Origin of the sequence: Paenibacillus massiliensis 2301065 = DSM 16942 (assembly GCF_000377505.1) — a bacterium.
Classification (GTDB): Bacteria; Bacillota; Bacilli; order Paenibacillales; family Paenibacillaceae; genus Paenibacillus; species Paenibacillus massiliensis.
The window spans coordinates 57,672-115,342 of sequence record NZ_KB898195.1 but is presented as its reverse complement, the minus strand read 5'-3'; the positions used below and the strand labels follow the sequence as shown (position 1 = coordinate 115,342).

The window sequence follows — 57,671 nt, the reverse complement described above, 5'->3', positions numbered from 1 at the left end:
CTCTTTAACGGTCTCTTCCTCATCCAATAGCTGAAGCAGTCGTTCTCCGCTGGCAAAGGTCTGCAGCAGATTGTTGGACAACTGGCTGAGTGCCACGACGGGGCCGAAGGAGCTGAAGAGGGCAATGGTTGGTATTAGCACACCACTATAACCCAGCGCTCCTGTTGATTGAAGCTGAAGAGCAACGAGCAGCAGAATGAAGGAGAAGCCAAGCACGGCTGACTCGGAGAGTGCACGTGTTACGCCCTCATGCTTCTTGAGCGTTTTTTGCTTCTTCTCCAGGTCCTCGGTCATAGCTGTGATGCGCTGCATCCGAGCCTCTCCATGCTCATATTGAATGGATTCCTTCATGCCACGCAGACTTTCCAGGAAGTAGCTGCTAAGGACGCCGAAGCTATTCCGGTACTCCATGCCCTGGCGTTTGGCCATGCGTGAGGTCACGACAGGAATAATCAGTCCGACCGTAATATAAGCAGCGACAGCAATCCATGCCAGTGTACTGTGATAGGTGGCGATGAATATGGTCATAATCAACGAGGTCGTGATTCCAATCACGATGGGAGCGATCGTATGCGCGTAAAATACTTCAAGCAGCTCAATATCCGTCGTGATGACGGCAATCAGGTTGCCTTTATCCCGACCCTCAAGCTTGGCTGGTGCCAGTCTGCGCAAGGCGTGGAAGACTTTGTCTCTCAGCACCGCGAGCAGCTTGAAGGCGATATAATGACCACTCAGCTGTTCGCCGTACCGCAGCAGCCCGCGCAGAACGGCGCACGCCGCTATAGCGAGCATGAGATAGCCAGGCTGCAAGGAGCTGTCACCGAGTCCAATGCCATAGAGCAGCAGATAGCCGCCTAGTACCGTAATGGCTATAGCTACGAGAAAGCCTAGTACCCCAAGTACTATGGTAACCAGCATGACGGGTACCAGTGGCCCAAGCAATACTATGAGTCTCGACATAATGTTCAGACCACTTCTACGCATACACCATTCCTCCTGAGACATATTGCTCGATTTCCTGCTGGCTGTTGAACAGTGCCGCATAATGACCATGTTGTCTCAGCAGCTCTTCGTGTGTGCCACTCTCTACCAGCTGACCATCAGAAAGGACATGAATCCGATCAGCGCGAACTACATTCGCTAGTCGATGTGAGATCAGGATGACAGTTTTGCGACCAACCAGATTGTGAATAACCTCCATAATCTTCTCTTCACTTTCTACATCAATGTTGGAGGTGGCTTCATCGAATATATACACATCACTGTCATGCAGCAGAGCTCGGGCCAGAGCAAGCCGTTGACGTTGCCCGCCTGAGAGATTGGCCCCCTGCTCCTCAAGCTCGTAGCCAAGTCCGCCCTGAGAGAGGACGAAGTCTCGCAGATTTACCTGAGCCAGTGCCTGGAGCATGGCGTCTTTAGTTGCAGCAGGGGCACCCATCCGCAGATTGTCTTCTACCGTGCCCTTGAAGATATAGCTGCCCAGACTTACCAAAGTAATTCGCTGCATAACTGTACGCTCAGAGATGTCTCTCATTTCACTACCACCGACAATCAGACGTCCTTCATAGCCACTTGCCGAGCCCATCATTAGTGCAGCCAGTGTGCTTTTGCCTGATCCGGACTTACCGACTAGCGCTGTCAGGCTTCCTTGCGGAATGTTGAGACTGACATCACGAAGCGTCGTGTTCTTGGTCTGATCCCGATCTGAAGGTTTTTGGTCAGCATAAGAGAAGCTTAGCTGCTCCATACGAATGCTTCCGTCACGGATCTCTGCATTCCCTGATGTTCGTTCTTCAAGAGCGAGCAGCTCGAAAATCTTGTCACTAGCTGCCATGCCGTTCATAGCGATATGGAAATATGAGCCTAAGAGTCGCAGCGGAATGAAGAATTCCGCAGAGAGCAGCATGACGGTCAAGGCTCCCCATAATGGAATCCGCCCAGCTGCGAATTCCGTGGCTGCAATGATGACCCCGATTCCAGCTCCGCCAAAAGCAATTATGTCCATGAGTGCTACCGAGTTCAGCTGCATCCGCAGTACACGCATGGTGATCTGTCGGAAGTTCTCCGCAGACGTATTCATCTCCTCGTGTCGCTGCTGGTCAGCTGCATAGATTTTCAGGGTAGTCAGTCCCTGTAGGTTCTCTAGGAAGCTGTTGCCAAGGTTGACGTAGCTGCCCCAATATTTGCTGAACAGCTTTTTGGCGAATTTCATAATAGCAATGATTGACATGGGGATGAGCGGTACACAGATCAATAGAATCAGTGCTGATTTGAAGCTAATGAACGATAATGTGACGAACAGCGTAAGAGGGGCAAGCAGACTATAGAACAGCTGCGGCATGTAACGTCCAAAATAATGCTCGAGCTGCTCAACCCCCTCGACAGCGACCTGAACAGCTCCGGCGGTGGAGGTCTGTTCTGTGTAACCAGATCCTAATCGGAGAAGCTTGCTATAGAGTCTGGCGCGCAGGGTGTGCTTAGCATTGTTGGAGGCCCGCCATGAGAGCAGGCTGGAGATATACGCGCAGACCAGACGGATGGCGATTGCCCCGGCAATGATGAGGCAGGCCGTAAACGTGAAGCTGCTCGACAATCTCCCGTCCCAAGCGTATTGCAGCATGGTAGCGACGGTTATGATCGCGCAAATGTTAGCCAGGAGACCGATCCAGTTCGTGAATACGCCAAGTGCAATGTATTTGCGTGAATGCGCGACCATGGACAGCAATCGGCCATCCATCATTTTGGAGCGCTTGGGCGCAGGGGCTGCTTCTGAAGCAGCCTGTGCTGTTGTGCTTCGCTGAGGTCGCTCCGTCTTAATTTGAAATATGAAGTAGTAATATTTGAACACGACGATCAGCAGAATCACGCCACGTACCCATATCGAATCGGTAAGGATGAAGGGAATCGCGAGCATGCAGGATGCGAAGCCTACGGTTACAATCTTGGCACGTAGCTTCATGGAACGAGTCTGGAGGAAGTTCTCCAGATGATTTTTGTACAGCTTGGTAGATGTGAACCAGCGGTTGAAGCGGTCAGAGCCCTTGGCGAAAAAGAAAGCGGATAGTAGTAAGAAGGGAGTGGTAGGAAGTAATGGTAGCACAGCACCTACCGCGCCGAGGCAAAAAAAGAAAAAGCCAAGTCCGACATAGATCGACTTCACAGTGTACACCTCCTAATAGGATTGGTTTCATAGAATGAACATATACAACAGGACAACATGGAGCTCAAGTAGCTAACTCCACTAGTGAGAAAAGGGGCCATCCCATATTCGGAATGGCCTTTTTTAAGATAATAGAATTTATAAGTTTTCAGCGGAGCTGAACCATTCGATTATCGCAAGAAAAGCTTCAGCTAGACGTATTCTGTCTTCTGTGAAAGTACGATGATAGACATTGCTCTTACCGTCAAGCTTATTGTCCTGTCAGTTCCAGTAGAAGCGCCAGAAGCTTAGCTGCTTCAGCTCTGCTTAGAGTAGCCTTTGGAGAGAATTGACCTTGATCATTCGTCTCCAGCAGTCCAGATCTCACGGTCAGCAAGGCACTTTCTTGTGCCCAAGTCGATATTTCCTTCTGATCGCTGAATACAGGAGACTGCTCTGTTAGAGAAGGCTGCAGCTTGGCATGCTTCAGATAGCTGGCCATGATCACTGCAAGCTCCTGACGGGTAATCGCTTGATCAGGGTGGAATAGACCGTTACCGGCCCCTTGCACAATGCCTTTATCCACTGCCCAGGTAATATACGTCGTGTAGTACTGATTCAAAGGCACATCCTTGAAAGCTGTATAGGTGTAGCTCTCGGCACTTGGCCCCTGGAGCCGTCCTAACAGTGTAAGTAGCATGCCTCGGGATAACGTGGCATCCGGGCTGAAATGTTGTTCGTCAGTTCCCTTGAATAACCCTTTGGATACTACAAGCTGGATATAGCTCTCAGCCCAGTGACCCTGCGTATCGACGAAGGAGGATGTGAGCGGGCTTGCACCTTCTTCTGTTGTTGCCTCTGTTTCATTCACTTGTGCAGTCTTCTTCTCAAACACGGCATGAATGGTAGCGTTGCTGGTTACTTTTTCGAAGGTATAGCTACTCACCGCTCCGACAGATTTGTCATTCACGAGCACATCCTTGAGAAGGTAGCCCTCGTCGGCTGTAATCTCAAAGCTCTTGTTCTCATGAATAGCGACGCTTACTTCACCTTCTGGAGTGATCTTCCCACCTTGATCTGCTGTCGCTTTTATCAAGTATGATGTCACCGCAGAGCTGTCAGGCATATTGGACTTGGCCCCCTCCTGAAGAGAAGACAGGTCGAATACCAGACGGAAGATTGGCTTATCTGGAAGAATATTAGGTACCGAGACTTGCATCTTCTGGGCTGTCATCAAGCTTGTTAAGGAGAATCTCGCCACGATACTATTGCTGGATGCGTTATACTCCAATGGAATTTCCTCAAATTCATTCTCCCTGTTCTCGTACCACAGGCCTTGAACCTCCTTGAGTGGGAAGGCTTCACTGCCCTTCATGACCAGAATGGCTGTTAAATGACCTCCTCTGACCTCAATACCAATTGGGTTGGAGATCAGCGAATTGCTTAAGGATGACTCATCGGAGTATTCTTTCAGAGCTCTACCCTTGATGGTGTATTCTCCATCCGGCAGATTAGCTGGATCAAGCTTGCCCCCACCTTGTGATCCACTTGGATTATGTCCAACGATGGAATAGGTGCTGAAATGATCGGTATAGAAGGATGCGGTCAGGGCATCTTGGTTAAAGCTGGCGTTCATGTCCTCCAGGCTTCCAGCAGCAGGATCATAATAGTAGAGCTTGCTGCTAGTTGATGTGAACAGTTGGGAAGCTTGCTGTTGGCTCAGGGACGCGATAATCTTGGTACGTCCACCAAGCCCGCTAATCGGGGTCACAACTTCCTTATGATTGACGACTTCCAATTGAAGGTCAAAGGATGAAATAATGAGATCTTTGCTATTTAATGCACCCTTAATCTCCTTCAGTGTCTCGCTAGTGGAGGGACTCCATTTTAATTGAAGTCTGGCGCCATTATTTTGATCCAGAAGCTCTTGCAGCTGACGGGCAGGGAAGACGATGATGATATCATCGAAGACCAGTCCCAATGTAGCTGATTTGTTCAGACCCTCCAGATTCGCAGGAGCAATGGAAAGGGTGCCCTCAACGGCTTGAAGCTGTCTATCTGGTACGGCTTCAAGATCGGGCTCAGCAGGATTCTCTCCTGGTTGTTCTCCTGGCTCCTCATCATCTTGTATCGGAGTCAGTGTATCCAGGTCGAATTTCAAGCGGATGTTCTGGACACTATTCAACGGAGCTCCGACATACATAGCGAGCTTCGGCATCTCCACAGACTTGAGTGGGAACTGGTAAGTCTGGCTTTGTTCCTCGGGATGGACTGTACCCTTGATTCCAGTCCCTAACTCGGTAGCGCCTTCTGGCTCAGGCCACACTTCGCTGATGGAGTCGCCCGTAACCTCGATTCCCATGATGCTCGTCTTCACGAACTTGATGGAGGCGAGTATTTGTCCGTCCTTGACCTTAAGGGTAGCTTTTTTGTCGAGCGCACCACTCATCATGGAAGCAGCGTCTCTGGTAGCATGCCAGCCATACACATCAACCGTGTACAGTCCGTCCTGAATAACAGGATCTGTAGCTGGCTCTTCGATTGGAGTTAATGTACTCAGGTCGAATTTCAAACGAATGTTCTGAACGCTATTCAACGGAGCTCCGACATACATAGCGAGCTTCGGCATCTCCACAGACTTGAGTGGGAACTGGTAAGTCTGGCTTTGTTCCTCGGGATGGACCATACCCTTGACTCCAGTCCCTAACTCGGTAGCGCCTTCTGGCTCAGGCCACACTTCGCTGATGGAGTCGCCCGTAACCTCGATCCCCATGATGCTCGTCTTCACGAACTTGATGGAGGCGAGTATTTGTCCGTCCTTGACCTTAAGGGTAGCTTTTTTGTCGAGCGCACCACCCATCATAGAAGCAGCGTCTCGGGTAGCATGCCAGCCATACACATCGACCGTGTATAGCCCGTCTGCAGGAACGGTGTAGGTTACCTCGGTGACGGAGGCTATGGACGACATGGAATCCTTGTTATCATTCAGTGCATAAGTCGCTGAGTTTACAGAATCTACGGGAGATTCGAATGTCTCTGGACTAGCAATTTCTTGTGAAAAATGCTCGTTAGCTTCGGCAGCCTGAATTCCAGCATCGTTAACGATGCTGTCCCCGTATATGGGCGCAGGCACTATTGCGAGTGCCAAGATGGCTGTCATACACCCGCTGAGCCAAGCTTTTACCTTCTGGTTCATCCCCTGTCCCCCTGTTAGATATAATTGAAATAATTCATTCATGTACTCTTGCTGCTGGCTCTTGCTGCTAGACGCTCTCGTCCATTGGTGAGCTCCTTCCTTGCCCGATTATGTATTGGATGACAAAGCTGCGGCCAGCGTATGTTTTTAATAATGAGAATCATTATCATTTGTTATTATAAAGGGATGTAGAGCAGTAATATGTGATTTGAGTCACAATTCATGGTAGGAGGCATGGCTAAAGGGCAATAAAATTTGATTTTGCCCCATTTGGTTACCTATGGTAAGATATGATTCAGTTTCGGAATACATGTGCAATAAGGTCTAGTGACCATTAAATGGAAGCGCTTTCGTAAAAATGAATGTATTTTCTTGCAATGGTTGGCGTGGATCTTGGTACAATAGATAGAGATGCCTAATATGGGCTGGAGGTGTGGTCATGGAACAACTTTGTAAGATTCTTATTGTGGATGATGAAATATTGGTCAGACAAGGAATCAAGCACCATCTGAATTGGGAAGACCACGGTTTCCAGATCGTCGGTGAGGCCTCCAATGGACGTGAGGCTTTGGAGATGATCGAGCAGCTGCGACCTCATATTATTATTACAGATATTGTAATGCCTGTCCTGGATGGTGAAGAGTTGACCCGAATCGTGAAGCAGCGTTACCCGGACATGGAGGTCATTGTACTAAGCAGTTATGGTGAATTCAGCTATGTACGTTCCACCTTCCAGAGCGGCGTGGCTGACTATATCCTGAAGCCTAAGCTGGAGACCCAGGAGCTTCTGGAGACATTGAAGCGCACTGCGCGCAAGATTCCCTCTATTCAATATGGCGCCCAAGCAGGGGATGGCAATATATCTGTGGAACGGATCGTAGACAAGCTATTATCTGGATATGAACCGGACGAGGCCTCTGCTCTGGCTGCGAACAGCTTTCCATTCACGAGCTTTTGTCTTATTGGTGTACTCGGCGGGCGCACTTATTTGCAGCATTCTGGCTCCGAACTGGGCTTGCAGCTTGTCGACGTGCTGGATTCTCAGGTGTGTACCGTATATCAATCAGCAGAGAATACCTCTGGACTTGATATATACCTGGCTAATCTTGAGCAGGAGGCTTATCCGGAGCTAGTCCACTCTTTGAAGCTGCTTGCCGATGAGCGAGCGGAGCATGCGCCGACACTGGTATGGGCTGTTACCTCGCTGTTTGATTCAATCAACCAGGTAGGTGAGGTGTTCCAGAACCGTCTGAAGAAGCTGATTGATGCCAAATTTTATTTCCCTGACCAGTACATATTGCTGGAAGAGGAGATGCGATCTCCAACGGAACCGGCGGGAACTTTTAATCTGAGACTATTCACAGAGGAGATGAAGCGGGGGCAATTCGATAGAGCCTTTGAGCTGCTGAATCAGCATCTGGATATGCTGTCAGAGCATTATGAAGCACCACCTTTCGAATTCAAATCCTTCATTAGTAATACTATATTCAATATTACGATTCTGTTGGGTAATCTGGAATATGATACACATGCGCTGGAATCCGCCAAGTATTCTTATTTTAAGTCCATAGATGAAGCAGTTCATGTGGATGAGGCCAAAGGCTTACTACAGTCATTCCTGAACGATGTGAAGAGGGAGATCGCCGATGCACAGCAGCATGGCAATAGTGGGATGAAGAAGCTGTTGGAGTATATTGAAGAGCATTACGATCAACCGCTCAGTCTGACCTCGCTAGCACATCATTTTCATTTCAATCCGTCATACTTGTCCAGCTATTTCACGGCTCATAATAAAGAGGGCTTTAGTGAATATTTGAATAAAGTCAGGGTCGAGAAAGCAGCTACGATGCTGCGCAATGATGATCATTCTATCTCGGAGATCAGCAGCCGAGTGGGTTACTCGGATCACAGCTATTTTACCAAGGTGTTCAAGAAGCTGATGGGCTTCTCGCCCAGCCAGTATAGAAGGCGTTATATGAATGGGAAAAGAGAATGAGTATGAAGAATTTTTTCGCACGATGGAAGTATAATGGGCTGTTCAATCAAATCTTTATCGTTACAGTCATCAGTATTATTACGGTCAGTGTGCTAACCTCATTAGTTACGATTCGTATGTCTGAGCGACTCTTCATTGATACCTTCAGCATCACCAATTCCAAGATCCTCACCCAGATCCGTAGCAGCTTCGAATCGTTCAATGATACGATCGTGAATGCTGCAGGTCAGGCGGGACAGAGCCTTACGGTGAAGAACTTTCTGACAGAGGGACCCTCGGATTCCACTACGACCAGCCGTTCTTTTTTCAATATGGGTCAACAAATGGATCAGATTAATTCAAATGTGGATGCCTATAATGTGAAGATACTGGTCACGGGGAGGAATGGCCGTATCTCTTCGACAGGCCAGACGTATTGGAGTCTGCCCATTCCGTCAGAGGATGATTATTCTATCATCACCAAGACAATGGAGCATCCCAGACGTGTGATGTACCAGTACGATGAAGAACAGTGGGGGGATCTGAATGACCACTTCATCGTGGCCTCGAAGGCATTGATGGAGCGCACGACAGGTGTCCTCTATGGCGGGATTTATGTAGCGATCCGAGAGCAGGACTTTAAGCAGTTTTATACCAATTTCACCAGTGCAGGCAATGATATTGTTGTACTGAATGCCCAAGGGCGCGTCGTATCGAGTAATCGTGATGATCTCATTGGACAGTATTCAGTGGAGCTGAGGGAATATGCGTCCGAGATTCGCAGTGACAATCTGAAATACAAGAATGCAGACTTCATGGGCACCGAGTATATTGTGCTGTCCACGTATATTCCTGCCTACGACTTTTATCTGGTCAATCTGATTGATCGTCAGGTAGCTGCCGGACAAATTATTGATGTGAATTCCATTCTCTTGATCTGTCTAGCCATTGTAGGGATTGCCGTACTGCTTGTCTTCCTGATTTCTCAGCGACTGACGAATTCACTGACCCGTCTTGTGCGGCAGATGTCGCGTATTACGGAGAAGGACTTCCACAATTATATTGACGTATCTGGCAGCTACGAGGTAAAGGAGCTAGGCAGGGCGTACAATTACATGTTGGACGAGCTGAACGATTACATTCAGAAGCTTATGGAGACGCAAAAAGAAGTGCGCAATGCAGAGCTGGCTGCGTTACAGCGTCAGATTAATCCGCATTTCCTCTATAATACACTTGCCTCGATCAAGATGCTGGTACAGCGCGGCAATAAGGAGACGGCCTCCGAGACGATCAATGCACTGATTTCCCTGCTTCAGAACACCATCAGCAACGTAAGTGAGACGATTACGATTGAGCAGGAACTGGTGAATATGAAGAACTACGTCTTCATTAATCATGTGCGCTATGGGGACCGAATCAAGGTCAACTATTTTGTGGCCCCAGATTGCATGCACTTTCAGGTGCCCAAGTTGATTATTCAGCCTTTCATTGAGAATGCCTTCTTCCATGCCTTTAATGAGAAGCCTGGGGGTACCATCTATATTCTGGTCTCGTCGGATCGTGATCGCCTGATTATAGAAGTGGTCGATAACGGGGATGGTATGGATGAGCTTTCTAACCAAGGAGAGCTGCCCAATCCGAAGAGCAAGCGGCAGCTGTTTACTGGCATCGGCGTGCAGAATGTGAATAATAGAATTGCCTTGTTGTATGGGGAGCAATATGGTGTTGCTATCTCCAGCACGAAGGGTGAGGGGACAAAGGTTAAAATTACATTGCCGCAAATCGAATAAAAAAATTACTACAATCCAAAAATATTACTAATGAAAGCGGTACCTTGGTAACGATTACACAATAATTGAACAAATCCAGACAAAGATATTCCTAACAGGTTGTGAAACGGAAGTGCTAGAATTTATATATCAACAGCAAACGCTTTCAACGAATTATCAATTTGTGTTAAGCGCTTGCAGGTAGCACAAAAAATATAAAGATCAGGGGTTGAATGCATTGAAAAAGGTGATTTTGCTATTGTTCGCAGCCATGCTGGTGCTCTCTGCTTGTTCCAGTGGTTCTAATGAAAGCGCCTCATCCGATCCGAGCAAGAAAGAGATTACAATTTGGGCATGGGACCGTAACTTTAACGTTGCCGCACTTGAAGTGGCTAAAGAACTATATGTATCCAAGCATCCAGATGTAACCATCAATATCATTGAAAATGCTCAGGATGACATCGTTCAAAAGCTGAACACAGGCTTGAACTCTGGTACAACTAAGGGTCTTCCGAACATCGTTCTGATTGAGGACCAACGTGCACAGAACTTCCTGCAGTCCTACACGGATTCCTTCCGTGACATGAGTGATAAGATTAAGCCTGAAGATTTTGCAGATTACAAGATCGGAGCAACAAGCCTGGATGGCAAGCAATATGGTATCCCGTTTGACTCCGGTGTTACAGGTCTGTTCGTGAGAACCGACTACCTGCAAGAAGCTGGCTACACAATGGATGATCTGCAAGATATCACTTGGGATCAGTACATCGAGATCGGTAAAAACGTAAAAGAGAAAACTGGCAAATTCATGCTGACTCAAGATCCTAAAGACCTTGGTATCCTGCGCATGATGGCACAATCTGCTGGTAAATGGTACATGAAGGATGACGGTAAGACTCCGGATCTGGCAGACAATCCTGCTCTGAAGGAAGCTATGGAGACTTACAAGAAAATGATGGATGCAAACATCATTGATTCCCATGCTGACTGGGCACAATTTGTAGCTAAAGTTAACAGTGGCGATGTAGCATCTGTACCGACAGGTAACTGGTTTGTTGCTTCCATTAAGGCTGAGGCTTCCCAAAGTGGAAAATGGGCTGTAGCACCGTTCCCTCGCTTGACGAACAATGCTGATTCTGTAAATGCTTCTAACCTGGGAGGTAGCTCCTGGTACGTATTGAACATGGATGGTTCTGATACAGCGGCTGACTTTATGACACAAACTTTCGGCTCTGATCCGCAAATGTACCAAAAGCTGCTTACGGATATTGGTGTTGTAGGATCACTGAATGCAGCTTCTACAGGATCCGCTTATGACGCAGAGGATGCATTCTTCAGCAATCAAAAAATCTACACTGACTTTGCTAAATGGAGTCAAAGTGTTCCAAGAGTAAACTATGGTCTTCACACTTACGCCATTGAAGATATCATGGCTGTAGCGGTACAAAGCTACTTGGGCGGCACAGATCTTGATACCGCACTGAAAGATGCGCAGGCTCAGGCTGAAGCTCAGTTGAAATAATAACTGACTTTACCTGCTAGAGAGATAAATTATAGCAATGCGTAAAACCTTGGACGCTTCTGGCACAAGGTTTTACGCGCTTGCTGAGTCGATAGGATAAAGGATATATAAGGGACAAGAGGAGTTGAAAGCATATGAGATCAGCGAAGACGGCTCAGGGCGGACGCTGGAAGACGGATATGACAGGATGGCTGTTCATTCTGGTGGCTGTGCTAATGATCTTCATTTTCTATTTTTACCCGATGATTCAGGCGTTGTTTCTGTCTTTCCAGACAGGCACGGGAGCGAGAATGTCGTTCAATGGCATTGATAACTACAAGCGGCTGTTCACCGATACGGTGTTCATTACGGCTGTGAAGAATACTTTTATTTACCTAATCATTCAAGTTCCGTTGATGATTCTTCTGTCATTATTCATATCAGTGTTGCTTAATGATCGGAATTTGAAGTTCAAAGGCTTTTTCCGGACTGCAATATTCCTGCCTTGTATCACTTCGCTGGTTGCCTACTCCGTTGTGTTCAAATACCTGTTCAGCAACAATGGGTTGGTCAACTCGTTCCTCATGAATGTTCATCTGGTTAGTGAGCCCATTCAATGGCTGACCGATCCTTTCTGGGCCAAAGTAACGATTATCCTTGCGATTACCTGGCGCTGGACTGGTTATAACATGATCTTCTATCTCTCAGGGTTGCAGAACATTGACCCATCTATTTATGAAGCAGCCAAGATTGATGGTGCTTCTGCTACGCGTCAATTCTTCAACATTACGGTTCCTTTGTTGAAGCCAATTATCTTGTTCACATCGATCACTTCGACAATCGGTACTTTGCAGCTCTTCGACGAGGTCATGAACATTACGAAGGGTGGACCGGCGAATGCGACGTTGTCGATTTCCCAGTACATCTATAACTTGTCCTTCAAGTACTCGTCCGATTTCGGTTATGCAGCGACAGTATCCTACTCCATCGTGATTATGATCATTATTCTGTCGTTCATCCAGTTTAAAGTGGCAGGTGATAAAAAATAATGGCTAAGACAAAGAAATTTTTCGCGTATCTGTTCCTGAGTGTGGCGGCCTTTGTCTCCATATTCCCGTTCCTGTGGATGATTGTCAGTACTACGAACCCATCTGTTGATGTAACAAGAGGAAAATTGCTGCCAGGATCGTATCTATTCGAGAATCTGCGTGAGCTGTTTGGCTCGGTAGATATTTTGCCTGCACTTGGGAACTCAGCCCAAGTGGCGATCAGCACAACGATTCTCTCCCTGCTGATTGGTTCCCTTGCAGGCTATGGCTTTGAGGTGTACCGCAGTAAGGCGAAGGATATCGTATTTAATATTTTGCTGTTGTCCATGATGATTCCATTCGCCGCCATTATGATTCCTTTGTATCGTATGTTCGGTCAGATTTCGAACTTTGCTCCAGCCATCGGTATTGATACGCTGGCAGCGGCCGTGATTCCTACAATCACAACGGCATTCCTGATCTTCTTTTTCCGTCAGAACTCCAAGATGTTCCCTAAGGATCTGCTGGAGGCAGGGCGAATTGACGGTCTGTCAGAGCTAGGGCTCTTCTTCAAGGTTTATGTGCCTACAATGAAGACCACCTATGCAGCAGCTGCAATCATTACCTTCATGTCGAGCTGGAACAACTATCTGTGGCCACTCGTTGTGCTCCAGACGCCTGAGAACCGAACGATTCCGATTCTGATCTCCAATCTGGGATCCAGCTACACTCCAGACTATGGTGTCATCATGACGGCGATCGTCATTTCAACGCTGCCAACGGCAATTGTATTCTTCATCATGCAGAAGCATTTCGTAGCAGGTATGATCGGTTCTGTAAAATAAGGTTTCCTAGATAGGAAACGGTGCGTGTGACATCGAATTATGCAAAATGACGAAGTATAACCTTGCTGGAAGAGACTTGGCTGACAGGTCTTGGCATGATATGGCTCTTGAATGAGGGCTTTGCGTGACAGGACTTGTTTGCCAGGTCTTTGACTATGTCTGGGCAACTAAAACGTTAATCCAAGTAGAATCGGGAGGATCATGTGCTTATGAAATCATCAACAACACCTAGCTTGAGCTGGCTTACAGATACTAGTGTATTTGCAGTGAATCGCTTGTCGGCCTATTCCGACCATCGTTATTACAAGACGTTGGCTGAGGCCAAGAAGCGCGGTGACATGAGCTGGCGTCACAGCTTGAATGGTAATTGGAAATTCAACTATGCAGTGAATCCGGGCAGTCGCCCTGAGAACTTCTATACACCAGAGTTTGATTGCGGTGGCTGGGGAGACATTCAGGTACCAGGACATATTCAGACACAAGGCTACGGCCAAATGCAATATGTGAATACGATGTACCCATGGGACGGTCTAAGCGATGTACGTCCACCAGAGATTACGACAGATTATAATCCAGTAGGTAGCTATATCACCTATTTCGAGGTTCCTGCATCCCTGCAACCAGGCCCTGTCTATATTTCCTTCCAAGGTGTGGAGACGGCCTTTTATGTATGGCTTAACGGACAATTCGTCGGCTATGGCGAGGATAGCTTCACTCCATCCGACTTCGATCTGACTCCATATCTGCAAGCGGGAGAGAACAAGCTGGCGGTAGAAGTCTATCAACGCAGCACGGGCGCATGGCTGGAGGATCAGGATTTCTGGCGCTTCTCCGGTATTTTCAGAGATGTATATCTGTATAGCGTTCCAGCAGTGCATGTGAGAGATGTAGCTGTGAAGGCTAGCTTGGATGATGCTTATGTGCAAGGTCTGCTGGAGCTGAACTTGCGTCTGGAGTCAGCAGAACAGCAAGGTAAGGCTGTCGTGGATGTACAGAATGCAGACGGTGACAGTGTAGCCAAGCTGGAAGGAAGCTTCGCAGATGGTAAGCTCACGTTGAGCACAGAGCTGGATCAAGTGTCCAAGTGGAGCGCAGAGAATCCTTATCTCTATACCTTGTACATCGAGGTCTACAACAACCAAGGCGACCTGATGGAAGTTATTCCGCAGCGTGTCGGCTTCCGTAGATTCGAGATGATCAATAAGGTGATGTGCATTAACGGCAAACGAATCGTATTCAAGGGTGTGAACCGCCATGAATTCAACTGCCGTACAGGACGCACTATTACGGCTGAGGATATGCTGTGGGATATCAAGACGCTTAAGAAGAACAATATGAATGCGGTTCGTACCTCCCATTATCCGAATCAGACGCTCTGGTACGAGCTGTGCGATGAATATGGTGTATACGTGATTGACGAAATGAACCTGGAGACACACGGTTCCTGGCAGAAGCTAGGCGCAGTAGAGCCTTCCTGGAACATTCCAGGCAATCTCCCAGAATGGCAGGACATTGTTATGGATCGGGCTATATCCATGGTAGAGCGCGACAAGAATCATCCGTCCATCCTGATCTGGTCCTGCGGTAATGAATCCTACGCTGGTGAGGTTATCCTGAATGTAGCGAATTATTTCCGTACAGCCGATCCAAGTCGCCTGGTGCATTACGAAGGCGTATTCCACAATCGGGACTATGATGCCAGCAGTGACATGGAGAGCCGTATGTATGCCAAGGTAACGGACATTGAGGAATACCTGAACAATGATCCGCAAAAGCCTTATATCAGCTGTGAGTATATGCATGCTATGGGTAACTCTGTAGGCGGAATGCATAAATACACTGAGCTTGAGAACAAATACGAGCTCTATCAAGGTGGCTTCATCTGGGATTATATCGACCAAGCTGTGATGAAGAAGAATCGCTATGGTGAGGAGTATCTTGCTTACGGCGGTGACTACGATGATCGTCCGTCCGACTATGGCTTCTGTACAGATGGCATTGTGTATGCAGACCGCACAGAATCTCCGAAGATGCAGGAGGTTAAGTTCCTTTATCAGAACATCAAGCTTCAACCAGATCGCACTGGGGTAACAATCGTGAACGAGAACCTGTTCGAAGGCACGCAGGATTATGAACTGGTGTACACGTTGTTCAAGGAAGGTGCTGAGGTATTCACTGGTCGGACAGCGGTGGACGTTGCAGCACAAAGTGAAGGACGCGTCTCCTATGAGCTTCCAGCTGTGGATGAAGAGTCTGGCGAATACGTGATCCATACGGCTCTCGTGCTGAAGGAATCCACGCTGTGGGCTGCTGCTGGATTTGAAGTAGCGTTCGGACAGCATATCTTCCAGGTGGAAGCTCAGTCACAAGCGGCTGTACCAGCAGGTGCGCTTCGTGTGGTAGAAGGCGACGTGAACATTGGCGTGCACGGCAAAGGCTTCAGCATCATGTTCTCCAAGGGAGCAGGTAGCCTGACCTCACTGCGTTATGAAGGACGCGAATTCATCTCCGTTCCGCCGGCACCGCTCTTCTGGCGTGCGACGACAGACAATGACCGTGGAGCGGCTTGGGGCTTCGAGGCAGGTGGCTGGTTTGCAGCGAGTCTGACACGCAAATGTACAGCAGTCGAGCTGACTCAGGCTGAAGGAGCTGTGACTGTAACATTCAGCTATCGTCTGAACATTCACGAGGATGTACAGGTTACCGTAGCTTACACGGTATATGGCGATGGCAGCGTCAAAGTGAATTCCAAGTATGACGGGGTTGCAGGCCTTGCAGACCTTCCAATCTTCGGCTTGTCCTTCAAGGTGCCAGCAGAGTATCATCATCTGAACTGGTATGCTATGGGACCTGATGAGAACTATACAGATCGTGCTTTTGGAGCAAGACTGGGTGTGTTCAGCAATGAGGCAGCGGACAATGTGTCTGGTTATGTAGTACCACAGGAATCCGGTAACCGTACAGGAGTTCGCAGAGTCGATGTAACGGATGATCTGGGTCGTGGTCTGCGTATTCAGGCTCCATCAAGCGCTCCTGTAGAGTGCAACATCTCCCCTTATACTGCGTTCGAGCTGGAAAGTGCTGCACACCTGTATGAGCTGCCTCCTGTTCACTATACAGTGGTCACTGTGGCTGCCAGACAGATGGGTGTAGGCGGCGACGATAGCTGGGGTGCACCAGTGCATGATGAATATCGGATCAAGTCCGATCAATCGCTGGAGTATGAATTCTATATTAAGCGTGTCTAATACAGCAGGAGATTCCCAAAAATTTCCTCGGGTTAAGGCGCCTGTGCATTTAATGAGTCACCCCTTAAGTTAAGACCAAAAAAGCTGTGCCAGCCAGGAAGATGAATCCTGAAGGCACAGCTTTTTTCTATTACGTTATACGAATACTTTGTCGTACATCCTATCCACATCCGTAATACTGTGATTATTCTATTTATTCTCCTTATGCTTGTAGGTATATTTCCCATCATCCACTCCATGAACAGGAGCTTGTCCATACTGAACAACTATACCATCCGCTACCTTATAAAAATATCTGGCATTCGTCTCATCTTTAAATATAACTTCTGATCCAACCAATGGCGCCTTACTTATAGAGGTTTCAATTGAGGATATTTCAGTCATTTTGTATTTTTTAACCTCTGTAAGGTAGTCTAGTACTTTGTTCTGAGTATGATTAATAATCGCCTTGTTAGTGATCCAAATAGTTAAAATTAGAACGAGTACTGAAGCAACTAACCCTATCCAATGCTTTCGTTTCATAAAATTATCCTCTCTGAAATAAATTTCAGGGAATGTAATTGCAGATCTTTATCAGACTTACTATGGGTGCTCGCACCCACTGCTACTCAATGTCTCTCCTGTACATACTTCTGCCGATTATATGCCAGAGCAGCCTCATAAGCCGGGTTATAGTCGAATTCCTCGCTCTCAGGGATGACGAACAGCAAGGATAGAGCAGAGCTGACCAATCTAGTCATCACGTAATACGAAATGATCAAGAGAGCATCGGCCATGTAACTGATCGGCATCCATACATCGTCAGGATCGGATTCTGCCAAAAAAAAGTTAAGCGATGGCACGATCAGGACTAGGCTGAACATCATGATCAACGTTGCCTTAACCAGTCTTCCCCGCTTCTCCAGCTGCGGAATTTTACGGAAGAAGAGGGACAGACGCATGTAGGTATCAATAATTCCCCATAGATGAATGAATGGAATCATTCGCACGAGGCCCATGATGGGAGTAATAGGATAGTACCTGAATTTGAGCTTCATGGCCTGATGAACTCGGGTAAGCCAGATCAGGTAGGTGATGATGAGAATGAAGTTAAGCACCTGCTGGAAGACGATCGCCGCTTCATCCCATTTGTATACCTCATCGTAGTACCAATCGTAATTAAAGGCATACACTACGTTCATGCCCACCATGATAAGGCTGATGATCACAGCCACAAGGAGTAGTTTCTGATGGATGCCGCCGATCATTCGCGACGGAAAGCTGATGTCTTGTCTCAAGCTGATGCCCTCCTACGTCTCATACAATAAATAATCGATGGCTTCATATAAGGATTCCACCGGGACGATCTTGAATTGCAAATTTCGTTCCTTCTTAACCCGTTCCGCTTCAGCTTCGTTACTGTCCTCACCCCACCATTCATAATCAGCAGGGACGAAGAAGATGTCCACGTCTTCAGTTTCAGCGGCAATTAACTTCTGTTCCAGGCCTCCTATAGAACCAACCCAGCCATCCTCTTCCATGGTACCCGTACCCGAGATTTTAAGGGTGCCACCCTTGGAAAAGTCGACATCATTCTCTTCCTCATACAAGCCTACGGCCACCATCAGGCCCAGCGAGTTGCCATAGAAGCCCTCCAACTGCTCCATTAGCTCACTCAGCCTTTGTGCTTCCACCTCGGGATCAGTCTCATGCTCGTAGGTAGCTTCGTTTTCATTTAGCTCCGCGGCTGCATGGACAGCCTGTTCCAGCGTATATGTCATGGTTTCGGTCTCCAGATATTCGTCGGCATACTCCTCGGAGCTCTCTGCTTCTACTTCTTCAAAGGCAATATCGCGATAATCGCCATCATAATTCATATACACAAACAAGCGCTCGATGAGACTGTCGGTATATCCGCCCTCGACTACTGCAAAGTGAACACTTCCCTGCACGCCGACCTCAGAGACGGGGATGGAGGGGGAGGGCTGCGTATACTCCGCTGGCATAGACCAGGATGACAGGAAGGTTGCTCCTGCCGGGATCAAAAGCAGAGTGAAGACGATGAGATATTCCAGCAACCGGCGCACCCAGGAGTACGTCCGAACAGGAGGATTATCAATATTCACGGCTTACACAACCTTTCGCTTCTCATGCTGTACAAAAATGGTGTTGAGCTGCTATGCTCATCTAAACTATTTTACAGAATATGTATCCTCCTTCATATGGGTAGAAAGGCTTGTAAATGCCTGGGAAGCGCCTGATTGTCCCTGCACAATTGTGTAGGGGGACCTGTAAGCGGTAAGCGGTGATTTTTTCACTGGAGCCGCCTTTTCGTATTAAATCTGGTATTGCTTGCGGTATTGCAGTGGAGTACGACCGGTCATTTGCTTGAATACCCTCCCGAAATGGGCGAGGCTGTCGAAGCCCGTGCTCTCAGCGATGCGGGTTACTCTCCAGCTTGTCTCACGTAGCAGCTCCTGTGCCTGGCGAATGCGGACATAATTCAAATATTCAATGACCGTGAACCCGGTGGTCTCCTTGAAGATTCGACAGAGGTACGGACTACTGATGTAAAAGACATCCGCAATGTCTTCGAGTGTCAGGCGCCGGGTGTATTCCTGATTTAAATGCTCAATAATTTCATACACACGCTCTTGTTTCTCGCTTCGCTCGGGGATGATCGGCGAGTGACCTGCAGCCTGAATGCGGCGAATCAGTATCAGAAGATGGACAAGAAGAGACTGCTGACAGAGCAGCTTGAAGGAGAGCTCCTGCACCTGCTCCCGCAGCATAGCTGACATAATCTCCCGGATGGCCTCCCGCTCTCTCGAATCGGGGCGGAGAAGAAAGTTCTGGTTCGGTAGCAGTGGCTGGCTATCCTGATGGATATCCAGTGCCTTACGTATGAAGCGGTCATCGAAGTTGATCAGTATACGCTCGTGTCCCGCCGGGCCTTTGTTCGTGGTGCGATGAAGTTCATTTTTGTTAATGACAATCAGATCCCCAGCCTGCAAGGCATATAGGCGATTATGAATATAATAATATCGCTCACCGTCCAGCAAATAGTAAATCTCGTACGAATCATGGAAATGGTCGGTCATCATATCGAATTGCTCTGTACGCCGAACCTGCTCGATTTCAAATAGATAATCAGGGGTCATGGGGCCCTCCTTGTCCGAAAAATAAAGCGTTATCATTAACGTGCAGCAGTGGGATAAGATATGCATCATTATAGCGTACTGAGCATTTTAGCTACAGCCCATCCATGATAATAGTTCCTTAACCAGATCAAATGTGGGTATAGACACGCTCAAGGGGCTGTCTCATAAGTAGATATTCTACTGGCGGAGACAGGCCCTTCGTCTTCCCAAAAGCTTAAAACGTCAATAGAGCAGCGATTCGCCCGTTAATGGAGAATCGCTGCCCGCGTTTTTGGTCATTTGCAGCTTGCTTCAATAGATTATGGGCGAGCGAAAGCCAGCCGACCTCCAGCGTCACTTTTTCGATGCCGCGAAGCAGAATCGCCGGAAGCCCCGGTTGTTCTTCAGTTGTCCAAATACGCTTTCTGGCTCTGTCATTCGGCGTACGGATAAGAGGTATCTTTCCTCGCTTTGCAGCATTTCCCGAGCCTGCCTCTGATAGCGTAACCGTTCCAAGCTCACCACGACTTCCCGATTTCCCCTTGTCTTCGTGCAGCTTTCTTTTAGCGGACATCCTTCGCAGCTCTGACTTCGGTAATGACGCTTCCGAATTTCGTATTAGCATTGGCCTCGATTTTGGTTCCGTTCCACAAAGTACTGCTCCAAGGAAACGTATTTTTCGTCAGCCAGAAACTGAAGCACGGCGGTAAATACGGCTTCGAGAACGCTCTTCATCCGCTGGGAACGGAAGCGGCTCAAGGTACGAAAGTCTGGCCTCTGCCGTTCAGCGAGCCACATGAAGAGGATGTTGTCCCGGATGGATTTGGCGATTTGGAGGGAGGAATATATACGCTGAGTGTAGGCGTAAATGATGACTTTGGTAAGTGGGGACAACAGCGATTGTAACAACGGTCCGTTTCACGGAGCGTTCTCTCGAAGTGCCTAAGTATATCCTAGTCTAAAACCAAAGGGCGTCCCAAGCAGCCATTTCATGGCTTTTGGGACACCCTCTTGACGGAAAGGATCGCTGTTGTGCTGCGTTAATACTGCTCACACTGCTTTTTGTTGATGGGTAGTGCAAGGACACATCATCAATCAAGCTTATGGAAGCAGCCTCTATTACTCTTATACTCGCGTGGCTCTTCAGTCGAGAATTCAGGATTTTTTCTTAAAGTTGGATTGAAGCAGAGATAAAGAGAGCTCTGCTGTGGATGAAACGATCAGATCTGCTTTCTGCATCTGTGCCGGTGCCCCGACGCCCACGGCATACATCCCAGCGGCAAGGATTGCCTGAATGCCTGCTTCAGCATCCTCAATGCCTATGCATTGGGTGGGTTCTACACCCAGTCTTGCTGCACCGGTTAGAAAAATCTCCGGGTCCGGTTTGCCGCTTGCAATCATATTCACGTCAACAACGTGGTCTAGGTAATGAGCGGCCTCCAGACGGTCCAGAATAAAGGGAGCATTCTTGCTGGCGGAAGCAAGGGCCGTACGAATGCCTGCTTCTCGCAGCTCCATTAGCAAGTTCTCAATGCCAGGCAGCAGATCGGCCGGTGTTATTTTTTTGATCATTTCTTTGTAGACCTCATTTTTCTTTACAGCAAGCCTATGCTTTTGCTCGTCCGTGTACACGGTATCCCTGAGGGAGAGAATAAGTTCAAGAGATTCCATGCGGCTTACGCCCTTCAATTTCTCGTTAAACTGTCTATCGAAAGGAAGCCCCAGCTCATTGGCGAGGTTCTCCCAGGCAAGGTAATGGTACTCTGCTGTATCGGTAATGACTCCATCCAGATCAAAAATAACTGCTTTCAATGTCTGCATCATTTGTTTCTCCTTTCTTCGCTTATGAAGTAAGGGCTGTCACTAATGCAGCTTCGCCCGTAATGAGGACATCCTTCCCGTACAATTTCATAGTCAGTGGCGCCCCAGTTATCAGAGTGATTGTAACCTCGTTCTGCTCCACACTGATGTTCAGGAGACGATCGCGATAATTGATGTGAAATTTGTATTTTGTCCAGTCCTTGGGCAGGAACGGAGAGAAGCTGAGTGTCTCGTTATACGTGCGCATGCCAGCAAAGCCTTGAACGATGGCCAGCCAGCTTCCGGTCATGGATGTGATGTGCAAGCCGTCCTCGGTATCGTTATTGTAGTTGTCGAGATCCAGGCGAGCCGTACGTTTGTACATCTCTACTGCTTTCCTTTCCATCTTCAACTCAGCAGCCAGTACAGCATGAATGGATGGGGAGAGGGAAGACTCGTGCACAGTCATCGGCTCGTAGAATTTGAAGTTGCGTTCTTTTTCTTCCAATGTGAACTGGTCGCCGAAAAAATATATACCCTGCAAAACATCGGCCTGTTTGATGAAGGGGGAACGCAAGATCTTATCCCAGGACCATTTCTGATTGAGCGGAAGCTCATCTTCGTTAAGAGACGATACGGTACGAAGTTCCTTATCCAGGAACGTGTCATGCTGAACAAATACCTTCCGCTCCTCATCGTAAGGAAAGTACATGCGATCAATGATGTCCTGCCATTTCTTCATTTCTTCCTCTGTTATGCCGAGCTCCTGCTTTCTGGCATCGGATACTTTCGGAAGGCTCTGTATGGTATAGCTCAACACCCAGGCCGCCATTTTATTGGTATACCAGTTATTGTTGACATTATTTTCGTACTCGTTCGGTCCGGTTACACCATGAATCATGTACTGATCATGACGAGTGGAGAAATGAACGCGGTCTGCCCAGAATCGGCTGATTTCGACCAACACTTCAATTCCTTGATTTTTCAGGTAATGAGTGTCTCCGGTATAATTCGTATAATTGTAGATTGCATAGGCAATGGCGCCGTTACGATGAATCTCCTCAAACGTAATTTCCCACTCATTGTGACATTCAACGCCAGTGAACGTTACCATCGGATACAGTGCACCCTGCAATCCCTGTTGGCGCGCATTGTGATGTGCCCCGGTAAGCTGATTGTATCGGTAGTGGAGCAGGTTCTCAGTTACGTGCTTGTCGGCAACTGCCAGGTACATAGGAATGGCATAGGCCTCGGTGTCCCAGTACGTTGCACCGCCGTATTTTTCCCCGGTAAAGCCTTTGGGGCCAATATTTAGCCTCTTATCATGACCGTAGTAGGTGGTGAAAAGCTGGAAAATATTAAAGCGGATTCCCTGCTGTGCCTCAATATCGCCCTCAATTTCGATGTCCGCTTTTTCCCAGCGAGCGGCCCATGCATTGACATGCTCCTGTCTTAGCATCGGGTAACCTCTGTTTAGCGCTTCCATGACTATGCTCTCTCCCGCAGGAATTAGCTGTTCCATACTCATATCACGCGTTGTGGTAATAGCTACAAATTTTTGGATACTCGCTGAGCCATGTGGCCCAATGTCATAGACGTAGTGAACAGCAGCATATAGGCTGTCTACTTCACTGGTTTTGGTTTTGGAGAGGACGTTATCCGTTACAATTCCCATCGTTGCATTGACAGTAAAGCGTTCAATACCAAATTGATTTTCTTTTGTCGTGGCAGCAAGACTTATGCAAGGATCCCCAATTTTACGTGCCTCCTCGATCCAGAAGCTTTCTTCATAGTTGGCATCTTCATTTGTCGTATTGGCATCCAGGAAAGGGATTAACTCAATCTTCATATTGTCCTGAGTCAGATTGGTTACACAGTAATCAATCAGGCACATCTCCAGCTTTGCAATGCTCAGAAAGCGCTCCGTTCTGATGTGCACCTTACCATTAACGGTGAATGAACGGCGCAGAATGCCTTCCTTCATGTCCAACTCCTGATAGAAGTCAGTCACGTTATCCTTGAACAAGTCTACTTCTTCATTATTGATTAGGACACGGATCCCGATAAAATTCATGGCATTGATTACTTTTCCGAAATATTGTGGGTAGCCATTCTTCCACCAACCCACTTTTGTCTTATCCGGAAACCATACACCGGCGATGTAAGTGCCCTGGTGATGGTCGCCGGAATATGCTTCTTCGAAATTTCCGCGCATGCCCATGTAACCGTTGCCGATTGAGGTCAGGCTTTCCTGTAGGCGCATGTTATCTTTATGAAGCTTGGTGGTCGTCAATTTCCAGGCATCAACATCAAAAATACGTTTATAAGACATGTAATTCCTCCTTATGAGCGTGAACGTCACGATGGGTAAATTGATAATTTGTGGAGCTGTTAAGTTAGTAAATTGAAAACGACGAAGGTGTATCATCAGGCTGCGATACCAAGTATATTGTGCAACCGATTGCATTGTCAAACAAAAAAACTGTTTGTATCGAGATACAAACAGTTCACGTTTCGAGTATGGGCTTCTTTTATGTTCGCTAACTATTTTCAGTGATATTTTATGCACGATTCGCGTTCGATGATCCGATGAGGCACAATAATGTGTTTTGTTATTTCTGTAGGGTCCTGTATTTGTTCAATCAAGCTTTTGGCTGCCTGAAAGCCGAGCGTGAAAATATCAATATCGACCGAGGTGAGAGGAGGATTCATCATATCTGCCAAAGTCAAATTATTAAAGCTGATCAGAGAGCAATGGTCCGGAACTAAGACCCCGAGCGGATGAAGTGCCTTCTGCAATGGCAGTGCCGCCATGTCGTCTCCTACAATGATGGCGGTCGGTGGGATGGTCAGTGAGAACAGCCTAGAGATGTCCTCGTTGGTAAAATCTGTACCCAGGACATAATCGGCATTGACGGCAAGCTTTTTTTCTTCAAGCGCTGCATGATAGCCCCGAACCCGTTCCTTATGAACCGTTCGTACGATATCGGCACCCACGTAAGCGATATGCCGATGTCCAAGCTCGGTCAAATAGTGGACAACGTCTTTTCCTGCCTGAAAGTTATCGTTATCGACATGTGTTGTTTCGCTGACATATTGCTGAGGCTTGCCGATGACGGTATAAGGTATTTTCTCGCTATGGAAAAAATCAACGACAGGGTCATCAGGCTTGGAATACAGCACGATAAACCCATCTACTCGGTTGGCTCTTGTCATCGTTTTGACGCGTGTCAGCACCTCGTCGCTATCCTTGCCGGTGACAATCGCCATTGTAAAATTTTTCTCATTAGCCAATTCACTGATTCCCCGGATACTCTCAAGAAAGAATGGATTCTGGAATATAGATACATCCGCCTCAGGCATTATAATGCCCAGAGATTGCGTCATTCGGTTCGCTAAGCTTTGGGCCGAATAGTTCGGCTCGTATCCGAGTGCCTTCATCTCTTTACGAACCCGCGCTTTGGTAGCCTCACTGATTTTTGGGCTGTCCTGAAGGACACGGGACACGGTGGAAGTGGCAACATTCGCACGTTTAGCAATGTCTTTAATGGTTACTGCCATCGCTCGTCCTCCTTTACTTACAGTATTCGTTTTTATATTAATCATACACACATAACTTGTCATATCAAACAGATGATCCAAGAAAAAGCCTAATCTCGAAAAAAACAGAGATATCCCTGCTCCTTTAGTTGCAATGGAAAGATGAGTAACCATCGTGTAGAGGAGAGCAAGAGCAACGTCTCATGTTCAGGTTAGCAGAACGGAATGCAGTACACAATGTTATTCATCTGTGGGGCTGAGTTTGAAGACGGACTCCCTGTATTCATCGACTTCAAAAAAATGAGTTGCCAAAAGAAAGAGAATAAACTTATAATATCTATGCAATCGGTTGCATTAATTTTGCGCATTATTGCACAGCCTCTTCGCTTAGCCTAAGCAAAAGCAAGATCGGAAATGAAACCGTTTTTATCATTGTTTCGTTTTCAACTGCCTTGCAGTAATTAGAAGGTTGCACAATAAAAATACAGGAGGTATGCATATGAAAAAGCTTCTGTCTTTTGAGTTTTGGCAGAAATTCGGTAAGTCATTGCTTGTCGTCGTTGCTGTGATGCCGGCTGCCGGGATCATGATTTCATTGGGAAAAGTCATTGCAATGCTCTCGGAAAATGTCGCATTTCTGGTTACAGTTGGCGGCGTTATGGAGAATCTTGGATGGAGTATTATAAATAACCTTCATATCCTATTCGCTGTGGCTATTGGTGGATCGTGGGCTAAGGAGAGGGCAGGGGGTGCATTCGCAGCGCTGCTCGCTTTTATTCTGATTAACATAACGACAGGTACTATCCTGGGAGTATCGAATCCTATGCTTTCACAGGAGGGGGCCACGACAACGACGTTGTTTGGTCAAATGATAACGGTGAATGGATACTTTACCTCAGTGCTTGGTGCCCCGGCGCTCAATATGGGTGTGTTTGTCGGTATTATTTCCGGTTTTCTTGGAGCGGTCATCTTCAATAAATACTATAACTTCCGAAAACTTCCTGAATCCCTTGCCTTTTTTAACGGAAAACGGTTTGTTCCGTTCGTCGTCATCTTATGGTCTGTCATCGTCGCCATAGGAATGTCTGCGTTCTGGCCGTTTGTTCAGACGGGGATCAACAGCTTCGGTAAATGGCTTGCAACTTCCAGTGAGTCTGCGCCGTTCATTGCTCCTTTTCTCTATGGAACACTGGAGCGCATCCTTCTTCCATTCGGACTTCATCATATGCTGACAATCCCGGTAAACTATACGGAGCTTGGAGGAGTATACACCGTACTTACAGGCAGTAATGCCGGCAGTACTGTAGCTGGACAAGATCCGTTATGGCTTGCTTGGGCGAGTGATCTGGCCCATCTGCATGGAACCGATCCACATGCTTACCAACAGCTCATTGACACGGTAACGCCAGCACGTTTCAAGGTAGGGCAGATGATCACGGGCGCAGGCATTCTGATGGGGATTGCCCTTGCTATGTACCGCAGAGTGGATAAAGACAAGCGATCCAAATACAAGTCCATGTTCCTGTCTGCCGGTCTGGCTGTATTTTTGACGGGGGTGACAGAACCACTTGAATTCATGTTCATGTTCGCTGCACCGCTTCTTTACGGGGTATATGCAGTGGTTACCGGTTTGGCCTTTGGCATGGCCGATATCATTCATTTAAGACTTCACTCGTTCGGGATGATCGAGCTACTGACGAGAATTCCGCTGTCGATCAATGCCGGTCTGGTAACGGATATTATTAACTTTGTCATCACGACAATTGTGTTCTTTGCCGTCTCGTACTTCATTGCTTACTTTATGATTGGAAAATTCAAGCTGGCTACTCCGGGACGACTTGGGAACTATACGGATGAAGAGTCCAATAATACAGATTCTTCCAGCGATGGTGTGTTGGATAATGAAGCTGCGGCAGCAGGCATTGACGACGATCTGCCAGCCCAAATCATTGCCGTGCTTGGCGGTCCCGCCAACATTGTAGATGTCGATGCATGTATGACACGTCTCAGAATTACTGTTAACGACGTGAATGCGGTGGGAAATGAAGCGGAATGGAAGAGGCTTGGAGCGCTTGGATTGATTAAGAAGGATAACGGGATTCAAGCCATCTATGGTCCGAAAGCCGATGTGCTGAAGTCTGACATTCAGGACAGGCTGGGGTGAGGACACTTGAACATTTTGACACTGAATGCGCATGCTTGGATGGAAGAGAATCAGTCGAATAAGATAGCTCAGCTTGCCAATTTTATTCATGAACAGGATTTTGATATTGTAGCACTTCAGGAGGTTAACCAGTCCAGGCATGAAGCTCCGCTTGGGGATGCTGCATTGTCAAGGTTCCATGCGACGAGCGGACGGCCCGTGATTAAAGCGGATAACTATGCATATAACTTGTGTAAGCAGATAGGTAGAGAATATTACTGGACGTATGTCCCCGTGCATGTCGGTTTTGATAAGTTCGATGAAGGTCTTGCAATCCTGACGAAAATGCCGATTGTGGATTCTTTCGAAGCATACGTCTCTGAGCAACGGGATTATGATAACTATCGAACTCGGAAAATACTAGGCATCCAGACGAAGGGGGCTGGAGAAGGCATATGGTTCATTAACGGACATTTCGGATGGTGGCATGATGGGGATTCATTCAAGGGGCAGTGGGACAGATTCCTGGAACTGTCTGAACGAATAATTCAAGGGCAGGCTGCGTTTATGATGGGTGATTTTAATAATGCAGCACATCTGCATGGAGAAGGATACGATTATGTGATTCAGAGCGGATGGCATGATTGCTATACTCTGGCTAAAGAGAAAGATGAAGGTCACACCGTCGTCAAGGAGATTGCAGGCTGGGAGGATAACAAGCAGCAGCTTCGTATTGATTATGTGTTTAGTAATCGTGAGCTTTCTATACATTCATCCAAGGTCGTCCTCGACGGCAAAGACAGTCCGATCGTATCCGATCATTTCGGGATTGCTGTTACTCTATAATACATACAAAGGCACACGTCTTGCAGTCCTCCAAATGCAGGGTGTGTGCTTGTTGTGTGGCGTAGCTGTATGACCAGGCAAGGAGGACCGGCAGAATAGCTGAGATTGCCGTCTGTACGGGGGAAGGTGATGTTCTCTTCGATTCAACAATTGGATAAGATATGCATAATTATAGCTCAAAGGGCTAATAAATGCTTAGAAAATGATATTTCTTATACTATAAAATGAAGTCAAGTTAATCAATGTCAGCTAGACAGGGCAGCCTGTCAGCCCAAACAGAGGAGCTGTGATGATCTTGACGAAGAAGAGCTATGCGATTGTAGGAACCGGCGGAAGAGCGGAATTTTTTTATGGTGAATTGGTGACGACCTTTCAAGAGACCTCCGAGCTCGTGGCGCTCTGCGATGTGAATCAGACACGCATGGACTTTGCGAACCATTTGCTGGCGGATAAATATCAGTACCATACAGTCCCTACCTACAAGGCGCACGAGTTCGAGCGCATGATTGAGGAGGTGAAGCCGGATGTCGTACTGGTTACGACTGTGGACCGGACGCATCATGACTACATCATTCGTGCGATGGAGTTGGGCTGTGACGTGATCTCCGAGAAGCCGATGACGGTCGATGAGGAGAAGTGTCAGGCAATTCTGGATGCTGTGGAGCGCACGGGGCGCAAGCTACGTGTGACCTTCAATTACCGCTATGCTCCGCATAATACGAAGATTCGTGAGCTGATTATGGATGATGTGATCGGCGAGGTCATCTCGGTAAACTTTGAGTGGCTGCTGAATACGGAGCATGGGGCGGACTACTTCCGCAGATGGCATCGTGACAAGCGCAATAGCGGTGGATTGCTCGTCCACAAGTCTACGCATCATTTCGACCTGATGAACTTCTGGCTCGGTTCCAAGCCTGCGACCGTGTACGCCCAAGGCGACCTGCGTTTCTATGGCAAGGAGAATGCTGAGAAGCGAGGCGTGACTGAGTTCTATAGCCGAGCTTATGGTAGTAAGGCTGCAGAGAATGACCCGTTTGCACTGCATCTGGATCGCAATGAGCGCTTGAAACAAATGTACCTGGATGCGGAGCATGAGGACGGGTATCTGCGTGATCAGAGCGTATTTGGCGATAATATCAGTATTGAGGACAGCATGCATGTTATGGTGAAATACCGGAACAAGGCTGTTATGAACTACACATTAAATGCTTATATGCCATGGGAAGGCTTCATTATCGTGTTCAACGGCACGAAGGGACGTATCGAGGTACGGATCACGGAGAAATCGTATGTGAACTCTGGCGGAGAGAAGGCGGATGAAGGAGCCTTGAAGTCCAAGCACATTCGCGTCTATCCGATTGATGCCGAGCCGTATGATGTGGAGATTGTGGAGCAAGCCGGAGGGCATGGCGGCGGTGACCCGCTGCTGCTGCAGGATATCTTTGGAGAGCCACTGGAAGATCGCTTCCAGCGGGCCGCCTCTCATCAGGATGGGGCTTGGTCCATACTAACAGGGATCGCGGCCAATCGCTCGATCCGTACAGGACAGCCGGTACAGGTGGATGATCTGATACGCTGGTCATGAGTAGAAAAGCACACTTGATTTGATATCTAACGGGAAGTCCGCATATAGCGGGCTTCTTTGCTTTCGATATTTCTTCGGTGTAACGGAAGGCGAGAGTATGGTCAAGGTTATAGGTCTGGCTGTCCAATATATCGACGGTTTACTATCAGTGGAGCTTCCGTCGCTAGCAGATTCTTGATCCAGAATAAAAGTTGAAGTAAAGTTCGGATATAGGATGAAAGAATAGTATAGGATAGGCTAAATGAAGGGATATGAAGGGAGGGACACCTGTGAATCACCAGGACAGAAGGGCGGGAAGTCTATTCCAGAATGATTTACGCAGAGAGGACTACGGTCCACGATTCTACGCCTATTATTACAAGCAATGGAGCAACTACCGTATGTCCTACCATGAGCATGATTCTACCGAAATCATGTACATCATCTCTGGTACGTGCAGGGTAGACGTGCAGATGGAGAATGGAATAGTGGAGCAGGCCGTGTTGAAAAAAGGGCAATTCATCCTTCTGGATGCAGGCGTACCGCATCGTCTGCTGGTCGAGGACGGTGTTCCTTGCCGGATGCTCAATGTGGAATTTGGTTTTACGAAGGTATCACCAGACAAGCCGTCCATTCGTCAGCTCGCACTTGAGGAGGAAGAAGTGGCGGAATTGCTGAACAGCGCGGCACCGTATTTAGTGCTGTCCGATCCTGAGGAGGTATACCATATTTTGAAGAGTCTCGTGCTGGAGCTGGATCAACGGGGGCTGATTGCTGAGGCGAGATTCCGTTCCGCAACCAGCTCCGAGGGGAGTGACGAGCCGAGTCTCCTGTCTGATCGGGTACCCAGTCCTTTCGCTAGTCCTTATTCTGATGCAATGCTCACCTCCAAGCCTGCGGATGCAGTACCCGTTATACCTCGCGTTCTGGATCAGGGGGAACGGGCTCGCCCACGAGAGGCTCGTAATCTGCAGTTGCCTGAGCAGGGTACATTGGTTCGTACATTGTTCATCCAGTTGCTGGTGAGAGTCGCTCGCCTGTATATCGAACAGAGTAGGAGCACACTAGACCAGACTGAATCGTATGTCAAACGGTGTGTGGAGTTCATGCATCAGAATATGGACCGCAGCATTCAGATGAAGGATATTGCCTCTGCTGTCAATTTGCATCCAGGGTATTTGCATCGTATTTTTCGTAAACATACAGGTCTAACGCCCACGAATTATCTGACGACTCTACGCATGGAAAAAGCGAAAATGCTGCTGCAGCAAACCGACATTCAGGTCTCGGATATCTCTGATTATGTGGGCGTGGGCAGTCGGCAGTATTTTCATATGCTGTTCAAAAAATATACGGGACTTGCCCCTGTGGAATACCGCAGTTCTATGGGGCGGCAGGTCAGTCAGTATCCTGAGTAGGAAGTTAGAATTTTTGACAGTATATATTTGAATAGGTCATGATTTTGATAACGGCCCTCCTGTGGTTATTGCTACAATGTCTCCATAAGCGACACATCATCAGCCGAGGCACAGTCTTCGGATGACAGGAGGATATTATACATGTCTTTTAAGGTGGCTTTTATTGGAGCTGGCAGTGTCGGATTCACGAGAGGGCTGCTGCGGGATCTGTTATCTGTGCCGGAATTCAGCAATATCGAGGTGGCGTTCTGCGACATTAGCCAGAAAAATCTGAGCATGGTGACAGAGTTATGCCAGCGAGACATTCATGAGAATGGCTTGAATATCATGATTCAAGCGACGACGGATCGACGAGAAGCACTGAAGGATGCGAAGTACGTATTTTGTACCATTCGCGTGGGTGGACTGGAAGCTTTTGCGACCGATGTGGATATCCCGCTGAAATATGGAGTCGATCAGTGTGTTGGGGATACGCTGTGTGCTGGCGGTATCATGTATGGTCAGCGCGGTATTGCCGAGATGCTGAACATCTGCAAGGACATCCGCGAGCAGAGTGCTCCGGATGTGTTGTTACTTAATTACGCGAATCCGATGGCGATGCTGACATGGGCGTGCAATAAGTACGGGGGCGTGCGCACGATGGGGCTATGTCACGGTGTTCAGCATGGACACCGCCAGATTGCGGAAGTATATGGCCTGGAGATGGATGACGTAGATATTGTCTGCGCAGGCATTAACCATCAGACGTGGTATATCAAGGCCGCGCATGAAGGCAAGGATCTGACCGCCGGATTGCTGGAGGCGTTCGAGCAACACCCGGAATTCAGCCGTACGGAGAAGGTGCGTATCGACATGCTGCGTCGCTTCGGCTACTACAGTACTGAATCTAATGGGCACCTGAGTGAATATGTACCTTGGTATCGTAAACGTCCAGAAGAGATTCAGGATTGGATTGATCTGGGCAGCTGGATTAACGGGGAGACGGGAGGATACCTACGGGTATGCACCGAAGGACGCAACTGGTTCGAGACGGATTTTCCGAACTGGATGAAGGATGAGCCGATGCGATTCCTAGCGGAAAAACGAGGTCAGGAGCACGGCTCCTATATTATCGAAGGGCTGGAAACGGGACGGGTGTATCGCGGTCATTTCAACACGGTTAACAACGGGATCATCACTAACCTGCCTGATGATGCTATTATCGAGGCACCTGGATATGTAGATCGCAATGGTATATCCATGCCATATGTAGGGGAATTGCCACTGGGCCCAGCCGCTGTGTGCAATGTGAGCATTTCCGTTCAACGTCTGGCCGTAGAAGCGGCTGTACGTGGGGATGATCAATTGCTGCGTCAGGCCTTTATGATGGACCCGCTCGTAGGAGCGGTATGTAATCCGAAGGAAATCTGGCAGATGGTGGATGAGATGCTCGTTGCCCAGGCTCAATGGCTACCGCAGTATAGTGAAGCTATTGCTGCGGCAGAGCAACGGCTGGCGTCAGGGAATCTCATCTCGACAAAGAACTATAATGGTGCTGCCCGCCTCAAGGTGAAGACAGTAGAGGAAATGCAGCAGGATCGTGAGGCCGCCAGCAAGAATGCAGGAGAGTCTGATAAAGGCAAGGATCGTGAGAAGGTAGAACAATAAACGATTTTATGAATTGAGCCACCTTTTATACGGTGTGGTCAAGTTATCTCTCAATAGAGCTACTTGAATTCCGATGAATGAGAGAGCAGATCAAGGTGCGTAGGTACCGCGATCTGTTCTTTTTTTTACTTGCAATTAACGTTCTGGACCCTGCTTTGAATGCGTGCCTGTTGTTCTACATACCAAGTTTATCTGATGTAAGTGATGTCTCCAAGGGCTTCTGTAATCAAAGTAAGGTTGTCTGTAGTCTGTCACTGAATATTGGAGCGCTGGTGAAGAATCTCGGATGGTGGATGTCCCATATGCCGCTTGAATATCCGGTAAAAATAAGAGACATCACTGTAACCCACATATTCGGCTATCTCCGCGATGCTCAGTCTCGATTCGGTCAACATATAGGTGGCTGTCTTGATCCGTTGACTATGGACATGCTCACTGATGGTTCGCCCCGTTACTCGCCGCAGCAAGGTGGCCGCATAGCCAGGAGATTTTTGAATGACGTCCCCAAGCTCATCCTTGGTAATTCTCTTGCGATAATGAATCTGAATGTATTCCTTCATACGCTCTACATGGCGGTGGTGCTCTGGCGTCACTTCACCGCGATCCCACTCCATATTCAAGTGTATGAGAGCCTCCATACATAACGTTGCCGCCATAATCCGATAATAGGGTGGCCGATCCGACCAATGCTGCTGCACAAGCTTGATTCGCTCATGGATCAGATCGTAGCATCCGGGCTTGAGATGAAGTGGAGATGGCTGTAGTAACAGAGGCAAGGTCAGTACATCCACCCGTGTCATTCCTTCAACCTCCTCGTCCTTGTCTATGAAGGTTGTATGCCGAAGAGGCTTCCATAGTACGACATACTTGGTGTGGAACAAGGTGGGAATACTTTTGCCATAGTAGGTTACACCTGCAGGAATGTATAAAATGTCACCCTTATCGAGAATATATTTCTGATCCTTCACCCAATATACACATTTTCCAAATGTCAGGACGACCAGTTGGCATAGCTCACTCCCTTTGGTGGCGGATTCATACCATTCTGTGCCGTGATCCTGTCTAATCGCTGTTAATTCAAGCATTTCGTCCGTCATCCTCCTCTTGGTGAACGATGTTGCATGAAGATCATTCATGTATGTTAACCGGGCTATTATAGAACATAGCTACTACTGTTCCAGTATACTGTACTATAGTTCAAAAGCTGTACTATATTTCATAGTTTCCATACACGAGTAAGGCTACAATAGACAAGAAGCGACAAATAATCAGAGCATTTTGCACACATCCAAGCGCGATCTCCACAAGCAATAGATCAGGCGTAGTAATTGCCTACGTCTGTATCACGTTTGTTCTCTGGAGCGGAAGCGATTGAGATCAAAAGATTGCAAAATGTGATCAAGGAGGATTTGCATCCATGCAAAAAACAAAAATTATTTGTACAATTGGTCCGGCAAGTGACACAGTACCCGTATTGAAGGAAATGATACAGGCGGGGATGACTGTGGCCCGTTTAAATATGGCTCACGGGGAGCTGGACGAGCATGTCAAGCGGATGGAAAGTGTCCGTCAGGCCGCCGCAGAGCTGAATACTTTTGTACCTATTATGATGGATATCAAGGGACCCGAGGTTCGGATCGGTAAGCTGAAGGAAGCCTCTTGTGAGCTGAAGACCGGAAATGAAGTTACGCTGACGACAGAGGAGATTCTGGGTGATTCTGATCGCATCTCCGTGAACTATCCTGATCTGACGAAGGACGTGAAGGCTGGAGACCGCATCCTGATTGACGACGGTCTGGTAGATTTGACAGTACAAGCTGTTGAAGGCACCGAAATCCGTTGTAACATCGTTAGCGGAGCTAACCTGAAGCCGCGTAAGGGCGTTAACCTGCCAGGCATTGCTACCTCTCTACCAGGGGTGACAGAGCGTGATGTGATGCACATTCAGTTCGGCATCGAGAATAAGGTCGAGATTATTGCAGCATCCTTTGTAAGAAAAGCAGAGGATATCCGTGAGATTCGTGCCATTCTGGAGAAGCATAATGCGGGTCATGTACAGATCATCTCCAAGATTGAGAATGAAGAGGGCATGAGAAATCTGGATGCGATTATCGAAGCTTCGGACGGTATCATGGTTGCCCGTGGTGACCTCGGGGTAGAGGTGCCGATTGAAGAAGTACCTATGATGCAAAAGGAAATGATCGACAAATGCAATCTGGCAGGCAAGCCGGTTATCGTAGCTACACACATGCTGGAGTCGATGCAGGTGAACCCGCGTCCTACACGCGCTGAAGTCAGTGACGTATTTAACGCAGTTGTACAGGGAGCCGATGTCGTGATGCTGTCTGGCGAATCCGCAGCGGGTAAATATCCAATCCCGTCCGTGAAGACAATGGCAAGCATTGCGAGAAAAGCAGAGTCTATCATTGACTATCGTGAGCAGTTCGACAAGAAGCGTGCCCAGCAGGCTACTGATATTACGCAGATTATCAGTCAAAGTACGGTAAGTGCTTCGCTTGAACTGAATGCCAAGGCGATTATCACTTCTACAGAGAGCGGCTTCACTGCGCGTATGGTATCCAAATACCGTCCAGAAGCTCCGATTATCGCAGTTACTCAGCATGAGGAAGTGCTGGCCAAAATCTGTCTCCTCTCCGGTGTAATTCCGGTGAAGGGGGACAAGGTAGCAACGACGGATGAGATGTTCGAATCCTCCACCCGGAATGCCATTAAGACTGGCTATATCCAGCAGGGAGATACTATTGTCCTGTCCGCAGGTGTACCCATTGGTCAGACAGGAAATACGAACCTGATCAAGGTATTGAAGGTATAGCTGATCGTTACTGATCAAAGATGTAATTAGCAGTAAGGACCGCACTTGATGTGGTCCTTTTTGTATTTATTCGCTGCACGGGTTGTAAAGCATGCACCAATATTTCCTATATAAGTGAAGGGGTCATCCACTTCATACAAACTATATAGGAAAGGGTGTTGGTCTTATGCCACTCAAAGGGTACAAAATTTTTATTGATCCAGGTCACGGGGGTTCTGATCCAGGTGCAGTCGGTGGGGGTTATGAGGAAGCAGATATCGTACTGGAAGTCGGAAAGTTTCTGAAAACAGAGCTTGAAAAATCGCGTGCTACGGTGCAAATGAGCCGTACGACGGATACTTTTCCGCAGCTAGCCGCTCGCTCCAAGGCTTCTAATGATTTTGGGGCGTCGATCTTCGTGAGTCTCCATGTGAATGCGGGCGGTGGAACAGGGTTCGAGACATGGATTCACGATAACGCAAGCAGTAACACAGCATCGCTGGCGAGATACGTGAATAATGCTCTGGTAGGCTCTCTGGGTAAAGCTAACCGTGGAGTGAAGAAGGCACCTAGCGGGCGGGGCGGCGATAACATCTACGTCATTGATCCCAAGAACACTAAGGCTTGGGCGATTCTGCCGGAGCTACTGTTCATTGATACCGCTTCTGATCGCAGCACATTGGTAGCGAACAAGCAGAAGTGTGCACAGGCGATTGCGAGCGGTATCAGAAGCTTCGTTAATACGCTGCCACCTATTGAATAGACCACAGCTTTGAAGCAGTCGGAACAAACGTGGCGGAGGTACAAAATAAGAAAAAGGATTAAGAACTTACGAGTTCTTAATCCTTTTTCTTATGCTCGTATGTTAAAATATCCCTAGAAAAAGGAGGTATATAATGAAGAAAAATCTTATTATGCTATTTTTAGTCGTATTGTTGTCTGCATGTAGTAATGCGGGGTCTTCGTCTGAGCCGACTGGTAGCCAGCCAGCAGAGGGGGCTGATACAGCCGCTCTGGAGCAGCTCCAACAGGATAATGCCATGCTGCAGGAGCAACTGGAGCAGAGCAAGGAAGCTGACAAGGCTGTTGATGGTGCCCTGAGAGAGACACTGAATATGACCTTCCGGCTGATCACCGCAATGGATGATAAGGACTATGATTATATCGCTTCTGTATCCTCTAGCAATGTAGAGGTATCTCAAGATAAGAATATGCTTATTGTTCGTAATGAGCAAGCCCCGACCGAAGCCCCAACTGAAGTTGCACTTCTGAGCGGTCTTGGCCTGGCTGAGCTGGAATTCCGTGGCTTCGAACAGACGGATGAGAGTCGTGCGGTACTGTTTATGGCAAGAGTGTCTACAACTAAAGGTGCAGAGGGAAATGCGGCACTTAACTTTCAGTTCGTTCGGTCAGGGGACGGAGCCTGGCAGTTTGATGGATTACTAACCAATTAGACTAAAACATAATTAGCTTACATGGAGCCCCCCGTCGGTCATCACGCTTCAGAGCATAGCAATGGGGAGTCCGGCTAAGGTAGATCCGTTAAGGTGGATCTAGTTAAAGCTCGGTCCCTGATGCCTGCTCTTTGTCCTATTCGACAAGTGCTGTGATGATATGATACACTGACCCTTTATTTTTTTTGAAGGAGGGGGTTGCTGATTATCATGAATACTATCTTTCACTTTTTTGACGAGATCAGATGGATCGATGCTGGAGTATCGGTAGGCATCCTGTTGTTATTTCTATTATTTCGTAAGCTCTTTACGAGCTATCTGTTTTCTCTGCTGCGACGTCGACTGAATACGAATGGTGGAATCCTCAAGTGGGCTGAGGCCTTTGAGAAGCCTTTGCGTAATCTCTTCGTACTAATTGGAGTGTACCTTGCGATTCGTTATTTCGTACCCGCTGAGTGGGGCTGGATGTGGGGACTGAACCGGGTTAGTCGAAGTATCGGCATCTTCCTGGTTGGGTGGGGAATCTACAATATGACGGCCTCCTCCTCCGCGCTGTTGGAAGGGATTAGTCGAAGAATTGGTATAGATGAGAGCAGCATGCTGATTCCCTTCTTGTCCAAGCTGCTGCGTTTTGTTGTCATTGTACTGATGGTTACGGCCATCGGGGCCGAATGGGGCTTCAGTATCAATGGCCTCGTAGCAGGCATGGGGCTGGGCAGTCTGGCCGTAGCGCTCGCAGCTAAGGAGACCCTGGGCAATATGCTGGCAGGCGTAGTTATTATTTTGGAGAAGCCCTTTTCCAAAGGGGACTGGATTATGACACCCAGTATTGAAGGAGTTGTCGAGGATATTACCTTCCGCAGCTCCAAGATACGTACCTTCGCAGATTCTGTCGTAACCGTGCCCAACGCTACTCTGGCGGATCAGCCGATCACGAATTGGAGTCGAATGGGGAAACGACGCATTACTTTTACGTTAGGAGTTGCCCTCGATACGGATCGCAAGGCTTTAGAGCGAGCTGTGACGCGGATCGATCAGGCGCTTCGAACCGATGAGAAGATCGACCCGGCGATGATCATGGTGCGGTTCACCGATTTTCAGGAGAGTAGCCTGGGAATTTTGCTGTACTTTTTCACGAAATCGACTGTGTGGGCAGAGCATCTGGCTGTCCGGCAAGAGATGAATTTCATGATCCTGCAGATTCTGGAGGAGGAAGGGGTGCGACTTGCTTATCCATCCAGAAGGCTGTATGTCGAGGAGGCAGCATCGCCACTCCATCAGAGGTACTCGGCTGAGTAATCCTCAGAGCGGTATTAGAACTCTTATTCTCTTGATGCCCTCTGTTCCGGCCCAGCTTCCGATCCCAGCCAGAATGGCGTTATGGAGAAAATGCATAGCGATAGAATAAGTGATTGACCCGACTACCATCTCCATGATAATGAAGCGTTTGATATCGGAGGAAGTGATCACATATATCTTGAAATTTTGGTCCATTCTTCACCTCTGCTATTTTAGGTTATCCTTATGCATTAGCTGGGTTGTCTAATTCGTCGAGAGGCCTCCTAATTTCCTGCATTTAGGGATTCGCCGAAGTTCAAAATCCGAAGAGGGGTGTACGTGAGGGTGATGACTCTAGCCATTCTACTTATGCTAACATTTTGGCTTATCTATGGGCTCATCGGAATTGTTGCAATCCAATGGATTGGGCGAATAATATATAAGAAAGAATTGAGCTATGCCAAAGTACAGTTCATTGCTTCGATTGTGCTGTTACTGATGATGGTTGGTTTTTCGATAAGTTACAGGACCATTAACATGCTCCTCCTGGTTGCTGTCAGCTTGTTATTGCTTGTTCGTTCCTATTCAATGATGAAGAAGGAATTTTAGATGTAGTTAGCATAGGTGCGGATGAGTGAATGAGTGAAGAGACAGTGGCAATTCAGATGTTCGATCTCTTAGGGGGAAAATATTATACGTTTAGGTATGTAGGTGTCTGTAGAGAGGTGATCCGCGTTCAACGACCAGTTGACCGGGATCACCTCTTGCTATGTGTGGGGGAAGTTACAGTCCATATACACTGTTGGTGATGACTTCCTGCAGCTCCTGCATATGTGCCTCGTATTGCTCCTGTGTAATTTCGCCGTTGTGAAGACGTTGCTTCAGCTGTTCGGCCAGCTCATTTACCTGATGATCAATAACCTGTTGTACATCTGCACCCTGACGATCAGCGATGTCAGCTAATGTCTTTCCATCATACAATTCGTAGTACAGCTCTTCATCCGATCTTAACTTCAATATTTGAACCAGATCTCTGCTGGCAGATACCGTGGTGCTGGCGTCGGTCAAAGGCTCGGCGGTCTTGGCCTGAGCAGTGCTTCCCTGTGTCTCACCAAGGGCAAGTGCCAAGGCAAGGGTGCTAAATAATAATAGTCTTTTCAGATTCATAGAACTCTCCTTCTCCCCGTCCTATCATTACTCTTACGTTGATCATTGGGACATTGGATTCGGGGTTGTCTTGTTCATATCGTTACTATACCTACCCAACCTTAGGATTAGATGAAACGGGGATAAAAAACAACTGAAAAGAGACGCATAAAACGTGTACTTGCGTTCATCCTAACCATATCTGAATTGGAAAAGGAGTTAACGCGTGTATGAACTATCGTGAGTTGGGGCGCTGGATGGGAATTACGATATTAGGGACAGCTCTATTGTTATCGGTTGCTGGTTGTATGGATCAAGCTTTTCGCAAGGACCTCGTGCATACATCCTCACCAGTCGCTGAATCAGCTCAGCTAAGGCTGGCAGGCAAGGCAGGAGCGCATAAGCTGAATGTTTATAAAGATCAGGCCGGGCGTATATGGGTACCGCTCCAGCCTACAGTACAGGCGATGAATATGAAGCTGCATCAGACTGGAGACCACTACATCATCGGGGCTACAGATCCGAATTATACGGTGCAAATGAATACTCCATCAGCCCGAACAGGTGATCAGACGGTGGAACTGCCACATGCACCTCGCATGTTAGGGGGTACCCCACATCTGACGGTGCAGGCGATGTCGGCTTTGCTGAATACTCCTATGCACTGGGATGCATCACGGGCTTCAATCGTTGTAGAGCCTCAGAGTGCAGGAGCTCGTATACGCAGTCAGAGTCTCCCGGGACTCCCGTATTCTGGGGCGGATGGTCGTATGGGGGCCATGTCACGTGGTGGATCTAGTCTGGATACTGAGGCTGAGAAGCAGGAGCTTATCTCCTACGGGAAGAAGTTCATGGGCACTCCGTATGAATTTGGTGCAGGAGATTATAGCGATAAACGCACGTTCGACTGCTCCTCTTTTGTACAATACGTGTTCTCACATTTTGGTGTTGAGCTGCCACGTACCTCCATCTCGCAGGCAGGAGTTGGACGGCGAGTGCAGCTTGGGGAGCTGAAGACGGGAGATCTGCTGTTCTTCTACACCCCGGGTCGCTATGACAGCAACAACACCGTCGGGCATGTGGGGATCTATGCGGGCAACAATCGGATTCTCCAGACGTATGGTGATCCTGGTGTCACCGTGAGTGAGCTGGATGATTACTGGAAGGGAAGATTTTTGTTCGCCAGACGGGTGCTGGATTAACGCTGGGCAAGAAGGCGTGAATAAAGTTGGCTGGTAAACCTGATTATCATGTATAGATGTGACATGAAAGGGGAAGCATTAAGGGAGGAGGCAGGGCAGTGTCCTTCAAAAGCAGCGACTGCCATGCCGCCTCCCTTTGATTTGTATGCTGTGCTAAAACAAACAAAATTTAGAAATATACTGCGCAGATAGCTGGTAATTCGACTGAAGCTGTGCTATAATAAGAGCTAAGAAATGTGACCTGAATTAGCGAATTCGCATATTGTAGAGGGTTATTATTTTTGAGGCATAACCTTGTGCAATATGTGAATTTTTATTTTGAATAAAAATAAAGGTCATGTATATAAATTTTGGAGGTGTTCCCATGCAAACAGGAACAGTAAAATGGTTTAACGCAGAAAAAGGTTTTGGATTCATCGAAGTTGAAGGTGGAAACGATGTATTCGTACACTTCAGCGCAATCCAAGGCGACGGTTTCAAAACTTTGGACGAAGGCCAACGCGTTGAGTTCAACGTAGTTGAAGGAAGCCGCGGACCACAAGCTGAGAACGTTGTAAAACTGTAATTCTGCCATGCTGCCCCGAACTTTGTTTGGGGCATTTTTTTTAACGAGACTATAGACATCCGAGATTTGTCTTCCAATCTTGTAAGAATAAGCATCGCCTAACGCGATCTTTCTTCTGCGAAGGACATCAAGGGATGTCTTTCTTAGTTGCAGAGCAAAGCCGTACGTTAAACGAGTTTTCTTCTTCATTACATTTTATCTTGAGGAAAGAGGGGACGTTCATGTACAATTCGCGCAAAAAACCTATGGAAGAGACGATAGAAGAAATTACAGTGGTCTGGTCTTGTACCAGCGAGAGCTGTAATGGGTGGATGAGAGATAACTTCTCCTTCGACGTACAGCCTTCTTGTTCTCTTTGCGGCTCACCTATGGAAAAAGGCGAGAAGAAGCTTTGCGTGCTCGTAAATAACAGCTTTAGCAATAACAAGCACTAGAACTATCTTCCGCTTATAGCTATTATCCATTTGGAGTTATACGGCGTCTGAGCGCATTGCTATATATACTTAAAGAGCCTTCAAGTACACTTACGTGCGCTTGAAGGCTCTTTTGCATGATCTATCTGCTGATACTGGTCACAAAGGACTTTGGGGTGCTGGCGTATACCCGTTCTCTGGCCCCGCATGGGTCTGTGTGTTCAGCCGATGCTGGTAGATTTCCCGTAGAATATCTTCCTCAACCTTGGCATTCCAATTGCGAATCATGCCTGGCAGCAAGAACAAATCCACGATGACCCAGATGGTCAGAGCACCACCGAATAGTAGCAGTGGTATCAGACTTCCTAGGAACCATGCAAATCCGCTTTGTGTGGTCTCGACGAACTCCATCGAGATCACGAGCACCACATAGCTAATCAAAGCAAGGATGAACAGAATCAGCTGAATAATGCCGGTTGCGATTCTCTTGACATAAAAACGATGGACACCCAAATGACCACCAATGAGCATCAGATACCCCAAAGCAAGTGATTTCTCATGATCTCTCAGGGCCCCGTTGAGGATCAGCAGCTCATTGACCGTCAGATCACTCCGACTCAGCTTCATAAGTAAGGTGATGGTGGCGGAGGAGGATAGGAGCCTTGTTGCATCGAGATCTCGTCAATTAAGCGGTCCTCAACCACCGCATTATGATCACGGACCCAGGTGTGAAGCAGAAATGCATCCACGATCCACCAAACTCCAGTAACGATTGTGCCCACGAGAGTAAGACTCAGGATCAGTTGCGCAACGGCGCTGCCCGTCTTGCCCATATAGAAGCGATGGCCCCCGAATATGCCAAGGAAATACCATAGAATATAAGCTACGACCATATTCTTGCCCTGACGCTTCAGCTCAGAATCCAGCAGCATCAGTTCACGTGCATCCATTTGGCTCTTCTTGCTGATGTTGTACAAATTCAATGCGAATACCTCCCGTACCAATATCAATGGAAACAACTCAATGATATCAGATAATGGAAGGGATGACGATACTCTTTGGGGATTTTACACAAAAATGGGTCTCCTGTAACGTTTCCCTTCTGTTGCTGGGCTCAAGGGGGACGGCTCCTTTAATCGGTTAAACTGTTAGCATGGTAGCACAACTGCTTGAGAGGTTTGGCGATCCATGATTAGATGTAGGTGTGGTCATGACACGAAGTGATAGGCTTTCCCGGGTCATGCTCATAGAACAATTCGGGAGAGTAGGCTGTAACGCATGAGAAGAACAATTACAGATGTATTGATCATTATGGTGGGCGCCCTTGCTTTTGCGCTTGGAATTAATGTATTCATCATTCCCCATGAATTTGGCGAAGGTGGCGTGGTAGGGGTTACGATTATTTTGTATTATTTGCTGGAATGGTCGCCAGGCTGGACGAGCCTGATTATCAATATGCTGCTGCTGGCGCTGGGCTACCGATTCCTTCCGAAGCGGACAGTCGTATACACTGTGCTTGCAGTCTCCTTTCATTCGTTGTTCCTTCATCTGACGGAAGGGTGGCGGATTGTTTCCAGTGATCTGATGGTGAACGCGATCTTTGGTGGTGCGATTATCGGACTGGGCATCGGATTGATTGTGCGGGTAGGAGGCACGACAGCAGGGACAGTCATTATAGCGAAGTTCATGAATAAATACTGGGATTGGAATATTAGCTATGCACTGCTATTCTGCGATGTGCTCGTTGCGGCTTCCTCTTATTTCATAATTGGACCTGAGCGGTTGATGTTCACCATTATTATGCTATTCATTGCGACTAAGGTCATGGAGTTCGTGATTGCAGGCTTGAATCCGACCAAAGCGGTGACGATTATATCCAAGGAGCAGGACCGGATTGCCGAAATGGTGAATAAGCAGATGGATCGGGGCGTGACGGTGCTAAGTGGTCGCGGATATTACACAAAGTCTTCCATGGACATTCTATATATTGTAGTGAGTAAGCAAGAGATTGCTATGCTTAAGAAAATTGTAAAGGCGACAGATCATGAGGCCTTCATAACGATTCATGATGTGCGGGATGTATTCGGTAAGGGCTTTGTGGATCTTCAGAATTCCTGAGCTTACTGGGGAATCAGTGTGGGCAGGGCAAAGTATAAGAGCAAACTAATAGAGCGAAATAAAAGCAAGATAAAAGCAAGATAAAAGCAAGATAAAAGCAAGATAAAAGCAAGATAAAAGGATGGACCCTTCTGCTATTAGGCGGTGGGGTTCTTTTGCATGTGGATTGAGGCATCTACTGCATCGCTTGGATTCACCACAGTATCCTCTATTCCAAACAGAGGTTTACTAGAACTATATAACAGCTATATATCGGCCAATGTTATATAAAAACACCGAGATATAACCCATCAATGCTTTGCATCAGAAGGGACTAGACAATGTGACTGGCCAAGGGGCTGTATTTTTGACTTGCTGTCTAATGAAGTGGGATATGTTGTTCTATACAATGTAAGAAAAGCAAACACATATGTAATTGCAGCTGGAGAAAGGAGGACTCCTGTTGAATCGGTCAGAGGGCATGGCTCCTGAAATTGTAATGGATCGTGTGACGATGAAGTACCAGAGTGATCAGAAGGAAGTGCTGGCATTACAGGAGGTTAGTCTGAGTGTAGGTAAAGGTGAATTCGTATCTCTGCTCGGTCCCTCTGGGTGCGGAAAGACCACACTGCTACGCATCATGGCTGATCTTCAACAGCCCACCTCCGGCGAGGTGCTGATTGCAGGAGGCTCTGCTACCGAGGCGCGGCTGGCGCACAAATATGGCATTGTCTTTCAGAATCCTGTGCTCTATGACTGGCGCAAGGTACGAGACAATATCGCCCTCCCATTGGAGATGGGCGGGATAGGGAAGGCGGAGCGGTATCGCAGGGCTGATGAGCTGTTGAGTCTGGTGGGGCTGGGCTCCTTTGGCAATCACTACCCCTGGCAGCTAAGTGGTGGGATGCAGCAACGAGCAGCGATCGCAAGGGCCCTGTCCACAGAGCCGGAAATTCTACTGATGGATGAGCCCTTCTCCGCGCTCGACGAGTTCGTGCGTGAACGGCTGAATGAAGAGCTTCTTGCTATCTGGAATCAGGTGGGGAATACGGTAGTATTCGTAACCCATAGCATAGCCGAGTCCATCTTCCTTTCCGACCGCGTCTTCGTCCTCAGTCCCCACCCCGGTCGACTTGCTGCCGTCATTGATATTCCTCTCCCTAGACCTCGTACTCCGGATATGCGAAGCACCCCGGAATTTTATAACCTGATTTCCCGTGTTCGAAGCTGCTTTGGGGAGGTGTCCGTGTGAAGGATGGTGTGCTGCGTGTGCATGGGCGTCTGCTGCCTGCGCTGATGTGGCTGACCGCGCTGTTTATATTGTGGCAGTCTGCTTCCTGGATGCTGCTCCATATCGTGCAGACTCCGCTGGCCCAGTCCAAACTCCCTTACATTCATGAATTGGTAGCTGAGCTATCGCGCTATTACCCAACGCTATTCAAGGAGGGCGGAATTACACTCTTGAATGCGACTTGGGGCTTCCTTCTGGGAGCCGTGGGGGGCATTCTACTGGCTGTAGTCATGAGTATGTCCCGCTGGATCGAGCAGGCAGCTCTTCCTTATGCGGTGGCCTCGCAGATGATTCCCGTGCTAGGTCTTGCCCCGATTCTCTATGGTATTGTCCGTGATGAGAACATCGCACGCGTTCTGATTGCTGGCTATATTACCTTCTTCCCTGTGACGTTGAATATGCTCAAGGGACTCAGGAGTGTGTCTCCGACTGAGCTTGAATTAATGGCTTCCTGTGCAGCCAAGCCTTGGCAGGTGTATGTGAAGCTGCGTGTGCCTGCGGCACTGCCGGCCATGTTCAACGGTCTTAAGATTGCGGCTCCACTAGCGGTAACGGGAGCCATTCTAGTAGAGCTGATGGGTGCGCGTCGTGGGATTGGTGTCATTATGCTGCGGAATCTCTACTATGGACCGTCACATGCCTATATGTTCTGGTGTACGGTCATGACTGGAGCTGTGCTTGGGGTAGCGAGCTATCTGTTCATTAGCTGGCTTGAGCGGCGGGTGGCTCCCTGGCAGCCTGATTTGCGCAGAGGAGGTGCATGAGGATGAAGGGAGATGCCGCAGAGGCAGGATGGCCGTCGCCACAGATGGAGGTAGGAGCTGCTCCGCTACGGCGTCCAAGGAGCGCTCGCAGTATTGAGTCGATACGAAGCCTGCTTCTTCCCCTAGTGGCAGGTATTCTGTTCTTGGTGCTCTGGCAGGGTCGAGTGGTGCATGACGTATTGAATCTTCGTACGTATCAGTTGCCCTTGCCTTCAACCATCGCGCAGGCTGCATATGAGAATGCCGCGCTACTGCTTGCTTATGCAGGTTATACGCTGAGTGAAGCGGTGCTGGGCCTAGCGGTTGGCTCTTCCTTGGGATTGATTATAGCTGTCTGTGCGACCTTCTGGCCAAGGTGGGGGAGTGGTGGCGTATGGTTGGTGGCTGCTCTGAATGCTGTACCAATTGTGGCGCTTGCCCCGATTACGAACCTATGGTTCGGGGATGGGATGGGCTCGCGGATGGCCATTGTATCTGTGACGACAATGGCTGCCATGGCGGTAGGTGCCTACAAGGGGCTGACCGCGGTAGATCCGCTGGCGATGGATTTCATGCAGGCGAATGCGGCGAGTCGTTGGCAGATTTTTCGATATGTACGCATTTACAATAGCCTTCCTTATGTGCTGACAGCACTTAAGGTCAACACGACTGCCGCAATGATTGGAGCAATCGTGGGTGAATTCTTTTATTCCTCGAAGGGGTTGGGGTATCTGTTGTCCAACTCGATCAAGGTAGCCAAGATGCCGCTAGGCTGGGCCTGTATCGTCATTGCTGCACTGGCAGGTATTGCATTCTATCTGCTAGCTGACAGCCTGGAGCGGCTACTCTTGCGCTGGCATGCCTCCCAGCGCACATGAGGGGGACTGTGGAGCTATGTATACTGAGAATTTTTGATGTGATCGATCCTTGGTGTGTGAACTCCATTGTATCAATTCTAGTGTGTATGGACTCTAGTGTGTATGAGTTCTAATGTACGAATTCTGGTGTACGAATCTCAGTGGTGCGATAGAACCTTGAAGTATGGTTGGTTGCCCTGCAGAATACTTCTGGGATTGTTGCAGCATGCTGCTGTTGCTTGCGGTGAAGTGATCGTATTTAGAAATAAGGGGGAGAGCGTATGGGCCAACATGTACAACGTGCTTACTCACGTGCGGTCGGATTGGGTGTGCTGGTGCTCACGCTCATGCTTGCCGGATGTGCAGGCAACGGAGGTGCAGGAAGCGGAATTGCTGTGGAAGGAACGGACGGTGCTGACTCGCGAGCACAGCCCGCCGAGGTGAGGCTGCAGCTCAAGTGGGTGCCACAGGCACAGTTCGCTGGATACTTCGTAGCTCTGGATAAAGGCTACTATGAGGAAGAGGGGCTTCAGGTCGAGATTCTGCCTGGTGGCCCGGATATCGTGCCAGAGCAGCAGGTGGCGAGTGGTGCAGCGGATATCGGTGTGGACTGGGTGGCGAGTCTGCTAGCGCATCAGGAGCAGGAGATGCCACTTGTTCAGATCGCACAGATCTTCCAGAAGAGCGGGCTGGTGCTGGTCGCGAAGAAGGATTCTGGAATAGATAGCCCGGTGGGGCTGAAGGGTAAGAAGGTAGGGAATTGGATGGGTGGCAACGAATTTGAGGTGCTGGCTCTATTTGACAAATATCAGCTTGACCCAGCGAAGGATCTCGAATTTGCCAAGCAGGGCTTTACGATGGATCAATTCATATCTGGCGAGCTGGATGCAGCCTCGGCTATGACCTACAACGAATATCAGGTAGTGCTGGAGCAAGGTGTGAGCGCCGATGAACTGATTGTCATCGACATGAATGATGAAGGTGTGGCGATGCTTGAGGATAACCTGTTCGCGAACGGGGATTGGCTGGAGGGGAACAAGGAGACGGCCGCCAAGTTCGTTCGGGCATCCCTGAAGGGGTGGAAGGACGCGATCGATAACCCGGAAGAGGCGGTAGATATCGTCATGAAGCAAGCAGAGCAAGGGAGTACCTCAAGAGAGCATCAGCTGAAGATGATGGAGGAGGTTGCCAAGCTGATTTTGCCCAATGGGATGGACGCTGCACGCATGGGGCAGATTGATGATGCGATGTTCAAGCAGACGGCAGATATTGCCCACCAATTCGGCGTTATTAAGCAGCCTGCTGATCTGGAGAAAGCTTATACCCATGAGATTATGGAGCTTGCTTCTAAGCCATAAGGTGTGGGCGTGGTGGATATTATTTAAACAGAATGGCAAGTGGTTCATCAGTGATGTCTAGGTGAGAAAAGTCAGCAGTAGCGAAAAGTAAGGAGTAGCGAAAAGTAAGCAAAAACGACGAAATAGCTGGATGGTGACATAACGAGAGTGAAATGACGAAGGAGGCTGCACATGGATACGGTAACAATCGGAATGATTCAGGCCATGCATCCACTGCATGGTGATGAAGCCGTGGAAGCACACAAGCAAGCTGCAGTGGAGCAGCATGAGAGTCTGGTTCGTGAGGCTGCAGCCCAAGGGGCCAAGATTATCGGCCTACAGGAGATTTTCTATGGACCTTACTTCTGCGCCGAGCAAATCTCTAAATGGTACGGGGCTGCCGAGGAGATTCCGGGAGGACCCACAGTACGCCGCTTTCAGGAGCTCGCCAAAGAACTGTCTGTCGTCATTGTGCTGCCTGTCTATGAGCGAGAGGGTATCGCTACCTATTACAACACCGCAGCTGTCATTGATGCAGATGGGAGCTACCTGGGCAAGTATCGTAAGCATCATATTCCACATGTTGGGGCAGGGAAGGGTGTGGCGGGCTTCTGGGAAAAGTATTACTTCAAACCGGGCAACCTTGGATATCCCGTCTTTGATACGGCGTATGCCAAAGTAGGGGTATACATTTGCTATGATCGTCACTTTCCCGAGGGTGCAAGAATGCTAGGGCTGAATGGTGCGGAGATTGTCTTCAACCCGTCGGCGACTGTCGCAGGTACATCGGAATATCTGTGGAAGCTGGAGCAGCCAGCGCATGCGGTAGCCAATGGATATTACGTTGCGGCCATTAACCGGGTGGGCACCGAAGCCCCTTGGAGTATGGGGGAATTCTATGGACAGTCCTATCTGGTGGACCCGCGCGGGAGCTTCGTCGCCATGGGTAGCCGGGATCATACCGAGATCGTGCTGGGAGACATGAACAAGAAGCTGATTCGCGAGGTGCGAGAGAGCTGGCAGTTCTACAGGGATCGGCGTCCCGAGACCTACCAGCAGCTATCCAGTATATAGCGAGTGGTCTGTGGGCCTTGTGGTGGTGTAAGGCTTACAGATCATGGGCTTACGCCGATTGAGATAAGAATGAAGTGTGGCTCGATGAACGAGCATAGACGTATGGAAAATCGAAGGATAACGCGTGGGTATCGCACATGTGGAAAGACAGGCGTAGTTTTTGCTGGCTAGAGGATCGATGCAGAAGTATAGAATCGTGGATATAAAAAAGGAGATGAGCGACCTGATGCAGGCAACCGACGAGATGGAGCAGGCGTTAGACAAGGACCGCAAGTACCTGTGGCACAACATCCTGCCTTACCGGGAGGATCACCGTCCCATGGTTGGCGTTCGAGGTGAAGGCTCATGGATTACCGACCTGGAGGGCAATAAATATCTGGATGGCATGTCAGGCATGTGGTGTGTCAATGTCGGGTACGGGAGAACGGAGCTGGCTCAGGCTGCATATGATCAGCTGGCGGCTCTGCCTTATTTTCCACTCACCCAGAGTCATCTGCCGGCGATTCAACTAGCTGAGAAGCTGAATGAGTGGCTGGAGGGGGACTATGTCATCTTCTTCTCCAACAGTGGATCAGAGGCCAATGAGGTTGCTTTTAAAATAGTCCGTCAATATCAGCAACAGATCGGACAGCATTATCGGCACAAATTCATTGCAAGATACCGGGGGTATCATGGCAGCTCGCTCGGCGCCCTGTCCGCCACGGGCCAGGCACAGCGCAAGTTCAAGTATGAGCCCTTGGCGGGAGGCTTCCTGCATGTGAGCCCTCCGGACAGCTACCGCCGCCCGGCAGGGTTGACACTGGAGCAGTTCAGTGAGCAGTGTGCGCAGGCGGTTGAGGACATGATCATCTGGGAGGGGGCAGAGACGGTAGCGGCCGTCATTATGGAGCCTGTCATTACGGGTGGCGGCCTACTGGTGCCAGAGGCATCATATGTACAGAAGGTCCGCGATATCTGTACGCGTCATGGCGTGCTGCTCATCATGGATGAAGTGATCTGCGGATTCGGACGCTCGGGCCGCAAGTTCGGGCATCAGAACTTCGGCATTCGCCCGGATGTGATCACGATGGCCAAGGGGCTGACCAGCGGCTATCTTCCGCTATCGGCAACTGCTGTTCGCAAGGAGATCTATGAAGCCTTCAAGGATTCCGAGCTGCACGGCCACCTTCGTCATGTGAATACGTTCGGCGGCAACCCTGCGGCTTGTGCACTGGCACTGCGTAATCTGGAGATCATGGAGAGAGAGCGACTGGTGGAACGATCGCAGCTGCTCGGCGAGCGTCTCCATCAGCGATTGGCTGCTCTCCATGATCATCCGCTCGTAGGTGATATACGCTGCTTCGGCTTCATGCTCGGGATTGAGCTGGTCACGGATAAGCAGACCAAGGAACCAGTCCCGTTGTCTGTCATTACAGGGATTATAGCTGAGTGTAAGCAAAGAGGGCTGATCATTGGCAAAAATGGAGACACCGTCGCTGGATTTAACAACGTGCTGACGCTGGCGCCCCCTCTATCCTCCACGGATGAGGATGTGGAATTCATCATCCAGACGCTTTTACAGGTTATGAGTATCAGTCGGCTTGATGGGCTTGTGGGTGAAGCGACATGAGTGAATCAAGCTTCTCTGAAGTCTCTTGTTGAAGTCTCTTGTTGAAGTCTCTTGTTGAAGTCTCCTGTCGAAGTCTTCTGTTGAAGTCTTCGTAATCTGAAATGTCAATGATGTCTGGCTATTGTTGGAGAGAGGCGGTACGGTTCGGAAGCTTGAGCTTCTCGGGATACAGGAGCTGATAGGCTCGAATCGCAACCTGTATGGAGAGGCGGTGCTCGGCCTGCATGAACTCTGCTCCCAGCAGCTCGGTGATTTTGTCCAGGCGGTAATACAGGGATTGGCGGACGATGAATAATTGCCGGGCAGCCATTTGCTTGGAGCCATCGTTATCGAGATATACCTTGAGTGTGAGCAGGAGCTCGCTACCCTTGATCTCGTCGTGACTGATGAGTGGTCCGAGGTAGGAGGCGATAAAGCGCTGTAAGGTATGGCCATCGTTCAAGTGTGGAAGTAGCTGAAAAATACCCAAATCCTCGTAGAACAGTAGTGGTTGGCGAATACAAGGGTACAGATTCAGTGCCTGTACTCCTTCCTGATATGCTGCAGTAGCTGCGGCAAGCCCTGTATGCACATGGCTGACGCCAATGATCAAGGCTGCTATCTGCATCGGCAATGCCTGTGAAGTGGGCGTCCCGGCAAATGAGCTTAAGTGGTTATTTGGGCTAATACGTTGTCGTGGATTCGCGATGCTGGCGTTCTCCGCATTGTACGTGATGCTGCTCGTGGTATCTCTCGTGCTTGTATTATTTCTGATGCCTGTAGTATCTCTGATGCTGATGCTATCTGTATGCCTATTATGTTCTGTATTACGGATCGTGCCTGTAGTGCCTTTAGGGCCCGTAATGCCTGAGAGTGTCTGCAAAAGTCTTTCTTTGTCGTGCTGAAGCTGGGGGTCGGTGATGAAGAGGATAACCCTGTTGGGACTGGCGGTGATCCACAATCGGTACCCGGCCTGCTCCAGAATATGGCGGAGAGAGGGAGCGAATTGCGAAAGGCTGCTGCTGACGTCAGCTCGTATGTTACTGCTCGGGGCTTCGTGCTCCAGGATCGCGATACGATATGGTCGCTCGTTGAGGGCGTGATAGTCTGGGCCAATCATACCCATTAACTGACGCTCGTCCCGGATCTGTCCTTCTACCAGCTCTTGAAGCCATTGCTGGTGGGTGGACCAGCGGCGATCCTCCAGCGTATGGCTGCGGAGCAGCTCCTGTGCAATGGATAAGGCGGCAGAGTCGAGCAGGCTGAGCTCGTCGGCTGTATCATCGCCGTGATGCAGGAAAGCGAGGTGGGCCCAGGTCTGCCCGAGTGCACCGATGGGACGGATCGCAAGAGTGGGTAGAGCCATAGTGGATTGCTGCCCGGATGCTTCTTTAGTGTGAACTGGTGCGTGAATGACACCCATCTGTTCTGTAGAGAGAGGAGCTGCTGTGCAGTGGAACTCCTCAATGATCTGAAGCCAATGGAGATGATCCTTGGCCAGATTGGCCGGCAGGAATATCGCTTTGCCCACCAGTGGGCGATAGACAAGCGGGCGCCCGATACTCTCGTGGAGCAGGCGAAGAACATTCCTACTGCCCTGCGGCATCAGGGTTAAGCGGTGAAATTCGCGGGTAATGTGCTCCAGCTCCCTCCGCTTGCGCTGCTGCTCGGTGAGGAGCAGAGAGTGAAGATCCAGCGTAATATCCACGAAGCGGACGGTGTGCGGGAATACTACGAGCGGAAATTGCTGCTCATTTGCCATGACGATTACGTCCTCCGGGATCGCAGGACATTGGAGCCCCAATTCTACGCAGAGGCACGCTGCATTGCTGTGGATCAGCCTGTTAATGAAGGTCAGCATATCCGCTTGCATGCCTATACCTGTCGTCAGAATCATTTCCCCGCCATGAATCAGTGAATCGAATTGCTCCGTCTCCAGAATGTGAACCCACCGAATCGGCCGGGTTGTTCCTGCTTGACCTGCAATCAGGTATGCTCCCTGGAACACAGGTCTGTTCAAAGCCTCATCCACGGTACAAAGAACTCTCCAATCCAATTACAGCACCCCGTTTCCTAAATAGTGTCGTTGGTACGTAAGGATTTCACAAGCGCTTGAGCCAAACGGACATTCTTGAAGAATGTAACAAATTACAGCACTCCTTTTGACAACATGTCTAATGTTAAAGCATTCTTATTCATCTATAGTTGGGATTATATCATGTTAGTATATATAACTGCGAAGGGAAATATATTTATCGTATATATATCAATGTTGTTGTGTGAAGAAATCATTCGTGTATTCTGGATTGTTTGTGTAACAAAATCTGACTTGATTACCTACTCGCTTATCTAAAGGAGGGATATCGTTGAACACCTGGGCCATTCAGCAGGAACGAGTGATGGAACGAATCGAGGCACTATCTCGCATTGGTAAGATCAGTCCCACCGGGGTATGCAGACTGGCTATGTCCCCTGAGGATCTGGAGGCTGTGAAGGTTGTCATGGGCTGGATGGAGCAGGCGGGGCTGAAGACGCACATGGATGCCTTCGGTAATGTGATTGGTCGCTTGGAAGGACGTGATGCATCCGCTCCAGCTGTAATGCTGGGTTCACATCTCGACACTCAGCCTTATGCAGGGCGCTTCGATGGTATTGTGGGTGTCATCGGTGCGCTGGAGGTGGCAGAGGTGCTGCAAGAGCAGGGAATTACGCTGGATGTACCACTGGAGGTTGTCGCCTTCAGTGATGAAGAGGGCTGTCGCTTCAATAAGGGATTGTTCGGAGTCAGGGGGCTTCTGGGTCGCCTGGAGGAAGGGGAGCTGGAGCGTGAGGACAAAAATGGGATATCGCGCCGCGAAGCATTGCTTGCGTTCGGTGGCGATCCGGAGCGGTTCGCGGAGAGCCAATACGCTCCAGGGGCGGTCAGAGCGTATGTCGAGCTACACATCGAGCAAGGTCCTGTCCTCGAAGCGGGAGGGCATTCGGTCGGAGTAGTTACAGGGATCTCAGGCCCGATCTGGTGGACGGTAGATATGTATGGCTTTGCTGGCCATGCCGGGTCGGTGCCGATGTTCATGCGCAGGGATGCGCTTGTTGGAGCGGCACGGGTTATCCAGTATCTTCATGAGCTTGCCTCACGGGAGCCGCAGGCCCCGACGGTCGCGACGGTGGGCTCGCTGCAGGTCATGCCAGATTCCCGAAATATCATCCCGGAGCACGTCCGGTTCACCGTGGATCTACGAGACATGGATATGGAGCGTCGGGATCGGTTGGAGCGAGAGCTACGCTCCTTCATGGATACCACCACAGGCTCACTTGGGCTCACATATACTATACGCGAGGATACAGTCAGTGAACCGCGTTACTGCGCTGAACGCATTATGAGTACGATACGCGAGTCGGCTGAGGAGATGAAGCTGGAGTTGCCTGAGCTGATGAGCGGTCCGTTCCATGATGCGCTGGAGATGTCACGTTACTGTGACTACGGCATGATCTTTGTCCGATGCAAGGACGGTATCAGTCATAATCCAGCGGAATACGCCAGCCCTGAAGATATTGCAGTCGGGACTGAGCTGCTCTATCGAACGGCTCTCCGACTATGTTCCCAACCCATTGCAACGAATAGCCGGCTCGTATCCGGCATGAACAAGGAGGCTTAACCCTGATGCAGATGAATGATATGGAGATGAATGCCCAGCTTGAGGATGCCTTTGCCGAAATACAGCCCGGAATGACGCCGCACGCAGCCCAGGATGAATCTAATCGTTGTCTGTACTGCTACGATGCTCCCTGCATTCAGGCTTGTCCCACCAGTATCGATATTCCGTCCTTCATTCATCGAATCGCGACGGGGAACCTGAAGGGGGCCTCCCAGACGATTATGGATGCTAATCCAGTCGGTGCGAGCTGCGCACGTGTCTGCCCCACAGAGGAATTATGCGAGGGGGCCTGTGTGCTGAATCACAGCTCGGAGCCGATACAGATCGGGATGCTGCAGCGCTATGCTACCGATTGGGCCATTCAGAGCGGACATCAGCTGTTTCGGGCGGGTCATTCGAACGGTCTGCGTGCCGCCGTTATAGGGAGTGGCCCCGCAGGCCTGGCTGCAGCGAAGGAGCTTGCTGTAGAGGGCTATGAGGTCACCGTGTTTGAGAAAAGATCGCTTGCGGGCGGCTTGAACACCTACGGTATTGTGTCCTTTCGTCTGCCCCGGGCCGTTGCATTGTGGGAGGTTCAACAGGTAGAAAGCATGGGTGTACAATTCCGGACCAATACCGAGGTTGGACGAGATATATCCGTTGCTGAGCTTCTGGACGATTATGATGCAATTATCCTGGCAGCCGGGATGGGCTATGTTCCTCCATTAGGGATTGAGGGTGAGCAGCTGGGTGGAGTGTACGATGCAATTGAACTGGTAGAGAGTACGAAGAATGGGCGGTCACCACTACATTTTCAGGGAAAGCGTGTAGCAGTTATCGGGGCAGGGAATACAGCTGTCGATGCGGCTACAACCTCCGTTCGTTTGGGAGCAGAGCAGGTGAGGATGGTCTATCGGCGTACACGCGAAGAGATGACGGCGTATGCCTTTGAATACCGATTTGCCCGGCAGGAGGGTGTCGAATTCGATTGGCTGACCGCGCCGGTGCGTATCGTGGGTGATGGGAAGGGGCAGGTGACAGGACTGGAGTGTGTGCGAATGCAGCTCACAGAGGAGCCTGGAGCTGATGGGCGGAGAGTGCCGCGTCCAATAGAGGGATCGACTTTTCTAATGCCGGTGGATGCTGTAGTGACAGCAATTGGTCAGGAGCGGCAGCTGAGCATAATTGACAAGATGGGGCTTGCGCATGATCGTGGCGTTGTACGAGTGGACCCGGATACCTACCGAACCTCACATCCCAAGGTGTATGCCGCAGGAGACATTGTCTTCGGTGCAGGACAGGGAGAGGCTATGGTGGTATCTGCAGCAGAGCAAGGAAAGCAGGCAGCCCGTGCGCTGATTCAGGAAGGAAGTCGCCAGGCAGAACGTACAGCATGATGGATCACGGTGTGTGGGATGGTCAGAAGAAGTTCCGAACCAAGTGAGAATGTACGTATCGTGTGGACTGGTGTATCGTGCGAATCTGTACATCATGCGGACCCAGACTCTTAGTATTTTCAGCTCTATCTATATACTACTGTAACCGAAAGGAGCTTGCTTATGGCAGACTTGAGCATCAATCTGGCAGGAATCCGTTCACCGAATCCCTTTTGGCTGGCCTCGGCACCGCCCACCAATACTGGATATCAGGTGCAGCGAGCCTTTGAAGCAGGATGGGGTGGGGCCGTCTGGAAGACGCTTGGAGATCCGATCATCAATACCTCCTCCCGCTTCGCGGCGGTGCATTTCAAGGGACAGCGCGTGGCAGGCTTCAATAATATTGAGCTGATCTCCGACAGACCGGTTGAAGTGAATCTGCGGGAGATTCGAGAGACGAAGCGTCTTTTTCCGGATCGTGCGCTGGTTGTGTCATTGATGGTGGAGCCAAAGCGTGAGAAATGGCATGAGATCGTGAAGCGAGTGGAGGATGTGGGTGTAGATGGATTGGAGCTGAACTTTGGATGTCCTCATGGCATGGCTGAGCGGGGCATGGGAGCAGCCTCTGGGCAGCAGCCAGATCTGGTGGAGATGCAGACGTATTGGGTGAAGGAAGTAGCACAGACGCCGGTCATTGTGAAGCTAACGCCCAATATTACAGACATTACGGTGGTGGCCCGCCATGCGGTGTTGGGTGGAGCGGACGCCGTCAGCATGATTAATACAATTAACAGTCTCGCCGGAGTAGACCTGGACACATGGAATACCGTTCCCCATGTAGGGGGAAAAGGAGCGCACGGCGGATATTGCGGACCTGCGGTGAAGCCCATCGCGCTGAATATGGTAGCTGAGTGCGCCCGCACACCAGAGGTGAGCGTGCCGATTTCTGGGATGGGGGGAGTATCCTCCTGGCAGGATGCAGTCGAGTTCATGCTCATGGGGGCTTCTGGCGTTCAGGTATGTACAGCCGCGATGCATCATGGCTTTCGGATCGTCAGCGAGATGATCGATGGTCTGAATAACTATCTGGATGACAAGGGGATTGCCTCGGTTATGGACATCGTAGGCCAATCGGTCCCCCGTTATTCCAATTGGGGCGATCTGGACCTCAATTATCAGGTGGTTGCCCGAATTCATCAGGAGCATTGTATTCACTGCAACAAATGCCATATTGCATGCGAGGACACCTCGCATCAGTGCATTGATTTGTTGAGAGATGAAGCAGGTCGCTCGTATGTGCAGGTACGGGAGGAGGATTGTGTAGGCTGCAATCTGTGCTCTATCGTCTGTCCGGCGGAGGGGGCTATTGAGATGATGCAGGTGAATCATGGACGGCCACCGATGAGCTGGAATGAGCGTCAGCGAGTGTTGACTGGGCTGAACCGGGAATCTAGTGAAGCGGAGGTGCGATCTTCATGAGTAATCACGGCACGAGTGGCGGCAACAATAGCTTCAATGGCAACATCAATAACAGCGGGTACGAAAAAAAGGGCATAGGCAAGCTCATTCGTAACGGAATCATTGTCACAGCGGTAGACACATATAAGGCAGACATACGAGTGGATGGTGGCATCATTGTGGAGATTGGCCTGCGGCTTGAAGACCAAGGGGCAGAGATCATTGATGCTTCGGGCTGTTACGTATTTCCCGGTGGGATCGACCCTCATACACATCTGGATATGCCTTTTGGCGGTACTGTAACCTGCGATGACTTTGCGTCGGGCACGAAGGCTGCGGCCTTTGGCGGTACGACCAGTATTATTGACTTTTGCCTGACGAACAAGGGGGAGCCGCTGCAGAAGGCTGTCGCGAGATGGCATGACAAGGCCTTGGGCAAGGCGGTCATTGACTATGGATTCCATCTGATGGTATCAGAGCTGAATGCGGAGGTGCTTGAGGAACTGCCCGTGATCATGGAGAAGGAGGGCATTACATCGTTCAAGGTGTTCATGGCCTACAAGC

At 49.1% G+C, this 57,671-nt stretch carries 44 protein-coding genes and 1 pseudogene (2 of these 45 cut by a window edge); 29 read left to right on the top strand and 16 right to left on the bottom strand.

The features are described 5' to 3' along the window. From D328_RS0120855 to D328_RS0120845, 3 genes are all read right to left on the bottom strand, one after another. Positions 1–984, bottom strand: partial view of an amino acid ABC transporter ATP-binding/permease protein gene (locus D328_RS0120855; RefSeq protein ID WP_018886983.1) — the 5' portion only. Its footprint begins 675 nt before the window's first position; the window shows 984 of its 1,659 coding nt (coding positions 1–984); it begins with the start codon at positions 982–984; its stop codon lies off the left edge, out of view. After that, a complete protein-coding gene (locus D328_RS0120850; RefSeq protein WP_018886982.1) occupies positions 977–3,160 on the bottom strand; it encodes a DUF454 family protein in 2,184 nt (727 codons plus the stop codon). Before D328_RS0120850 ends, D328_RS0120855 begins: the two co-directional genes overlap by 8 nt. A gap of 250 nt (positions 3,161–3,410) precedes the next feature. Further along, on the bottom strand, positions 3,411–6,335 hold the full coding sequence (locus D328_RS0120845) for an NEAT domain-containing protein (RefSeq protein ID WP_018886981.1): 2,925 nt from the start codon (positions 6,333–6,335) through the stop codon (positions 3,411–3,413). Positions 6,336–6,774: 439 nt separating this feature from the next. Between D328_RS0120845 and D328_RS0120840 the strand changes: the two genes are divergently transcribed. The 6 genes from D328_RS0120840 to D328_RS0120815 all read left to right on the top strand — a co-directional run bounded on the left by D328_RS0120840 (position 6,775) and on the right by D328_RS0120815 (position 16,701). After that, positions 6,775–8,331 (top strand): response regulator transcription factor, encoded by a 1,557-nt coding sequence (locus D328_RS0120840; RefSeq protein ID WP_018886980.1) that lies wholly within the window; start codon positions 6,775–6,777, stop codon positions 8,329–8,331. 2 nt (positions 8,332–8,333) lie between these two features. Beyond that, positions 8,334–10,100 carry a sensor histidine kinase gene (locus tag D328_RS0120835; protein WP_018886979.1) on the top strand — a complete coding sequence of 589 codons (1,767 nt, stop codon included), beginning with the start codon at positions 8,334–8,336 and terminating at the stop codon, positions 10,098–10,100. Positions 10,101–10,317: 217 nt separating this feature from the next. Beyond that, positions 10,318–11,601 carry an ABC transporter substrate-binding protein gene (locus D328_RS0120830; RefSeq protein WP_018886978.1) on the top strand — a complete coding sequence of 428 codons (1,284 nt, stop codon included), beginning with the start codon at positions 10,318–10,320 and terminating at the stop codon, positions 11,599–11,601. Positions 11,602–11,735: 134 nt separating this feature from the next. Continuing rightward, on the top strand, positions 11,736–12,629 hold the full coding sequence (locus D328_RS0120825) for a carbohydrate ABC transporter permease (RefSeq protein ID WP_018886977.1): 894 nt from the start codon (positions 11,736–11,738) through the stop codon (positions 12,627–12,629). Beyond that, positions 12,629–13,453: a carbohydrate ABC transporter permease gene (locus tag D328_RS0120820; protein WP_018886976.1), complete on the top strand. Its 825-nt coding sequence runs from the start codon at positions 12,629–12,631 to the stop codon at positions 13,451–13,453. Before D328_RS0120825 ends, D328_RS0120820 begins: the two co-directional genes overlap by 1 nt. 209 nt (positions 13,454–13,662) lie before the next feature. Next, entirely contained in the window at positions 13,663–16,701 is a 3,039-nt protein-coding gene (locus D328_RS0120815; protein ID WP_018886975.1) for a glycoside hydrolase family 2 TIM barrel-domain containing protein, read from the top strand. A gap of 189 nt (positions 16,702–16,890) precedes the next feature. Here D328_RS0120815 and D328_RS0120810 read toward each other — a convergent pair whose 3' ends face one another. The 8 genes and pseudogenes from D328_RS0120810 to D328_RS0120770 form a co-directional block, all read right to left on the bottom strand. Further along, a complete protein-coding gene (locus tag D328_RS0120810) occupies positions 16,891–17,223 on the bottom strand; it encodes a DUF3139 domain-containing protein (RefSeq protein ID WP_018886974.1) in 333 nt (110 codons plus the stop codon). A gap of 86 nt (positions 17,224–17,309) precedes the next feature. Continuing rightward, positions 17,310–17,978: a hypothetical protein gene (locus D328_RS0120805; RefSeq protein WP_018886973.1), complete on the bottom strand. Its 669-nt coding sequence runs from the start codon at positions 17,976–17,978 to the stop codon at positions 17,310–17,312. A 12-nt stretch (positions 17,979–17,990) separates the two neighbouring features. Then, positions 17,991–18,806: a hypothetical protein gene (locus D328_RS30420; RefSeq protein WP_018886972.1), complete on the bottom strand. Its 816-nt coding sequence runs from the start codon at positions 18,804–18,806 to the stop codon at positions 17,991–17,993. 210 nt (positions 18,807–19,016) lie between these two features. Then, on the bottom strand, positions 19,017–19,841 hold the full coding sequence (locus tag D328_RS0120795; protein WP_018886971.1) for a helix-turn-helix transcriptional regulator: 825 nt from the start codon (positions 19,839–19,841) through the stop codon (positions 19,017–19,019). A gap of 214 nt (positions 19,842–20,055) precedes the next feature. Further along, positions 20,056–20,705: pseudogene (locus D328_RS31955) on the bottom strand (transposase); the annotation flags it as partial. A 270-nt stretch (positions 20,706–20,975) separates the two neighbouring features. After that, a complete protein-coding gene (gene pgmB, locus D328_RS0120780; RefSeq protein ID WP_018886969.1) occupies positions 20,976–21,641 on the bottom strand; it encodes a beta-phosphoglucomutase in 666 nt (221 codons plus the stop codon). 22 nt (positions 21,642–21,663) lie between these two features. Continuing rightward, positions 21,664–23,952, bottom strand: coding sequence for a glycoside hydrolase family 65 protein (locus D328_RS0120775; RefSeq protein WP_018886968.1), 2,289 nt, complete (start codon positions 23,950–23,952; stop codon positions 21,664–21,666). A 218-nt stretch (positions 23,953–24,170) separates the two neighbouring features. Continuing rightward, positions 24,171–25,181 carry a LacI family DNA-binding transcriptional regulator gene (locus D328_RS0120770; RefSeq protein WP_018886967.1) on the bottom strand — a complete coding sequence of 337 codons (1,011 nt, stop codon included), beginning with the start codon at positions 25,179–25,181 and terminating at the stop codon, positions 24,171–24,173. A 478-nt stretch (positions 25,182–25,659) separates the two neighbouring features. On the opposite strand from D328_RS0120770, the gene D328_RS0120760 reads away from it, so the two are divergent. The 5 genes from D328_RS0120760 to melA all read left to right on the top strand — a co-directional run bounded on the left by D328_RS0120760 (position 25,660) and on the right by melA (position 32,778). Continuing rightward, entirely contained in the window at positions 25,660–27,324 is a 1,665-nt protein-coding gene (locus D328_RS0120760; RefSeq protein ID WP_018886965.1) for a PTS transporter subunit IIBC, read from the top strand. 6 nt (positions 27,325–27,330) lie between these two features. After that, positions 27,331–28,149 carry an endonuclease/exonuclease/phosphatase family protein gene (locus tag D328_RS0120755; protein ID WP_018886964.1) on the top strand — a complete coding sequence of 273 codons (819 nt, stop codon included), beginning with the start codon at positions 27,331–27,333 and terminating at the stop codon, positions 28,147–28,149. Positions 28,150–28,444: 295 nt separating this feature from the next. Then, positions 28,445–29,734: a Gfo/Idh/MocA family protein gene (locus D328_RS0120750; protein ID WP_025680789.1), complete on the top strand. Its 1,290-nt coding sequence runs from the start codon at positions 28,445–28,447 to the stop codon at positions 29,732–29,734. A gap of 269 nt (positions 29,735–30,003) precedes the next feature. Continuing rightward, on the top strand, positions 30,004–31,131 hold the full coding sequence (locus tag D328_RS0120745; RefSeq protein ID WP_018886962.1) for an AraC family transcriptional regulator: 1,128 nt from the start codon (positions 30,004–30,006) through the stop codon (positions 31,129–31,131). A gap of 141 nt (positions 31,132–31,272) precedes the next feature. Next, positions 31,273–32,778, top strand: a complete 1,506-nt coding sequence (gene melA / locus D328_RS0120740; RefSeq protein WP_018886961.1) for an alpha-glucosidase/alpha-galactosidase — start codon at positions 31,273–31,275, stop codon at positions 32,776–32,778. A 251-nt stretch (positions 32,779–33,029) separates the two neighbouring features. On the opposite strand, the gene D328_RS0120735 is transcribed toward melA, so the two are convergent. Next, positions 33,030–33,863, bottom strand: coding sequence for a helix-turn-helix domain-containing protein (locus D328_RS0120735; protein WP_018886960.1), 834 nt, complete (start codon positions 33,861–33,863; stop codon positions 33,030–33,032). A 332-nt stretch (positions 33,864–34,195) separates the two neighbouring features. Here D328_RS0120735 and pyk point away from each other — a divergent pair, with 332 nt between their 5' ends. The 4 genes from pyk to D328_RS0120715 all read left to right on the top strand — a co-directional run bounded on the left by pyk (position 34,196) and on the right by D328_RS0120715 (position 38,343). After that, a complete protein-coding gene (gene pyk / locus D328_RS0120730) occupies positions 34,196–35,611 on the top strand; it encodes a pyruvate kinase (protein ID WP_018886959.1) in 1,416 nt (471 codons plus the stop codon). A 166-nt stretch (positions 35,612–35,777) separates the two neighbouring features. After that, positions 35,778–36,353: an N-acetylmuramoyl-L-alanine amidase family protein gene (locus tag D328_RS0120725; RefSeq protein ID WP_018886958.1), complete on the top strand. Its 576-nt coding sequence runs from the start codon at positions 35,778–35,780 to the stop codon at positions 36,351–36,353. Between the two features lie 133 nt (positions 36,354–36,486). Further along, positions 36,487–37,044, top strand: coding sequence for a putative periplasmic lipoprotein (locus D328_RS0120720; RefSeq protein WP_018886957.1), 558 nt, complete (start codon positions 36,487–36,489; stop codon positions 37,042–37,044). Positions 37,045–37,254: 210 nt separating this feature from the next. After that, positions 37,255–38,343, top strand: a complete 1,089-nt coding sequence (locus D328_RS0120715) for a mechanosensitive ion channel family protein (RefSeq protein ID WP_033413414.1) — start codon at positions 37,255–37,257, stop codon at positions 38,341–38,343. 762 nt (positions 38,344–39,105) lie between these two features. On the opposite strand, the gene D328_RS0120700 is transcribed toward D328_RS0120715, so the two are convergent. After that, positions 39,106–39,489: an SHOCT domain-containing protein gene (locus tag D328_RS0120700; RefSeq protein WP_018886953.1), complete on the bottom strand. Its 384-nt coding sequence runs from the start codon at positions 39,487–39,489 to the stop codon at positions 39,106–39,108. Positions 39,490–39,698: 209 nt separating this feature from the next. Between D328_RS0120700 and D328_RS30410 the strand changes: the two genes are divergently transcribed. The 3 genes from D328_RS30410 to D328_RS0120685 all read left to right on the top strand — a co-directional run bounded on the left by D328_RS30410 (position 39,699) and on the right by D328_RS0120685 (position 41,669). Next, the gene (locus D328_RS30410) at positions 39,699–40,670 is read left to right on the top strand and encodes a C40 family peptidase (protein ID WP_018886952.1); all 972 of its coding nucleotides are present in this window, start codon (positions 39,699–39,701) and stop codon (positions 40,668–40,670) included. A gap of 364 nt (positions 40,671–41,034) precedes the next feature. Continuing rightward, the gene (locus tag D328_RS0120690) at positions 41,035–41,235 is read left to right on the top strand and encodes a cold-shock protein (RefSeq protein WP_018886951.1); all 201 of its coding nucleotides are present in this window, start codon (positions 41,035–41,037) and stop codon (positions 41,233–41,235) included. Between the two features lie 221 nt (positions 41,236–41,456). Then, positions 41,457–41,669 carry a cold-shock protein gene (locus D328_RS0120685; protein WP_018886950.1) on the top strand — a complete coding sequence of 71 codons (213 nt, stop codon included), beginning with the start codon at positions 41,457–41,459 and terminating at the stop codon, positions 41,667–41,669. Between the two features lie 138 nt (positions 41,670–41,807). On the opposite strand, the gene D328_RS0120680 is transcribed toward D328_RS0120685, so the two are convergent. Both D328_RS0120680 and D328_RS0120675 read right to left on the bottom strand, forming a co-directional pair. Next, the gene (locus tag D328_RS0120680) at positions 41,808–42,275 is read right to left on the bottom strand and encodes an NINE protein (protein WP_018886949.1); all 468 of its coding nucleotides are present in this window, start codon (positions 42,273–42,275) and stop codon (positions 41,808–41,810) included. Further along, positions 42,272–42,631, bottom strand: a complete 360-nt coding sequence (locus D328_RS0120675) for a TM2 domain-containing protein (RefSeq protein WP_018886948.1) — start codon at positions 42,629–42,631, stop codon at positions 42,272–42,274. Before D328_RS0120675 ends, D328_RS0120680 begins: the two co-directional genes overlap by 4 nt. 295 nt (positions 42,632–42,926) lie before the next feature. Here D328_RS0120675 and D328_RS0120670 point away from each other — a divergent pair, with 295 nt between their 5' ends. From D328_RS0120670 to D328_RS0120640, 7 genes are all read left to right on the top strand, one after another. After that, a complete protein-coding gene (locus D328_RS0120670) occupies positions 42,927–43,766 on the top strand; it encodes a YitT family protein (RefSeq protein ID WP_018886947.1) in 840 nt (279 codons plus the stop codon). Positions 43,767–44,208: 442 nt separating this feature from the next. After that, complete coding sequence (locus D328_RS0120665; protein ID WP_018886946.1) at positions 44,209–44,997, top strand: ABC transporter ATP-binding protein; 789 nt, start codon at positions 44,209–44,211, stop codon at positions 44,995–44,997. Then, positions 44,994–45,800 (top strand): ABC transporter permease, encoded by an 807-nt coding sequence (locus tag D328_RS0120660; RefSeq protein ID WP_018886945.1) that lies wholly within the window; start codon positions 44,994–44,996, stop codon positions 45,798–45,800. The genes D328_RS0120665 and D328_RS0120660 overlap by 4 nt, the downstream gene beginning before the upstream one ends. 2 nt (positions 45,801–45,802) lie before the next feature. After that, entirely contained in the window at positions 45,803–46,657 is an 855-nt protein-coding gene (locus D328_RS0120655) for an ABC transporter permease (RefSeq protein WP_018886944.1), read from the top strand. Positions 46,658–46,917: 260 nt separating this feature from the next. After that, on the top strand, positions 46,918–47,994 hold the full coding sequence (locus D328_RS0120650; protein ID WP_018886943.1) for an ABC transporter substrate-binding protein: 1,077 nt from the start codon (positions 46,918–46,920) through the stop codon (positions 47,992–47,994). 171 nt (positions 47,995–48,165) lie between these two features. Beyond that, complete coding sequence (locus D328_RS0120645) at positions 48,166–49,047, top strand: nitrilase-related carbon-nitrogen hydrolase (RefSeq protein ID WP_018886942.1); 882 nt, start codon at positions 48,166–48,168, stop codon at positions 49,045–49,047. A gap of 226 nt (positions 49,048–49,273) precedes the next feature. After that, positions 49,274–50,656, top strand: coding sequence for an aspartate aminotransferase family protein (locus D328_RS0120640; RefSeq protein WP_018886941.1), 1,383 nt, complete (start codon positions 49,274–49,276; stop codon positions 50,654–50,656). A gap of 118 nt (positions 50,657–50,774) precedes the next feature. On the opposite strand, the gene D328_RS30405 is transcribed toward D328_RS0120640, so the two are convergent. Then, a complete protein-coding gene (locus D328_RS30405) occupies positions 50,775–52,667 on the bottom strand; it encodes a PucR family transcriptional regulator (RefSeq protein ID WP_018886940.1) in 1,893 nt (630 codons plus the stop codon). 334 nt (positions 52,668–53,001) lie between these two features. Here D328_RS30405 and D328_RS0120630 point away from each other — a divergent pair, with 334 nt between their 5' ends. The 4 genes from D328_RS0120630 to hydA all read left to right on the top strand — a co-directional run. Further along, the gene (locus tag D328_RS0120630; RefSeq protein WP_018886939.1) at positions 53,002–54,294 is read left to right on the top strand and encodes a M20 family metallo-hydrolase; all 1,293 of its coding nucleotides are present in this window, start codon (positions 53,002–53,004) and stop codon (positions 54,292–54,294) included. Between the two features lie 11 nt (positions 54,295–54,305). Then, on the top strand, positions 54,306–55,670 hold the full coding sequence (locus D328_RS0120625) for an NAD(P)-dependent oxidoreductase (RefSeq protein WP_233426227.1): 1,365 nt from the start codon (positions 54,306–54,308) through the stop codon (positions 55,668–55,670). Positions 55,671–55,832: 162 nt separating this feature from the next. After that, positions 55,833–57,128 carry an NAD-dependent dihydropyrimidine dehydrogenase subunit PreA gene (gene preA / locus D328_RS0120620; RefSeq protein WP_018886937.1) on the top strand — a complete coding sequence of 432 codons (1,296 nt, stop codon included), beginning with the start codon at positions 55,833–55,835 and terminating at the stop codon, positions 57,126–57,128. A 74-nt stretch (positions 57,129–57,202) separates the two neighbouring features. Continuing rightward, positions 57,203–57,671: the start of a dihydropyrimidinase gene (gene hydA, locus D328_RS0120615; RefSeq protein WP_026281300.1), read on the top strand. Its footprint extends 965 nt past the window's final position; only the first 469 of its 1,434 coding nucleotides appear in the window; it begins with the start codon at positions 57,203–57,205; the stop codon falls past the right edge of the window.

Bases quoted from the DNA above. Each gene is read 5' to 3' on its own strand.
- D328_RS0120670 (WP_018886947.1), top strand. From the start codon at position 42,927: ATGAGAAGAACAATTACAGATGTATTGATCATTATGGTGGGCGCCCTT.
- D328_RS0120680 (WP_018886949.1), bottom strand. From the start codon at position 42,275: ATGAAGCTGAGTCGGAGTGATCTGACGGTCAATGAGCTGCTGATCCTC.
- D328_RS0120655 (WP_018886944.1), top strand. From the start codon at position 45,803: ATGAAGGGAGATGCCGCAGAGGCAGGATGGCCGTCGCCACAGATGGAG.
- D328_RS0120815 (WP_018886975.1), top strand. From the start codon at position 13,663: ATGAAATCATCAACAACACCTAGCTTGAGCTGGCTTACAGATACTAGT.
- D328_RS0120775 (WP_018886968.1), bottom strand. From the start codon at position 23,952: ATGTCTTATAAACGTATTTTTGATGTTGATGCCTGGAAATTGACGACC.
- preA (WP_018886937.1), top strand. From the start codon at position 55,833: ATGGCAGACTTGAGCATCAATCTGGCAGGAATCCGTTCACCGAATCCC.
- D328_RS30410 (WP_018886952.1), top strand. From the start codon at position 39,699: ATGAACTATCGTGAGTTGGGGCGCTGGATGGGAATTACGATATTAGGG.
- D328_RS0120690 (WP_018886951.1), top strand. From the start codon at position 41,035: ATGCAAACAGGAACAGTAAAATGGTTTAACGCAGAAAAAGGTTTTGGA.
- D328_RS0120845 (WP_018886981.1), bottom strand. From the start codon at position 6,335: ATGAACCAGAAGGTAAAAGCTTGGCTCAGCGGGTGTATGACAGCCATC.
- D328_RS0120720 (WP_018886957.1), top strand. From the start codon at position 36,487: ATGAAGAAAAATCTTATTATGCTATTTTTAGTCGTATTGTTGTCTGCA.
- D328_RS0120820 (WP_018886976.1), top strand. From the start codon at position 12,629: ATGGCTAAGACAAAGAAATTTTTCGCGTATCTGTTCCTGAGTGTGGCG.
- D328_RS0120735 (WP_018886960.1), bottom strand. From the start codon at position 33,863: ATGCTTGAATTAACAGCGATTAGACAGGATCACGGCACAGAATGGTAT.
- D328_RS0120810 (WP_018886974.1), bottom strand. From the start codon at position 17,223: ATGAAACGAAAGCATTGGATAGGGTTAGTTGCTTCAGTACTCGTTCTA.
- D328_RS0120645 (WP_018886942.1), top strand. From the start codon at position 48,166: ATGGATACGGTAACAATCGGAATGATTCAGGCCATGCATCCACTGCAT.
- D328_RS0120760 (WP_018886965.1), top strand. From the start codon at position 25,660: ATGAAAAAGCTTCTGTCTTTTGAGTTTTGGCAGAAATTCGGTAAGTCA.
- melA (WP_018886961.1), top strand. From the start codon at position 31,273: ATGTCTTTTAAGGTGGCTTTTATTGGAGCTGGCAGTGTCGGATTCACG.
- D328_RS0120825 (WP_018886977.1), top strand. From the start codon at position 11,736: ATGAGATCAGCGAAGACGGCTCAGGGCGGACGCTGGAAGACGGATATG.
- D328_RS0120835 (WP_018886979.1), top strand. From the start codon at position 8,334: ATGAAGAATTTTTTCGCACGATGGAAGTATAATGGGCTGTTCAATCAA.
- D328_RS0120700 (WP_018886953.1), bottom strand. From the start codon at position 39,489: ATGAATCTGAAAAGACTATTATTATTTAGCACCCTTGCCTTGGCACTT.
- D328_RS0120715 (WP_033413414.1), top strand. From the start codon at position 37,255: ATGAATACTATCTTTCACTTTTTTGACGAGATCAGATGGATCGATGCT.
- D328_RS0120840 (WP_018886980.1), top strand. From the start codon at position 6,775: ATGGAACAACTTTGTAAGATTCTTATTGTGGATGATGAAATATTGGTC.
- D328_RS0120725 (WP_018886958.1), top strand. From the start codon at position 35,778: ATGCCACTCAAAGGGTACAAAATTTTTATTGATCCAGGTCACGGGGGT.
- D328_RS0120640 (WP_018886941.1), top strand. From the start codon at position 49,274: ATGCAGGCAACCGACGAGATGGAGCAGGCGTTAGACAAGGACCGCAAG.
- D328_RS0120625 (WP_233426227.1), top strand. From the start codon at position 54,306: ATGAATGATATGGAGATGAATGCCCAGCTTGAGGATGCCTTTGCCGAA.
- D328_RS0120650 (WP_018886943.1), top strand. From the start codon at position 46,918: ATGGGCCAACATGTACAACGTGCTTACTCACGTGCGGTCGGATTGGGT.
- pgmB (WP_018886969.1), bottom strand. From the start codon at position 21,641: ATGCAGACATTGAAAGCAGTTATTTTTGATCTGGATGGAGTCATTACC.
- D328_RS0120685 (WP_018886950.1), top strand. From the start codon at position 41,457: ATGTACAATTCGCGCAAAAAACCTATGGAAGAGACGATAGAAGAAATT.
- pyk (WP_018886959.1), top strand. From the start codon at position 34,196: ATGCAAAAAACAAAAATTATTTGTACAATTGGTCCGGCAAGTGACACA.
- D328_RS0120795 (WP_018886971.1), bottom strand. From the start codon at position 19,841: ATGACCCCTGATTATCTATTTGAAATCGAGCAGGTTCGGCGTACAGAG.
- D328_RS0120770 (WP_018886967.1), bottom strand. From the start codon at position 25,181: ATGGCAGTAACCATTAAAGACATTGCTAAACGTGCGAATGTTGCCACT.